This is a genomic window from Rhizobium sp. AN73, from assembly GCF_030757975.1.
Taxonomy (GTDB): Bacteria; Pseudomonadota; Alphaproteobacteria; order Rhizobiales; family Rhizobiaceae; genus Agrobacterium; species Agrobacterium arsenijevicii.
In genome coordinates this window covers 1,921,991-1,977,780 of sequence record NZ_JARWME010000001.1, presented here as the reverse complement: position 1 = coordinate 1,977,780, position 55,790 = coordinate 1,921,991, and the positions used below count along the sequence as shown (strand labels likewise).

The 55,790-nt window shown below is 59.3% G+C and carries 54 protein-coding genes and 2 pseudogenes (2 of these 56 running past the window's edge); 22 read left to right on the top strand and 34 right to left on the bottom strand.

Going from position 1 to position 55,790, the window contains the following annotated elements:
- The 3 genes from RBH10_RS08855 to RBH10_RS08845 form a co-directional block, all read left to right on the top strand.
- Positions 1-130: the 3' portion of a hypothetical protein gene (locus RBH10_RS08855; RefSeq protein ID WP_003517881.1), read on the top strand. The gene continues 11 nt to the left of window position 1, outside the view; 130 of the gene's 141 nt are visible here — the last part of the coding sequence; the start codon falls outside the window, past its left edge; the stop codon is at positions 128-130.
- A 642-nt stretch (positions 131-772) separates the two neighbouring features.
- Positions 773-1,066, top strand: coding sequence for a hypothetical protein (locus RBH10_RS08850; RefSeq protein WP_281039356.1), 294 nt, complete (start codon positions 773-775; stop codon positions 1,064-1,066).
- A 12-nt stretch (positions 1,067-1,078) separates the two neighbouring features.
- The gene (locus RBH10_RS08845) at positions 1,079-1,390 is read left to right on the top strand and encodes a hypothetical protein (RefSeq protein ID WP_281039355.1); all 312 of its coding nucleotides are present in this window, start codon (positions 1,079-1,081) and stop codon (positions 1,388-1,390) included.
- A 270-nt stretch (positions 1,391-1,660) separates the two neighbouring features.
- On the opposite strand, the gene RBH10_RS08840 is transcribed toward RBH10_RS08845, so the two are convergent.
- Complete coding sequence (locus RBH10_RS08840) at positions 1,661-2,758, bottom strand: acyltransferase (RefSeq protein WP_281039354.1); 1,098 nt, start codon at positions 2,756-2,758, stop codon at positions 1,661-1,663.
- 309 nt (positions 2,759-3,067) lie between these two features.
- Between RBH10_RS08840 and RBH10_RS08835 the strand changes: the two are divergent.
- From RBH10_RS08835 to RBH10_RS08815, 5 genes and pseudogenes are all read left to right on the top strand, one after another.
- Positions 3,068-3,303 (top strand): annotated as a pseudogene (locus tag RBH10_RS08835) (acyl carrier protein).
- A gap of 257 nt (positions 3,304-3,560) precedes the next feature.
- Positions 3,561-4,085 carry an RNA polymerase sigma factor gene (locus tag RBH10_RS08830; protein ID WP_045021664.1) on the top strand — a complete coding sequence of 175 codons (525 nt, stop codon included), beginning with the start codon at positions 3,561-3,563 and terminating at the stop codon, positions 4,083-4,085.
- Positions 4,082-5,032 (top strand): FecR family protein, encoded by a 951-nt coding sequence (locus RBH10_RS08825; RefSeq protein ID WP_281039352.1) that lies wholly within the window; start codon positions 4,082-4,084, stop codon positions 5,030-5,032. The genes RBH10_RS08830 and RBH10_RS08825 overlap by 4 nt, the downstream gene beginning before the upstream one ends.
- 90 nt (positions 5,033-5,122) lie before the next feature.
- Positions 5,123-7,231 carry a TonB-dependent receptor gene (locus RBH10_RS08820; protein ID WP_306180528.1) on the top strand — a complete coding sequence of 703 codons (2,109 nt, stop codon included), beginning with the start codon at positions 5,123-5,125 and terminating at the stop codon, positions 7,229-7,231.
- Positions 7,228-7,620 (top strand): TonB-dependent receptor, encoded by a 393-nt coding sequence (locus RBH10_RS08815; RefSeq protein WP_306180526.1) that lies wholly within the window; start codon positions 7,228-7,230, stop codon positions 7,618-7,620. Before RBH10_RS08820 ends, RBH10_RS08815 begins: the two co-directional genes overlap by 4 nt.
- 73 nt (positions 7,621-7,693) lie before the next feature.
- Here RBH10_RS08815 and RBH10_RS08810 read toward each other — a convergent pair whose 3' ends face one another.
- The 8 genes from RBH10_RS08810 to kduI form a co-directional block, all read right to left on the bottom strand.
- Positions 7,694-8,974, bottom strand: coding sequence for a TRAP transporter large permease (locus RBH10_RS08810; RefSeq protein ID WP_045021660.1), 1,281 nt, complete (start codon positions 8,972-8,974; stop codon positions 7,694-7,696).
- Positions 8,975-9,496, bottom strand: a complete 522-nt coding sequence (locus RBH10_RS08805; RefSeq protein WP_045021657.1) for a TRAP transporter small permease — start codon at positions 9,494-9,496, stop codon at positions 8,975-8,977.
- 78 nt (positions 9,497-9,574) lie between these two features.
- A complete protein-coding gene (locus tag RBH10_RS08800; protein WP_281039350.1) occupies positions 9,575-10,552 on the bottom strand; it encodes a TRAP transporter substrate-binding protein in 978 nt (325 codons plus the stop codon).
- A gap of 144 nt (positions 10,553-10,696) precedes the next feature.
- Positions 10,697-11,575 (bottom strand): amidohydrolase family protein, encoded by an 879-nt coding sequence (locus tag RBH10_RS08795; RefSeq protein ID WP_281039349.1) that lies wholly within the window; start codon positions 11,573-11,575, stop codon positions 10,697-10,699.
- Positions 11,572-12,708, bottom strand: a complete 1,137-nt coding sequence (locus RBH10_RS08790) for a D-galactarolactone cycloisomerase (protein ID WP_281039348.1) — start codon at positions 12,706-12,708, stop codon at positions 11,572-11,574. Before RBH10_RS08790 ends, RBH10_RS08795 begins: the two co-directional genes overlap by 4 nt.
- Positions 12,709-12,743: 35 nt before the next feature.
- Positions 12,744-13,655, bottom strand: coding sequence for a 5-dehydro-4-deoxyglucarate dehydratase (gene kdgD, locus RBH10_RS08785; RefSeq protein ID WP_281039347.1), 912 nt, complete (start codon positions 13,653-13,655; stop codon positions 12,744-12,746).
- Positions 13,656-13,768: 113 nt separating this feature from the next.
- Entirely contained in the window at positions 13,769-14,512 is a 744-nt protein-coding gene (gene kduD / locus RBH10_RS08780; protein ID WP_281039346.1) for a 2-dehydro-3-deoxy-D-gluconate 5-dehydrogenase KduD, read from the bottom strand.
- Positions 14,509-15,333, bottom strand: coding sequence for a 5-dehydro-4-deoxy-D-glucuronate isomerase (kduI, locus tag RBH10_RS08775; protein WP_281039345.1), 825 nt, complete (start codon positions 15,331-15,333; stop codon positions 14,509-14,511). The genes kduD and kduI overlap by 4 nt, the downstream gene beginning before the upstream one ends.
- Positions 15,334-15,502: 169 nt before the next feature.
- Between kduI and RBH10_RS08770 the strand changes: the two genes are divergently transcribed.
- The 3 genes from RBH10_RS08770 (at position 15,503) to RBH10_RS08760 (ending at position 17,530) form a co-directional block, all read left to right on the top strand.
- Positions 15,503-16,300, top strand: a complete 798-nt coding sequence (locus tag RBH10_RS08770; protein ID WP_281039344.1) for an NAD(P)-dependent oxidoreductase — start codon at positions 15,503-15,505, stop codon at positions 16,298-16,300.
- 133 nt (positions 16,301-16,433) lie between these two features.
- A complete protein-coding gene (locus tag RBH10_RS08765; RefSeq protein WP_045021645.1) occupies positions 16,434-17,171 on the top strand; it encodes a FadR/GntR family transcriptional regulator in 738 nt (245 codons plus the stop codon).
- A 41-nt stretch (positions 17,172-17,212) separates the two neighbouring features.
- On the top strand, positions 17,213-17,530 hold the full coding sequence (locus RBH10_RS08760; protein WP_281039343.1) for a cupin domain-containing protein: 318 nt from the start codon (positions 17,213-17,215) through the stop codon (positions 17,528-17,530).
- A 10-nt stretch (positions 17,531-17,540) separates the two neighbouring features.
- On the opposite strand, the gene RBH10_RS08755 is transcribed toward RBH10_RS08760, so the two are convergent.
- The 6 genes from RBH10_RS08755 to RBH10_RS08730 all read right to left on the bottom strand — a co-directional run bounded on the left by RBH10_RS08755 (position 17,541) and on the right by RBH10_RS08730 (position 25,404).
- Positions 17,541-18,773 (bottom strand): Xaa-Pro peptidase family protein, encoded by a 1,233-nt coding sequence (locus RBH10_RS08755; protein ID WP_281039342.1) that lies wholly within the window; start codon positions 18,771-18,773, stop codon positions 17,541-17,543.
- A gap of 433 nt (positions 18,774-19,206) precedes the next feature.
- On the bottom strand, positions 19,207-21,210 hold the full coding sequence (locus tag RBH10_RS08750; RefSeq protein ID WP_281039341.1) for an aldo/keto reductase: 2,004 nt from the start codon (positions 21,208-21,210) through the stop codon (positions 19,207-19,209).
- A 50-nt stretch (positions 21,211-21,260) separates the two neighbouring features.
- Entirely contained in the window at positions 21,261-22,346 is a 1,086-nt protein-coding gene (locus RBH10_RS08745) for an ABC transporter ATP-binding protein (RefSeq protein ID WP_281039340.1), read from the bottom strand.
- A gap of 13 nt (positions 22,347-22,359) precedes the next feature.
- On the bottom strand, positions 22,360-23,196 hold the full coding sequence (locus RBH10_RS08740; protein WP_281039339.1) for a carbohydrate ABC transporter permease: 837 nt from the start codon (positions 23,194-23,196) through the stop codon (positions 22,360-22,362).
- On the bottom strand, positions 23,193-24,053 hold the full coding sequence (locus RBH10_RS08735; protein WP_281039338.1) for a carbohydrate ABC transporter permease: 861 nt from the start codon (positions 24,051-24,053) through the stop codon (positions 23,193-23,195). The genes RBH10_RS08740 and RBH10_RS08735 overlap by 4 nt, the downstream gene beginning before the upstream one ends.
- Positions 24,054-24,132: 79 nt before the next feature.
- Positions 24,133-25,404: an ABC transporter substrate-binding protein gene (locus RBH10_RS08730; RefSeq protein WP_281039337.1), complete on the bottom strand. Its 1,272-nt coding sequence runs from the start codon at positions 25,402-25,404 to the stop codon at positions 24,133-24,135.
- Between the two features lie 87 nt (positions 25,405-25,491).
- On the opposite strand from RBH10_RS08730, the gene RBH10_RS08725 reads away from it, so the two are divergent.
- The gene (locus RBH10_RS08725) at positions 25,492-26,388 is read left to right on the top strand and encodes a helix-turn-helix domain-containing protein (RefSeq protein ID WP_281039457.1); all 897 of its coding nucleotides are present in this window, start codon (positions 25,492-25,494) and stop codon (positions 26,386-26,388) included.
- Here RBH10_RS08725 and RBH10_RS08720 read toward each other — a convergent pair.
- Entirely contained in the window at positions 26,385-27,239 is an 855-nt protein-coding gene (locus tag RBH10_RS08720) for a helix-turn-helix domain-containing protein (protein WP_281039336.1), read from the bottom strand. The two genes, RBH10_RS08725 and RBH10_RS08720, sit on opposite strands and share 4 nt — an antisense overlap.
- Positions 27,240-27,362: 123 nt before the next feature.
- Here RBH10_RS08720 and RBH10_RS08715 point away from each other — a divergent pair, with 123 nt between their 5' ends.
- The gene (locus RBH10_RS08715; RefSeq protein WP_281039335.1) at positions 27,363-28,559 is read left to right on the top strand and encodes an MFS transporter; all 1,197 of its coding nucleotides are present in this window, start codon (positions 27,363-27,365) and stop codon (positions 28,557-28,559) included.
- A 22-nt stretch (positions 28,560-28,581) separates the two neighbouring features.
- On the opposite strand, the gene RBH10_RS08710 is transcribed toward RBH10_RS08715, so the two are convergent.
- The 4 genes from RBH10_RS08710 to RBH10_RS08695 form a co-directional block, all read right to left on the bottom strand.
- A complete protein-coding gene (locus RBH10_RS08710; RefSeq protein ID WP_281039456.1) occupies positions 28,582-29,595 on the bottom strand; it encodes a LacI family DNA-binding transcriptional regulator in 1,014 nt (337 codons plus the stop codon).
- Between the two features lie 116 nt (positions 29,596-29,711).
- Positions 29,712-30,722 carry a D-altritol 5-dehydrogenase gene (locus RBH10_RS08705; RefSeq protein WP_281039334.1) on the bottom strand — a complete coding sequence of 337 codons (1,011 nt, stop codon included), beginning with the start codon at positions 30,720-30,722 and terminating at the stop codon, positions 29,712-29,714.
- A gap of 16 nt (positions 30,723-30,738) precedes the next feature.
- Entirely contained in the window at positions 30,739-31,509 is a 771-nt protein-coding gene (locus RBH10_RS08700; RefSeq protein ID WP_045021621.1) for a galactitol 2-dehydrogenase, read from the bottom strand.
- Between the two features lie 169 nt (positions 31,510-31,678).
- Positions 31,679-32,992: a sugar ABC transporter substrate-binding protein gene (locus RBH10_RS08695; protein ID WP_281039333.1), complete on the bottom strand. Its 1,314-nt coding sequence runs from the start codon at positions 32,990-32,992 to the stop codon at positions 31,679-31,681.
- A 312-nt stretch (positions 32,993-33,304) separates the two neighbouring features.
- Between RBH10_RS08695 and RBH10_RS08690 the strand changes: the two are divergent.
- The 5 genes and pseudogenes from RBH10_RS08690 (at position 33,305) to RBH10_RS08670 (ending at position 38,379) form a co-directional block, all read left to right on the top strand.
- Positions 33,305-34,313 (top strand): annotated as a pseudogene (locus tag RBH10_RS08690) (sugar kinase).
- A complete protein-coding gene (locus RBH10_RS08685; RefSeq protein ID WP_281039331.1) occupies positions 34,310-35,587 on the top strand; it encodes a D-tagatose-bisphosphate aldolase, class II, non-catalytic subunit in 1,278 nt (425 codons plus the stop codon). The pseudogene RBH10_RS08690 and the gene RBH10_RS08685 overlap by 4 nt, the downstream one beginning before the upstream one ends.
- Positions 35,588-35,658: 71 nt before the next feature.
- Positions 35,659-36,531: a carbohydrate ABC transporter permease gene (locus RBH10_RS08680; protein WP_111789198.1), complete on the top strand. Its 873-nt coding sequence runs from the start codon at positions 35,659-35,661 to the stop codon at positions 36,529-36,531.
- A 12-nt stretch (positions 36,532-36,543) separates the two neighbouring features.
- Complete coding sequence (locus RBH10_RS08675; protein WP_111782392.1) at positions 36,544-37,368, top strand: carbohydrate ABC transporter permease; 825 nt, start codon at positions 36,544-36,546, stop codon at positions 37,366-37,368.
- 12 nt (positions 37,369-37,380) lie between these two features.
- Positions 37,381-38,379, top strand: a complete 999-nt coding sequence (locus tag RBH10_RS08670; protein WP_306180521.1) for an ABC transporter ATP-binding protein — start codon at positions 37,381-37,383, stop codon at positions 38,377-38,379.
- Between the two features lie 9 nt (positions 38,380-38,388).
- Here RBH10_RS08670 and RBH10_RS08665 read toward each other — a convergent pair whose 3' ends face one another.
- The 8 genes from RBH10_RS08665 to RBH10_RS08625 form a co-directional block, all read right to left on the bottom strand.
- Complete coding sequence (locus RBH10_RS08665) at positions 38,389-39,465, bottom strand: ABC transporter ATP-binding protein (protein WP_281037406.1); 1,077 nt, start codon at positions 39,463-39,465, stop codon at positions 38,389-38,391.
- Between the two features lie 3 nt (positions 39,466-39,468).
- Entirely contained in the window at positions 39,469-40,299 is an 831-nt protein-coding gene (locus RBH10_RS08660) for a carbohydrate ABC transporter permease (protein WP_003510396.1), read from the bottom strand.
- A gap of 3 nt (positions 40,300-40,302) precedes the next feature.
- The gene (locus tag RBH10_RS08655) at positions 40,303-41,247 is read right to left on the bottom strand and encodes a carbohydrate ABC transporter permease (RefSeq protein ID WP_003510397.1); all 945 of its coding nucleotides are present in this window, start codon (positions 41,245-41,247) and stop codon (positions 40,303-40,305) included.
- 149 nt (positions 41,248-41,396) lie between these two features.
- Positions 41,397-42,656, bottom strand: coding sequence for a sugar ABC transporter substrate-binding protein (locus RBH10_RS08650; RefSeq protein WP_281037407.1), 1,260 nt, complete (start codon positions 42,654-42,656; stop codon positions 41,397-41,399).
- A 38-nt stretch (positions 42,657-42,694) separates the two neighbouring features.
- Positions 42,695-43,867 carry a PLP-dependent transferase gene (locus RBH10_RS08645; protein ID WP_281037408.1) on the bottom strand — a complete coding sequence of 391 codons (1,173 nt, stop codon included), beginning with the start codon at positions 43,865-43,867 and terminating at the stop codon, positions 42,695-42,697.
- Positions 43,864-44,556, bottom strand: a complete 693-nt coding sequence (locus RBH10_RS08640; RefSeq protein ID WP_162686919.1) for a FadR/GntR family transcriptional regulator — start codon at positions 44,554-44,556, stop codon at positions 43,864-43,866. Before RBH10_RS08640 ends, RBH10_RS08645 begins: the two co-directional genes overlap by 4 nt.
- A gap of 310 nt (positions 44,557-44,866) precedes the next feature.
- Positions 44,867-45,340: a ribonuclease H gene (locus RBH10_RS08635; protein ID WP_281037409.1), complete on the bottom strand. Its 474-nt coding sequence runs from the start codon at positions 45,338-45,340 to the stop codon at positions 44,867-44,869.
- 426 nt (positions 45,341-45,766) lie between these two features.
- Positions 45,767-46,300 carry a nuclear transport factor 2 family protein gene (locus RBH10_RS08625; protein WP_281037410.1) on the bottom strand — a complete coding sequence of 178 codons (534 nt, stop codon included), beginning with the start codon at positions 46,298-46,300 and terminating at the stop codon, positions 45,767-45,769.
- 227 nt (positions 46,301-46,527) lie between these two features.
- On the opposite strand from RBH10_RS08625, the gene RBH10_RS08620 reads away from it, so the two are divergent.
- A complete protein-coding gene (locus RBH10_RS08620; protein WP_281037411.1) occupies positions 46,528-46,962 on the top strand; it encodes a GNAT family N-acetyltransferase in 435 nt (144 codons plus the stop codon).
- 146 nt (positions 46,963-47,108) lie between these two features.
- Here the strand turns inward: RBH10_RS08620 and aztC are convergent, their stop codons facing one another.
- From aztC to aztA, 3 genes are read right to left on the bottom strand one after another with little or no spacing between them, the layout of a single operon-like run.
- Positions 47,109-48,119 carry a zinc ABC transporter substrate-binding protein AztC gene (gene aztC, locus RBH10_RS08615; RefSeq protein WP_281037412.1) on the bottom strand — a complete coding sequence of 337 codons (1,011 nt, stop codon included), beginning with the start codon at positions 48,117-48,119 and terminating at the stop codon, positions 47,109-47,111.
- Between the two features lie 29 nt (positions 48,120-48,148).
- Positions 48,149-49,015 (bottom strand): zinc ABC transporter permease AztB, encoded by an 867-nt coding sequence (gene aztB, locus RBH10_RS08610; protein WP_281037413.1) that lies wholly within the window; start codon positions 49,013-49,015, stop codon positions 48,149-48,151.
- Complete coding sequence (gene aztA / locus RBH10_RS08605) at positions 49,008-49,823, bottom strand: zinc ABC transporter ATP-binding protein AztA (RefSeq protein ID WP_281037414.1); 816 nt, start codon at positions 49,821-49,823, stop codon at positions 49,008-49,010. Before aztA ends, aztB begins: the two co-directional genes overlap by 8 nt.
- Before the next feature lie 437 nt (positions 49,824-50,260).
- On the opposite strand from aztA, the gene RBH10_RS08600 reads away from it, so the two are divergent.
- The gene (locus RBH10_RS08600) at positions 50,261-51,466 is read left to right on the top strand and encodes a GTP-binding protein (RefSeq protein ID WP_281037415.1); all 1,206 of its coding nucleotides are present in this window, start codon (positions 50,261-50,263) and stop codon (positions 51,464-51,466) included.
- A gap of 112 nt (positions 51,467-51,578) precedes the next feature.
- On the opposite strand, the gene RBH10_RS08595 is transcribed toward RBH10_RS08600, so the two are convergent.
- From RBH10_RS08595 to RBH10_RS08585, 3 genes are all read right to left on the bottom strand, one after another.
- Positions 51,579-52,016, bottom strand: coding sequence for a YqaA family protein (locus RBH10_RS08595; protein ID WP_281037416.1), 438 nt, complete (start codon positions 52,014-52,016; stop codon positions 51,579-51,581).
- 85 nt (positions 52,017-52,101) lie between these two features.
- Positions 52,102-52,380, bottom strand: a complete 279-nt coding sequence (locus RBH10_RS08590) for a hypothetical protein (RefSeq protein ID WP_281037417.1) — start codon at positions 52,378-52,380, stop codon at positions 52,102-52,104.
- Complete coding sequence (locus RBH10_RS08585; RefSeq protein ID WP_281037418.1) at positions 52,377-53,483, bottom strand: GTP-binding protein; 1,107 nt, start codon at positions 53,481-53,483, stop codon at positions 52,377-52,379. The genes RBH10_RS08590 and RBH10_RS08585 overlap by 4 nt, the downstream gene beginning before the upstream one ends.
- A 361-nt stretch (positions 53,484-53,844) precedes the next feature.
- Between RBH10_RS08585 and ugpB the strand changes: the two genes are divergently transcribed.
- Positions 53,845-55,158 carry a sn-glycerol-3-phosphate ABC transporter substrate-binding protein UgpB gene (gene ugpB / locus RBH10_RS08580; protein WP_281037839.1) on the top strand — a complete coding sequence of 438 codons (1,314 nt, stop codon included), beginning with the start codon at positions 53,845-53,847 and terminating at the stop codon, positions 55,156-55,158.
- Between the two features lie 68 nt (positions 55,159-55,226).
- Positions 55,227-55,790, top strand: the 5' portion of a protein-coding gene (ugpA, locus tag RBH10_RS08575; protein WP_281037419.1) for a sn-glycerol-3-phosphate ABC transporter permease UgpA. It continues 318 nt past the right edge of the window; the window shows 564 of its 882 coding nt (coding positions 1-564); the start codon lies at positions 55,227-55,229; its stop codon lies off the right edge, out of view.

Here is a 55,790-nt window from a genome sequence, read left to right as displayed (position 1 = left end):
TCAAGTACGTAGTAACAAAGAAGTCCGCAAACCGAAGAAGGACAAGACGAAAGCCCCCGCTGCGGCACCGGCGGCCGGCACGCAGGTCAAGTTCGCAAACTCCACGACTGCGGATGGCAAGAAGAAATAATAGGAGGTCCGGGCTACCCGCTTGTAACAGCGCCACGCCTCGACACGAATTCACAAACTGCGATCCGGATCTTGAAGGGTCGTAACGAATAAAACAACTCTTTAGAACACAGACTTGTTTTGGCCACATTGCCCTTCTATAAAGCTCATACAGCAACTGCTGGTGAGCACGGAATTCGTTGTTCGCAGTTGTTTTCGTCGCATTAGACTTTTGACCACGGATGTACTGGCACTGGTGTTAATAGCGATATGAGGAAGGTCGGTGCAATATTGCCCCGGCCTTTTTTGTTGCCTGCAGCAGCCGCGTGACGATTGCCGCCCGCCGGTCACATACCCGCGATAGGCAGTGGAATTAACTTGCCTATTTCGCGCAAAGAGCGCACGTTTCACTATCGGTAATTAAAGGGCGCTACCGCCGTCAGGCTTGTTTGCCGTCTTAAGCCCCGTCTTGCACATGCCTTCAATCGACAGGGCAGCTCCTTGAATTTCCCAAGGCGCTTACAAGGGCATCGGCCCGAAAATCGGCAACGGTCCATCGACCGCACCGATATATCGTTTCAAAGCGTTGGAGCGTCCCCGTGCAACCTTTTAAAGGAGCGCGCGACGCTTTGGCTTTTCCGAACTCGCAAGAAAGGAGGACATCATGTCTTCCGCATCCCGCAATTGCCTAATCTCCTCTCAAGATCTCAAGATGCTTCAATCCGTTCTCGAGAGCGTCGGTTTTAACCACCTTGCCGAGGATGACGACAAGAAGCTGCACAACAGGGCCGCCCGCAAGGTTATCGAATTGTATCAGGAAGGGCTGACGGACCCGACGGAACTCACGAGAGAAATGCGCTTCCTGTTCGGCGTGCAAAAGCATGACCGCATCAAGCCGTGGAAGCCGCTCCCCCGATATGCGATCCAGGGCCTGCCACTGCTTTATCATCGCCATTGAGGGAGAGCGCAGATGCGCGAATACATCATGGTCAGCACCGGCCTGTGGCTGGGGCTGTTTCTGACCTGGTACCTCGTAAGCACCTATAACGCGGCGGATAGCGCTTTTACGGCAAACACCGTCCCGTCGCGGCCGCTACTGATGACATCGTCCGAATGCGAGGCCCAATTCGGTATTCTCTTTTCGATGGCCGAAAAGCTCTTGAAGGCCGGCGGGCCGCTGGTTCCCGACGACCTGCGCAAGAACATAGAGCATTGCATTTCGTCCGATGAGGCAAGCCGCCTGAAGCTGAAAGACAATCAACTCATTCGGCTCTTTCCCTGAAGCGCTGCCTCGCCGGACCATGTCCGCCAAAATCACTGGTAAAAATAACGACTTGGCAAATGGGATATATCAGGAGACACTGATTTTATCGGACATTAAGTCCGAAAGTTTGCGTCTGCGTGGAGGGTGAGTATGACGTATGACTGGAGCGGCCGTAGAATGCGCCGCATGCGTGCCGCGAAACTGACGATCTTCAGCCTCGTCGCGGCCTTTGTCCTGACGGCTCCGATTTTCGCTCATTACTGACGTTCCCCAGCCCGCGCTCTCCGGTCACACCGGCTGTCTGAGTTCTGCGCGCTTTTTCAGGCGACCCTTCAGCCACTTCTGAACCGGCTGATCGTAATGGACCGTCAGGTACCATGAGAGACACGTCGTCCCGATCAGGAAAGCGATGCCGGCTGGCAGGGCGATGCCCTCCCGGTCAACCGCCGGGATCAGGAGCTCCGTCCAGGCCAGCAGCGGAATATGCAGCACATAGACCGCGTAAGATGCCGTGCCGAGAAACGTCGACAACATTCCAACCCTGCGACCCGGAACCGTCTTGCTGGCCACGAACAGCAGCGTCGGCCAGACGAGCAGCACGACCGCGAGATCGAAAAACGGCCGCAATTCACGCGAAACCGGAACGGCGAGGATGACGCAAACCAGCAGAAGGCAGAGAGCCGCGTGGACGGGCCGCAGCTCCGTTACGCGATTGCGGAAACGATAGATCAGCACGCCGGCGAAAAACGAGAAAAACACCCTGCCCATGCCGGCATACATTTCGTTCCAGCGAAAACCCGCATGCAGCTTGCCGAACTCAGCCGCCGCCACCACGAGCACGCAGGCGCTGACAGCCAGCACAGCGATTGTCTGTTTCGTGGTCGCCCGCACGCCCCAACGGCCGTAAACCGCATTCACCACCAGTTCGTTGAACAGAGACCATGCCGGGCTGACCAGAAACAATGCGCCGTTCAATGTGAGCGTGAAGGGTGCTGGAACGAAAAGAAGCCCGGTCACCAACGCAATCGCCAGCTCGCCGGGATTGATATGGCGATGAAGATCGTCAATCGGCGTCGGCAGGCCCAGCGCATAGAGGCAGATGCAATAGGCCGCCATCAAAGCCAGCCCCAGCCCATACAATGGATAAAGACGCGCAAGGCGCGCTTTCATGAAAAAGCCTGATGTGATCGTTCCTTCGCGCAGTTTCGTACTATAGGCATGCGCCAGCACGAAACCGCTGAGGGCGAAGAACAAATCGACGGCGAGATAACTCGAAGCGCCGTCTCTCCCGAAAAACTGCTCGGCATGGCGATGCACGATGAAGATCGCGGCCACGCCCCTTATGCCATCGAGCAATATGAAGCGTTCCGGGGATGACTGGACCATGGGCTTTGCTACTCGACAGGGTTGGATTATATTTACTCCAGGAAAACGAGGTTTACCGCGCAGTGGTTCATCGCTTCCAGTCAAAAACTATTTAACGTGGTACGCACCCCGCATTCTTATGGGCATGTACTCATGACCGACGCTCTTTCGCAGCCGTCAAAGGCGTGCTACGTCCGGGTGTCATCGATGCTCTGACCCTTTGACTCTGCGTATCACGCCTTGCGAAAACCGGTTTCGATTTTCGCTAGTGCCCTGGGCGCAAATTCAGTCGGATTGTTTGGCGGCAAACAACTTTCGCGGAGTCCCACCATGTCCACCATCGCAGACCGTATCAAAAAAATCATCGTTGACCAGCTAGGCGTCGATCCCGGCGCCGTTGTCGACGACGCCAATTTTGCTGACGATCTCGGTGCCGATCCCTCGAAGTCGTTCAGGTCGTCATGGAAATCGAGGAAGAATTCGGAGTGGAAATCCCCGATTCCGCCGCAAGCACAATCCTGACCGTCGGCGACGCCATCCGCTTCATCGAGAAAAACAAGGTTTGACCAGCAGCCGCAAGCACAATCCTGACCGTCGGCGACGCCATCCGCTTCATCGAGAAAAACAAGGTTTGACCAGCAGCTGCAAGCGCTAGCCAATAATGCCGCGACGGGATCGAGTTTGACCCGTTGCGCGCCAGCCATGCCTGATATGGCAGGCAGTAAAAGATACATGATAAAATAACTCATGTTTATTGCCATGGCGTAGTTTTTCACCTATTGAACCCCGGATCGCTCAATCTTTCCGACCGGGAACCCGCCTCATGTGGAGCAAGCCCACGTCACGCGCACTCGTTGATGATGCCGTACAGCTCTATTATGAGGAACTGTGCAAGGCCATGAACCGGCGTGGACACACGACCGCCATTTCGCAGGAGATCGTGCACGATCTTTATGTGCGGCTGACGGGCAAACCGAGGCTTCCGGAAAACACCTCCCTCATCCGCGCCTTTCTGGTTCGCGCCTGCGCCAATCTCGGCATCGACCGTCTTCGCCGTGAACAGTTCGAGCGCAGGCTGTTTTCCGGTAGCATGGAGGAAGCGCTTGCCGCCCCGCAGCCGGTGATCGATGCGGACGGCATTGCCGACAGGGAGCATCGGCTGAAGGTACTACGACGCGCGGTCATGACCATGTCGTTGCAGCGTCGGCAGGTCTTCCTTGCCAGCAGCATCGGCAACCTGAATTCGGTCGAGATCGCTGAGCGCAGCGGCATCAGCAAGAACATGGTCGATCGCCATCTGCGCAAGGCCTATCTGCACTGCCTGGAATGCCTGGAGGAAACGCTGTGACCGGGCTCGCAAAAACCGCTTCGGCGCTGCGCGAAGAAGCCGTCGACTGGTTCCTGCAGCGGCGCGAAAGGCCGGACGACGCGACGCTAGCAGCGGATTTCGATGCCTGGCTCGCTAGTGATGAACGGCACGCAAAGGCCTATGAGCGTGTCCGATGTCTGATGGGCGACGCCGGTGCCCTGCTGGCAGGCGATCAGGCGTTTCTCCTGAAGGCGACACGCAAGCGCAGCGGCGTTAAAGGCAATGCGACAGCGGCGGCAATTGTCGGTATTTCATTGCTCGCAGGTTTTTATCTGGCCGACATGCCCATGCGCCTGCGCTCCGACCATTTGTCCGGCACGGCGGAGCGTCAGGTCGTCACCACGCCGGACGGTTCGACGATCACCCTGAATGCCCATTCCGCGATTGCGCTCCGTTTCTCCCAGCAAGAGCGGCGCGTGGTGCTGCTGCGCGGCGAGATTTTCGTTGAAGTTGCGCCCGATGCCGCACGACCGTTTTCAGTCGAGGCGGCGGGCGGCACGACAACGGCGCTCGGCACCGCCTTCGACGTCGACATGCGTAACGAGGCGACAAGCGTGACGGTACTGGAACACAGCGTATCTGTGGGAACGGGCAAGCAAGGCCAGAGCAGCCGGCTTTATGAAAACCAGCGCGTGGACTATTCGTCAAATGGCCGGTTGGGCAGCATCGAAACGATAGACCCCTCCTCCATCGCCGCCTGGCGCAATGGTCGCTTCATCTTCGAGGACAGGCCACTTGCCGAGGTGGTGGAGACCTTCCAGCGTTATCTTCCCGGCCGCATCGTCGTGACACGGGAGAGCCTGCGGGAAAAACGGCTGTCGGGCAATTTCGATCTATCGGACCCAGGCGCCGCGCTTGCGGATCTGGCTGCCGCCCTCGAAATCGGCGTCGTCAGGGCAGGTCCCTATCTGACCGTTCTTTATTGAGTGAAATTTTCCACCGAGGGTGTCCCTGACAAGCGGGCTCGTTCGTTCGTTGAGCAGAACAATATTTGCTGCCCCGGAGAGCTGCCCGCCATGACAAGACCTAACCCGATCTCGCGCCAGAGAACCCGCACATCACTCTTCTCCGTCTTGCTGGCGAGCGCGGCGATGGCAACCATTCCCGCGCAGGCCCTGGCACAGCAAACGCAGAAGATCGCGATCAATCTGCCCGCCGGGAACATGGCAGCCGCGCTCAACCGTCTCGCCAGCCAGTCCGGCCTGCAGATGGTCTATGACGCTTCCGTTGCCAAGGGCCTCAAAAGCGTGCCCGTATCGGGAACCATGACACCGGCTGAAGCACTGGAGCGGCTGCTTTCCGGCACCGGCATCCGTTACCAGTTCATCGGTGAAAAGACCGTCAGGATGGAAATGGCGAGCCGCTCTGCCGGAACAACCGAAAACGGCGAAGGAACGGTTCTGCAACAGATCACGCTCAAGGGCGGACGCGTCTTCAACGGTGACGCCCCGAGCGTCGTCGAAATCGACTCGGCTGCCATCGAGGCGGCGCAATCCACATCCCTGCCGCAACTTCTCCAGAGAACCCCCGGCGTCAGCGCCGGCGGCGGCGTGCGATTGCAGGGGCAATCCACCGCCATTCGCGGCTTTGCCCGCCAATCCGACGTGCGGCTTCTGCTCGACGGCGCCCCGAAGAATTTCGAGCGCTACGATCAGGGTACGGTCTTCATCGATCCGGACCTGCTCAAACGCGTGGAAATCCAGAAGGGCGCGACATCCGTTCGTTATGGCAATGGCGGCTTTGGCGGTACCGTCATCATGGAAAGCAAGACGGCCTCCGACATGCTGAAACCGGGGCAGACATTCGGCGCCTGGGGCAAGACCAGTTTCCAGTCAGCCAATAAACAACAGCTCGGATCGGCGGCGATTTACGGCAAATCGGATTTCGACGGCCCCGTGACCTATGACGGACTTGCCTCCGTGATCTGGCGAAAGAGCGATAATATGCGTGTGGGCGGCGGCCAGGTCTATGACGCCTCCAACGACAAGATCACCTCCTTTTCCGCCAATGCCGGTGCTGCCTATGACCGCCACGAGTTGCGCGCCTCGGTCATCTACGGCAAATCCGCCGACTACGGCCCACTTGCCGCCAACCGCGGCGATCTCGCGCTGACGGCCTACACCATCAAGACCTACGGTTACGATCTGGCGCGGCTCCGGGCGCTTGCCTGGCGTGACATGGAAGATTTTTCCTCAACGCTGAAATATTCCTATGACGGCGATAGCGACCTCGTCAATTTCAAGGCGATGGCAAGCTTCTCCGCCACCAGTCTGGACATGACCCGTCCGACCATAGCGGGTTTTGTTCCCACCGGATCGCTGGGCGGAATGCAGGACGACACGAAATATACCGACTTCAAGCTGGAAGCGGAAAACACCTCCAATTTCGAACTCGGCGGATTGTCCCACGTCGCCAATTACGGCGTGCAATATATGCGCCACGAACGCGACTCGTGGATGTACGACATCGCCAACCGCACCAGCGCCCAATATAATTACGGTCGTTATGCGTCATGGATCAAGCCGGAAGGCACGCAGGAAACCATATCGGCATTTTTCCGCGACGAAATCAGCCTCACCGACACGTTCAAGGTCACACCCGGATTACGGTTCGACCATGTGCGCTCCGAGGGTGTTCCGAATGCTGCGCCGCGTTACAACAATCCCGCCGCTGGGCACGACTATTCGGCCGTTTCCCATAGCGGCGTAACACCTGCTTTCAGCATGCGCTGGGAAGCGACACCGGGCACCACCTTCTTCGCCGACTGGGCTTACGCCATGCGCGCGCCGGTCATTGACGAGCTTTATTCGAGCCAGAGCGTGGCAAGCTCCGCGTCCGCGACGTCTCGCAACCTGAAGGTGGAGCGCAACAACAATTTCAATATCGGCGTCTCGCAGCAGTTCGACGATGTGTTATTGAATGGCGACAGCCTGACAGCCTCGATCGGCAGTTTCTACAACAACGTCACCAACCCGATCACGCGACGTTTCGGCAGCGCCAACCTCGCCCGCGTCAAGAACGTACCGTTTTACTGGAACACCCCATCCTACAAAATCTACGGCCTCGATGTTTCCGCCAGCTACGATCCGAACATATCTTTGGAAACCTCGGCCTCTCCTGGATGAACGGTTCCCGCAATGGCGCGATCAACGACGTCTACGGCCCGAATACCTATATGAACGACCTGTCACCGCTGACTGCCAACGTTCAGCTCGGTTACAAGCTGCCGGACTGGGATCTGGCTTTCAGCTGGAACGGGCAGTTCGTGGCCCATCAGGAACGCACCCCTGTCAATCAGGGCACCGGATATTTCTATGCCCGGCCGGAAAGTCTCGGATATGCCGTGCATGGCATCGCCATCGACTGGACACCGAAGGAAGGCATGATGGCCGGAACTGAAGTGCATGCCTCGGTCGACAACCTGTTCGACAAATATTACTTCCCCTATCTGAGCGACGGCATCTCGGCCATGCCGGGGCGCAATTTCAAGCTGTCGATCAGCCGCAAATTCTAAGAGGCGCAAAGGCCTGCTAAACCAAAAGGGCCCCGCCAGAACGGCGAGGCCCATGTTTGACGATCCGTTGCGCTTACCGGAAAAGCGAGGGCAGCCACAGTGAAAGTGACGGGATATAGGTGACCGCGAGCAACACTGCGATGCTGGCCCCGAAGAACGGCCAGATCGTCCGCATCGCCTCCCGTATCGATATGCCGCCGACCGCGCATCCGACGAAAAGCACCGTTCCGACTGGCGGTGTATTGAGGCCTATGCCGGCATTGAGGATCATGACAACGCCGAAATGTACGGGATCGATGCCGAAGGCCTTCACGACAGGCAAAAGCACCGGCGTGGAGATGATGACCATCGGCGCCATGTCCATGAAGGTGCCGAGCAGCAGCAGGATGACATTGATGACCAGAAGCACGATGATCGGATTGTCCGAAATCGCGCTGATCGCCGCAATCATCAGCGTCTGCACCTGCAGGAATGCCATCAGCCAGCCAAAGGCTGCCGCCGTACCGATGACAAGCAGGACCATAGCCGTCGTTCTCACCGCGCCCATGACGGCTTCCACGAAACCGCTCCAGTCGAGCTCGCGATAGACCAGCATGGCGACGAGGAAGGCGTAGAGAACGGCGATGCAGGAGCTTTCCGTTGCGGTGAAGATGCCCGAACGCACGCCGCCGAAGATGATGCCGATCAGCAGGATGCCGGGGAACGACGCCAGAAGATAATACATCAGCTTGGAAAAGCCGGGGAACGGCTCGGAGGGATAACCCTTGCGCCGCGCAACGATATAGGCGGTGACCATCAGGGCTGCGGCAAGCAACAGGCCCGGAATGATGCCGGCGGTGAAGAGATCGGCCACCGAGACATTGCCGCCCGCCGCGATCGAATAAAGGATCATATTGTGCGATGGCGGGATCATCAGCGCGATGATGGCAGCGTTGACGGTAACATTGACGGCATAGTCCCTGTCATAACCGCGCTTGGCCATTTGCGGGATCATCAACCCGCCGACGGCGGATGCATCCGCCACAGCCGAGCCGGAAATACCGCCAAACAGCGTCGAGGCGACGATATTGACCTGCCCGAGACCACCGCGCAGATGGCCGACCAGCCCTGCCGCAAAACGGATGAGGCGATGGGCGATACCGCCGCGCACCATCAGGTCACCCGCGAAGATGAAGAACGGGATTGCCATCATCGCAAACACGTTCATGCCGGAATTCATTTGCTGGAACACCACGATGGGCGGCAGGCCGAGATAGAGAACGGTGGCGAAGGAAGCAATGCCGAGGCAAAACGCAATCGGAGTGCCGATCAGCATCAATAGGGTGAAGACACCGAAGAGAATGGTGTAAGCCATTTACGCGGCCTCCTGTACGAGAATATCCGCCGCGATCTCCTCGCCGATGGCGAGATCGACGAACCGCTCGGCCGCAAACAGCGCGATCAGAAAACCGCCGCCCACCAGCGGGAAGAAGTCCGTGCCACCCGGCCAGCCGAGAACGGGGATCGTCGCCGTCCATGTGCCGATGGAAAGCGAGGTTCCATACCAGGCCATGCCGACACCGAAGAAAAAGATCAGGGCAAGACTGGTCAGGTCCATTCCCTTCTGGATGCGCGGCGGCATCATGTAACGCAGAATATCCAGCCCCAGATGCACGCTTTCCCGCACGCCGACAGCCGCCCCCAGCATGATGAACCATGACATGAGGTGAAGCGACAGCGGCTCCGACCAGCTGGGTGAATCGTTCAGGATATAACGGGCAAACACCTGCCAACCGACGATAAGCGTCATGGCGATCATGCCGATACCGGCAATATAGAGCGACGCGTGGCTGAGCCCGCCAAGAAATGGGCGAACCGCCCGCATGAAATTTCGCATTTGCCTTCCTCCTCCTCCTTCAATCAAAACGGCGACAAAAGAAAACCGGCCCTGTTGCCAGAGCCGGTTTGTCCTATGTCACTTCACCGCTTTTACCCGTTCCAGAAGGTCTTTCATCTTGGGATCGGTCACGAACTTGTCGTAGACCGGGGTCATCGCGGCGGCGAATTCCGCCTTGTCGACCTTGATGACATTGACGCCGCCGGCGCGCACCTTTTCTTCCGATGCCTTTTCACGGGCGCTCCACAATTCGCGCATCTTGCCGACGGAATCCTTCGCCGCCTGGCGCACGAGCTTCTGGTCTTCCGGAGACAGCTTGTCGAAGGAGACCTTGGACATGACGAGGATTTCCGGGTTGAGGGAGTGTTCCGTCAGCGAATAGTTCTTCGCAACTTCATAGTGGCGGGCGGATTCGTAGGACGGCCAGTTGTTTTCCGCACCGTCGACGACACCGGTTTCAAGCGAGGAATAGACCTCGCCCATCGGCATCGGCGTCGGGTTGGCGCCAAACGCCTGCATCATCGAAATCCACAGATCCGACTGCTGCACGCGGATTTTCAGGCCCTTCAGATCCGCCAGTTTTTCGATGGGCTTTTTGGTGGTGTAGAAGGAGCGCGCACCAGAATCGTAAAAGGCAAGACCGACAAGGCCGTGCGGTTCGAAAGCCGCCAGAACCTCATCGCCGATCGGCCCGTCAACGGTATTGTGCATGTGCTCCGTCGAACGGAACAGGAAAGGCAGGCCGAGAACGGTGGTTTCCTTCACCAGATTGTTGAAGGGCGCGGCATTGACGCGGTTCATGTCGATCACGCCGAAGCGGGTCTGCTCGATGGTGTCTTTCTCACCGCCGAGAACCGAGTTGTTCATGACCTGCACCTTGATGCGGCCATTGGAGCGTTCGGACAGAAGCTCGCCCATATATTTCACGGCTTCGACCGTCGGATAACCGTCAGGATGAATATCGGCCGAACGCAGGGTGATTTCCTGCGCCTTGGCAGAAACACTCGCGAGCGCGATCCCCATCGCGACGCACATCATGCTTGCAATCTTTTTCATTTCTTCCTCCTCCATTGTAACAACGGCCCAGCCCCTCCAAGGCTATCGGACCGAATTTTTCACGCCCATCCGGGCCGGCATGCAAAGACCTTTCACTTGATAAGGACGATGGGACCTCCCTTTCCCAACCATCCCGGATTGACACTATGCCGCCTTGAACGGCGGCAGCTTGAACAGGGCTTCAGGGTTCTCCACCAGCGCACGATGACGCGCCGCCTCATCCGGCAGCCAGCCGAGAACCAGTTCCGCAAGCCGTGCATCATCGGGATAAGCGGCGGTCTCGCGGATGGAATTGTGCGGCCAGTTGGTGCCCCAAACGATGCGCTCCGGCGCATGCGCCGCGATCACGCGAGAAAAGGCGGCGACGTCCTCATAAGGCCAGCTGTTGCGCGAGCTTTCATAGACGCCTGCGAACTTGAACCAGAGATTGCCGCGATCGATGAGCTTCAAAAGTGCAGCCATCTCCGGGCCGTCAGGGTCGATACCCCTGAAGAACTTGCCGTGATGATCGAATACCCAGCGCGAGCGGATTTTCTCAAGTCGCGGCAAATGGTCGAGAAGCGTGTTGCCGTCGAACTGTACGGCCACCATCCAGTCGGCGGCACAAGCGCGCTCGTCGACGGCCTCCAGCTCGGAAAGGTTCACCGCCCCGCCCGGCAAATCCATGATGCGCGCGCCGACAGCACCGGAGGCGGCAAGACGTTCCATGTCCTTTTCGGTCGTGCTGGCGTCGATGATCACCACCGCGCACGCCGCCTCGCCCATCTCGGCAACGCAGGCGAGCGTGTTGGCATTGTCGCGCTGATGGGCATTGCCCTGGGTGATGATGACGCGGTCTATACCGAGCCACTGCATGAGTTTCCGATAATCGGCAGGCCCCGGAAGTGCGCCCGGTGGCAGACCCGGTCCGCCCGGCAAGGCGGGATAACCCGGCAGATACAGATGCATCTGCGTATCGATGGCCCCCTTTGGAAAAAGCGGATTCGGAGGCGTGCCTGTCAACTGGCGTTCAAGCGTGGTCATGCGTCTGGCATCCTGAATTCGACAAGGGCGTCACGGTTGATCTCAATGCCGAGGCCCGGCCCATCGGGGATGGCAACAACACCACCCACCGCCTCGAGCGGTTGTTTCAGCACGGCCTGGCGGAACGGATTGGGCGTGCGATCGAATTCCATGATCGGCTCGATAGGATTGACCCGAACCGGGTCGGGCGTCATCGCCGCCATGAATTGCAGCGCAGCCGCGATCTGCACGCCGGTGCCCCAGACATGCGGCACGATGCGCACGCCGTGGAGCGTGGCAAGTGTCGCAATCTTCTGCGTTTCGGAAAAACCGCCGCAGCCGCAGAGATCGGGCTGGAGAATATCCACCGCACCGGCGGAAAGTGCCTGCCACATGCCGTAACGCCCGTGCCAGGTCTCGCCGCCCGCAATCGGGATCGGCTGGCCTGCCCGCACGCGCTGATAGGCATCAAGCTGTTCGGGAACCACCGGCTCCTCGAACCAGTCGATGCCATATTCAGCCGCACGGTTGCCGAGCGTGATAGCTTCCGTAACGGTATAACCGTGATTGGCGTCGATCATCAGCCGCATATCCGGCCCGATCGCCTCACGCACGGCGGCGATGACCCGCAGGTCTTCCTCGATGCCGAAGCCGATCTTGATCTTGCAGGCGTGAAAACCTTCCGCACGGCGCTCCGCCATTTCAGCGGCATTGTCGGAGATGCGGTCGACCCCATCACGCTTGAAGCTGCCGGTGGCATAAGCGCGGACGCTTTCGCGCCAACGCCCGCCGAGCAGCATGGAGACGGAAGCACCGTAATGCTTGCCCTTGATGTCCCACAGCGCGATATCGATGCCGGACAAAGCGGTGAGGCTGAGGCCGCGCTGGCCCTGGTCGCGTAGGGCATTATAAAGCACGGCCCAGATCTTTTCGGTCTGGCGCGGGTCCTGGCCGATAAGCCAGCCGGAATAGGCCTGAACCACGGCGGCGTTCGGTCGCGCCGGACCGAGGCATTCGCCCCAGCCGACGGTTCCGTCATCACATTCGATTTCCACCAGAATATGGGCGCGCCGGTCGAAGCGCATGGAGGCGCTTTCAAACGGCGTGTCCAGCCGATGTTCGAGCAGATGCGTGCGCACCGCTGTTATCTTCATCGCTCCCCTCCCGTTTTGCCCGGATCAGGCCATGATCAGGCCTTGCGCTTATGCGTGCCGATCAGGGCATCGAGCATGCCGATTTCCTCATTGGTCAGATCCTTCAGCGGTGCACGCACCGGGCCGGCATCAAAGCCCTGCAGGCGAACGCCAGCCTTGATGGCGGAGACGGCGTAGCCCTTCGCACGGTTACGGATCGCCATGAACGGATAGAAGAACTCCGTCAGGATGCGTTCGCAGGTGGCGCGCTCACCGGCACGCAGCGCCGCGTAGAACTCGTTGGCAAGACCCGGCACGAAGTTGAAGACAGCCGAGGAATAGGTGGTGAAGCCGGCGCCGAGATAGGCTTCGGCAAACAGTTCCGCCGTCGGCATGCCGCCGAGATACATCAGGCGGTCGCCCATCTTGGCGGTGATCTGGCGAACGAGACCGATATCGCCGGTTCCATCCTTGAAGCCGACGAGGTTCGGGCACTCATCGCAAAGACGCGCCAGCGTATCCGCCTGAAGTACGGAATTGTCGCGGTTATAAACCATGACGCCGATGCCAACTGACTGGCAAATCTTCTTGATATGCGCGTAAAGGCCTTCCTGCGGCGCATCGATGAGGTAGTGCGGCAGAAGCAGGATGCCATCGGCACCGACCTTTTCGACGGAACGGGCGATATCGACCGCCATCTCCGTGCCGTAACCGCAGCCCGAGACGATTGCCGTTTCGCCGGCCACTTCCTTGGCAGCCGAAACGATGGTGGGGATTTCATCCGGCTTCAGCGAGAAGAACTCGCCCGTACCGCCCGCGGCAAACAGCACCGGCGCCTTGTAACCGGCAAGCCATTCGACATGCGCCCTGTAGCTATCGGCCGCAAAACGACCCTCGGAATCAAAATGGGTTACCGGGAAGGAGAGCAGGCCGGAGCCAAGCGCCGCCTTGATCTGTTCAGGGTTCATAAACGAAATTCCTCTGCAAGTTCACTGACTGGAAGCCACCTAAACCGCTTGCCGCATATTTGTCAACAAGTCATCATACAAGTTATATGATGAATTTTAGAAACTGGCGCAAATCAGCGCGCCAGCCAGCCGCCATCGACGTTGAGAATGGCGCCATGCACATAGTCGGCCGCCGGCGAAGCGAGGAAAACCGCCGCTCCGGCGATGTCTTCGGAATGCCCCCAACGGCCAGCCGGAATGCGCTCGAGAATGGACTTGTTGCGGGCGACATCCGCCCGTAGCGCCTCGGTATTGTTAGTTTCGATGTAGCCGGGCGCGATGGCATTCACGTTGATGCCCTTCGCGGCCCACTCATTTGCCAGAAGCTTGGTGAGACCGGCGACGCCATGTTTCGCCGCCGTATAGGAAGGCACACGGATACCGCCCTGAAACGACAGGAGCGAGGCGATATTGACGACCTTGCCGGACCGCCCTTTTGCCAGCAGTTCCTTTGCGAAAGCCTGCGTGGTGAAAAACAGCGCCTTGAGATTGACGTCCATCACCTCATCCCAGTCGAGTTCGGAAAACTCCACGGAATCGGCCCGGCGAATAATGCCGGCATTGTTGACGAGAATATCGAAACCGGCGCCAGTGAAGCTGTCCTTCGCCGCCAGTGGATCTGCAAAATCGATCGACAGCGCACTTGCCTTGCCGCCGTCCTTCGCAATCAGTTCCAGCGTTTCGTCCGGCGCGCGGCGGGCGGCGCAGACGACTTCCGCGCCAGCGGCGGCGAGGCCGACCGCGATTGCCTGGCCAAGCCCGGTATTGGCACCCGTCACCAGCGCCTTACGCCCTTGAAGCGAAAAGGGATTTTTCATTTCAGATCCCCCGGCTGGATAAAGTCCATGTCGGTATAGTCGACATTGTCGCCCGCCATCGCCCAGATGAAGGTATAGGAGCCGATGCCGGCGCCGGAATGGATCGACCAGGGCGGCGAAACCGCACCCTCTTCATTCGAAATGAACAGATGCCGGGTCTCCTGCGGCTCACCCATCAGGTGCAGAACGCGCGACTTTTCATCCATGCCGAAATAGAGGTAGGCCTCCATGCGGCGATCATGAATATGGGAAGGAATGGTGTTCCAGACGGAACCGTCCTCCAGCGTCGTGTAGCCCAGCACTAGCTGGCAGCTTTCCATGACGAGCGGGTGGATGAACTGGTTGATGGTGCGCTTGTTGGAGGTCTCGGTCGCGCCGAGCTTGACCTCCTTGCTGTCGGCAAGGCTGACGAGCTTGGCCGGCAGGCTGCGATGCGCCGGGCATGAGGTGATATAGAATCGCCCTGCCCCGTCGAAAGTAACGGCACCGCTGCCCGCGCCGAGATAAAGCACGTCGCCACGATTGAGCGTGTAGCTCTGCCCGCCGGCGTTGACGGTGCCGGTCTCGCCGATATTGACGATGCCCATCTCGCGCCGGTCAAGGAAAGACGGCGTCTTCGTTTCTTCTACCCTGTCCAGCGTCAGCGGTGCGCCGTTCGGCACCGCGCCGCCCATGACGAAACGGTCGTAATGGGTGTAGATCAGTCTGATTTCACCGGAACGGAACATGTCGCTGGCGAGGAAATGCTTGCGAAGCCCTTCAGTATCGAGCGTCTTTGCAAACTCCGGGTTGACAGCCTGCCTTGTTTCGACGGTCAGCATCAAACTCATCCTTCATGATTGTTGCGTATATGACATAATATATGTTATCCGCTTTTTGTACGATCTGTATGACAAGGTCAAGAGGCACAGAGACATCTCGGAGACGTCTGAGGCGGGGTTTCCCCGCAAATTCGATGATCCGCAGTCCATTCGTTTAGGGAGAATTGCAATGAAACGGCTTCTTGTTACCGGTGCGGCAGGCCAACTCGGCCGCGTCATGCGCAAGCGCCTCGCACCGATGGCCGAGATATTGCGCCTTGCCGATCTTTCGCCGCTCGACCCGGCCGGGCCGAACGAGGAATGTGTGCAATGCGATCTGGCCGACGCCAGCGCCGTCGATGCGATGGTCGCCGATTGTGACGGCATCGTCCATCTCGGCGGCATATCGGTGGAGCGGCCTTTCGAGCAGATCCTTCAGGGCAATATCATTGGGCTTTATAACCTCTACGAGGCAGCCCGCGCGAACGGCCAGCCGCGGATCGTCTTTGCCAGTTCCAACCATACCATCGGTTATTATTCCCAGAGCGACCGGCTTGGCCCGGACGTTCCCTTCCGGCCGGACGGTCTTTATGGCGTGTCCAAATGTTTCGGTGAAAACCTCGCCCGCATGTATTTCGAAAAATTCGGTCAGGAAACGGCGCTGGTCCGCATCGGCTCCTGCACGGCGGAACCGCAAAATCACCGCATGTTGTCGACCTGGTTTTCGCAGGATGATTTCGTATCGCTGATCGAGGCGGTTTTCCGCACGCCCGTGCTCGGCTGCCCTGTCATCTGGGGCGCATCGGCCAATGATGCCGGCTGGTGGGACAATTCGCACCTCGGCTGGCTTGGCTGGAAACCCAAGGACAATGCCGAGAACTTCCGGCAGCATATTGCCGAGACAATGCCGCAACCGGACCCGAAAGATGCGGTGGCGCGGTTTCAGGGTGGCGTTTTCATCGACAATCCGATCTTCAAGACGAACTGAAATGCCATATGGGACCGACAGGCACGACAACCGGCCTTTCCTGCGCAAGCAGCGGGATTGCAAGCCGGGCCGCGAATGACGTATCGAGGAATACCGGGCGCAAACCCGCACCCTTTTTAGAACGGCGATGACAATGATAAAAGCGACAACCTCCGAACCGGCAGCTCCGCAAGCCAAGACGCTTGTGGTCAAGGTTTCGGAGGAACTCCGCAGCCAGATTGCCAAGGGCCGTTACAAGACAGGCGAGCGCCTGCCTTCCGAAGCGCAGATGACGCAGGAATTTGGCGTGAGCCGCACCGTGGTGCGCGAGGCCATCGCCTCACTCAGGTCCGACGGGCTGGTCGAGCCGCGCCAGGGTGCCGGCGTCTTCGTGCTGGAGCCAGCGCCCGCCGAGCGGCGGCCCTTTCACAACATCGATCTTGCCCGCGTCTCCTCGCTGATCGAGATGCTGGAGTTGCGCACCGCCGTGGAAGGTGATGCTGCCGGTCTTGCGGCCATTCGGCGCTCGCCGGCGCAGGAGGAAAAAATCATCGAGGCCTTCGATGCCTTCCGTGCCAGCGCCGCCAAGGGCATTCCGACAGCCGAAGCCGATTTCGCCTTTCACCTCGCCGTTGCCGAGGCGACCAACAATCCGCGCTTCAGCGAGTTTCTGCAGGTACTTGGCCCGACCCTCATTCCGCGCCGGGCAGTTGCCGAAAACGGCAAGGAAACCGTGCTTTCGCCCGCCGATCTCAACCGGCTTGTCGGCGAGCATGAAGCCATTCTGATCGCGATCCAGGACGGTGACGAAGAGGCGGCGAGAAGTGCCATGCGCCACCACCTGAAAAGCAGCCAGACGCGTTACCGCGCCATGCTGCGCGCGCCGCGCTGAAAGCTTCCGCATAACGACATTGCCCGACTGAGGAGAACGACATGCAGCAACTTCCGACATTCCCCACCGTTTCACCTGACGATGGCGTCGAACGCACCGTGCTTTCCGAAGCACCCGAGTTGATGGTGGTTTCGTTCCGCTTCATTACGGGCGCGGAGGGAAGATTGCACAGCCACCCGCATGTGCAATCCACCTATGTCGCCAGCGGCAGATTCCGTTTTTACCGCGACGACGAAGCCTATGACCTTGAAAAAGGCGACAGCCTGATCATTCCCGGCGATGTCGAGCACGGCTGCATCTGTCTGGAAGAGGGGGAGTTGATCGACTGCTTCACCCCGCGCCGCGACGATTTTCTCTGAATTTACCGACTCAGGTCAGGGACAAATCCCGCAGGGTGCGTGGCAGGCTGATCATGCACTCTGCCCCTGCCGAGGTGACAAGGAACTGGTCCTCGATCATGAGCGCACCCAGCCCTTCGCCATAGAACGGCGCTTCAAGGGCCACGACCATGCCGGGAAGAATGATTTCCGGATTGTCATGCGAAAAGAACGGCCATTCCTCAATACCGACGCCGCCACCGACGGAATGGCCGAAATGGCCGCGATAATATTCGCTGAATCCGTCTTTGCGCATTGAGGCCAGCATGGCGGCATGCACCGCGCCGAATGTATTGCCGGGCCGGAGCGCTTCCAGCCCTTTGGCAAAGGCCGCCTCCAGCGCCTTGAAGATATCGGCCGAGAGCGGAGAGACAGGCCCCCACGAAAAAGTCCGCGCGCCATCCGACGAATAACCATCGACCAGCGTGCCGACATCGGCCTTGATGAGCGCACCCGGCGTAACGACCGCCGCCATATCCGACAGGGCCGGACCGACGGAAATGTAATCCCAATGGCCACTCAGCGAAAAACCCGATTTGAGGGCATACGCCTGCGCGCCCGATTTCCAGGCGGCTGAAAGTTGGCCAAGCGCCGCTCCCGGCCGAATGGTAGCCGCCATCTCGACCAGCCCGGCCTCAGCAGCCTGCGCCGCGCGTCTGAGAAGTTCGATCTCGCGTTGGGATTTCACCGCGCGCAGACGTTTCAGCACCGTCGAACCGTCCAGCCAGCTCACATCCGGAAGCGCCTGACACAGGGCGAGAAAATCGGCGGCAGGCATGAATTCGAGGTCCACGCCAATACGCGCCGCAGACAGGCCGCGCTCCCGCAGAAGATCGGCCAGCAGATTGAAACAGGCGGCACGATCGAATGTCTCCGGTCTCGGCCCGCCGGAATTGTTGCGACGATAGGCACCATCAACCTGCGAGATGTTTTCGACACCCGACAGATCGACCATATCGATCCAGATTTTATGGCAGCGCAGATCGACATCCGGCGCGGCCTTCTTGATGATCGGAGCCGCATGATCGCTGACGACAGCACCCAATCTCGCCCCGGCATCGGCCGGCACCAGCGCGATTGCCGAACCCGCCCTGCCCCACATCGTCGCAACACCCGCATGAGCGCCAACCGCGTAACGAAAGGCTTCCGGCTGGAAAAGCACCAGCGCGTCCATGCCCGCCTCACCCATCAACTGCTGCGCGCGGTTTCGGTCGATATCGCTCATAGGAACCCCGGTAGATTGTTGCGCCTGCTGTGTTTTTCGCGGCGCGGTTTGTGAGCCTGAGCTTTAGCAGCCGCCGGGCGAGGAAAAAAGGCGGGAGACGACATCCCGGCCCGAAGAATCGTTAATTGAGCGAGCGGGCGCACTCTTCTCCCCACCGTGGAGAAGGTCGTGGCAGCGGCATGAGGGGGCAACGGTAGAGATATGCGGGGAGATTACCCCTCATCTACCCCTTCGGGGCATCTTCTCCCGGCGGGGAGAAGAAACAGGCGACAGCGTTGCGCCCTGCCTTATTGCCTTGAAAGGCCGTGGAAAATTCACCGCAGAGATGGCTTACAGACCTTCCCACAGCCGCAACGTCATCCTCGGGTCAAGCCCGAGGATGACAGGGGTTTTAGCAATTTCCCCCCACTGCCCTCGGATAATCCGCTATCGCTCAAGCCTCCAGCCATTTCAGCTGTTCATCCGTCAGCCTGATATCCAGCGCCGAAAGACTATCCTCCAACTCTGCAATCGTGCGCGGCCCAATCAGCGGGATAACCGGGAACGGCTGGGCGATGACATAAGCGAGCGCGATGTGGATCGGGTGGCGGCCGAGTTTCCGGGCAAGCTCGATCGCTCGGTCGCGGCGGTCGAAGTTGCGGTCGGAGTACCAGACGCGAACGATTTCCTCGTCATCACGCTTGTCCCGTCCGGCCCGGTCGGTAAAGAAACCGCGCCCCTGGCTCGACCAGGCGAAATTCGGAATCTGGCGGGATTTGAGCCATTCTTTCCAGTCATCGTCCGACGCCGCCACGCATCCGGCCCAGATGGGGTCAAGCATTTCGGCGAGCGAGAAATTGTTGGAAAGAGCGCCCGGCGCCTGCTTGCCATTCTTCTCAGCATAGGCGGCTGCTTCATCCATGCGCTCGCGCGTCCAGTTTGAGCCGCCAAAGATGCCGCGAATGCGCCCGCGCCGGACTTCGGCATCCATCGCATCGACAAACTCACCAACAGGCACTTCGGGATTGTCGCGATGCATGAAATAGGCATCGACATAATCCGTCTTCAGTCGCTGCAGCGATTGGTCGAGCTGCTTGGCGATCATATCCGGATAGCAGAGCGGAGAATGTGCGCCCTTGCCGATCAGAACGATCTCTTCGCGCGGCACGTTTCGGCTGGTGTGCCAGTCACCGAAGATCGCTTCGGTCTTGCCGCCGCCATACACATAGGCCGTGTCAAACAGATTACCGCCCGCCTCGTAAAAGGCATCGAGCGTCAGGGATGCGGAGGCGAAATTGGGGAAGAATTCGAACCCCAGCGCGACAACTGAGGCGGGTTTGGCAAGGCCCGGTATCTTCCGCTTGGGAACCGCATTACCTGCAACGACCTTGCCTCCGGCGATATTGGCGATGCGCGAGCTTGCCTTTTCGACGCTGTATTCGAGGCCGACGGCGGCGCGCCACTGGTCCATCACGCGCAGATTGCCGAGGCTGTCGGCCCAGCCCATGCCGGGCGCATTGAACTCCCGCTTGCCCTGCCTGATTGCCTCGCCCGCCGCATCGACCTCGAAGGAATAGAGCCAGCGATCCTCCGGCAATTCGATGGTTTCCGTCTTGTCGCCGCGGATAATATCGATACGGCCGGTGCCGCCCTTATGACCGGAAGCGAACCAGAAATCCTTGACCTCGATACGGCCTTCCGAGCCGATGATGCGCAGCACATTGTCCTGTCCCGCCATGATCGAGCAGGAGACTTCGGCGACGATGCCGTTTGAGAACTTCAGAACGGCCGACGCCCATTCATCGACGCCCGACTGGCCGAGATGGGCGGCACCTGCCACCTTTTCCGGCTCGGCAAAGGGTTTTCCATCCACGGCACCGGCGATCAGCCGCACCATGGATACGGGATAACCGCCGACATCGAGAATGCCGCCGCCCGCCATCTCATTGGCGAAAAGCCGATGGTCGGCACGGAACGAGCCCATATTGAAACCGAAACTTGAGCGGATGATGCGGATATCGCCAACGGCACGGCTCTTGACCAGCTCCAGCAATTTCGCCGTCTGCGGGTGCAGGCGATACATATAGGCCTCACCCGCAAAGACATCAGCCTTTTTCGCCTCGTGGAAAATGGCGTCAGCATCATAGGCGGAAAGCGCAATGGGCTTTTCCACCAGGACGTTCTTGCCCGCCCGGATGGCCTTGATCGCCCATTCCGCATGGCCCGTATGGGGTGTGGCGATATAAACCGCGTCGATATCGGGATCGGAAAGCAGCGTATCGTAACCATGGACAATGCGGGCGCCCGCAAACGCCTCGGCAAGACCCGGCTTTTCTGGATTGCGTGTGGCGATGGCCTCAAGTCTGCCGGTGCGGGAATGGGCAATGCCGTCCGCGAAGGTCTTGGCGATAGTGCCCGGGCCGATGATGCCCCAGCGGATCGGTTGGTCGGTCGTCATGAAAACCTCGTCTTTGATGTGGGTGTTTGGCATGTGATGCTTGGGAAGTTTCAGCGCAGGCGGTTGCCCTCGCTGTCGAAAAGGAAGGCCTTGCGGGCGGAAAGACCGACCGTCAGCCGGTCGCGATTGGCGACATCGCGCGATTCCGGGCGTTCGATGACAAGCTGCTCGTCGCCTTCGGTACGGGCATAGACGTAGCTGGTATTGCCGAGGTGTTCGGCGACATCGACATGCACGGTAAGATCGACATCGCCCTGCCCGGCATCGGTAAAATGTTCGGGCCGGATGCCGAGCGAAACCTTGGCTCCCTCGTTAAGCCGGGCCTTGAGCGGCAGGGTCAGCCGCACGGCAGGATCGCTGTCGAGCGACAGTGTGGCGCTTGCAGCGCCCGCGCCGATAACGGTCGCCTCCAGAAAATTCATCTTCGGCGAACCGACAAAACCGGCAACGAAACGGTTGGCGGGGTCGTCATAAAGATCGAGCGGCGCACCAACCTGTTCGATATTGCCCGCGCGCAGAACCACGATCTTGTCGGCCAGCGTCATCGCCTCGGTCTGGTCGTGGGTGACATAGATCATCGTGGTGCCGAGCTGCTTGTGCAGCCGCGATATTTCCACGCGCATCTGCACCCGCAGTTCCGCATCGAGGTTCGACAGGGGCTCATCGAACAGGAAGACCTGCGGTTCGCGCACGATGGCGCGGCCGATGGCGACACGCTGCCGCTGCCCGCCGGAAAGCTGCTTCGGCCGGCGTTCCATCAGTTCGTTGATCTGCAGGATTTCGGCGGCGCGGCTGACGCGCTTTTCCGTATCGGCCTTTGGGTTGCCATTCATCCTGAGGCCAAAGGAGAGGTTTTCGGCAACCGTCATATGCGGATAAAGCGCATAGGACTGGAACACCATGGCGATGCCGCGATCGGCCGGATCGGCATCGTTGACCGTCCTGCCAGCGATGCTGATATCGCCATCCGATATATCCTCCAGCCCGGCGATCATGCGCAGCAGCGTGGACTTGCCACAGCCGGATGGGCCAACGAAGACCACGAATTCGCCATCGGCAATATCGAGATCCGCGCCATGGATGACTTCCAGAGCGCCGTAGCGCTTGACGACATTTTTGAGCGAAAGTTCCGCCATGCGGCCTCTTCCCTTACTTGACTGCCCCGGCGGAAATGCCGGCGATGAAATGACGCTGCAACAACACGAAAACCACGAGGATGGGCGCGGTGAGCAGGACCGCACCGGCCATGATGCCGCCCCATGACACTTTGGTGAGCCCGATGAGGGTGCCAAGCGCCACGGGTGCGGTCATCATTTCCGGGCGGGAGTTGATCAGCAGCGGCCAGAGATAATTGTTCCACGAGGCGAGGAAGAGGATGATCGACAGAGCCGCCATGGTAGGCCGCGCCAATGGCAAAGCGATGCGCAGGAAGATCTGCCACTCCTTGACGCCCTCGACCCTTGCCGCATCGAAAAGCTCCGTCGGCATCATCGAGAAGGACTGCCGCATGAACAGCACGCCGAGCGAATTGAACAGCGGTGGCACGATCAGTGCGATCCAGCTATTAGCGAGCTTGAACTCGCGCGCCACCATGATGAATTGTGGAATGACGACGACCGCAAAAGGCAGGGTGATGGTGCCGAGAATGATGGCGATCACCACCGAGCGTCCGGCAAAACGGTAACGCGCCAGCGCCCAGCCCGCCATCGATGTCAGGAAGACCGAAAGCACCGTGTAGATGACGGCGACGGTGATCGAGATGAACATCGCCCTGATGAAGTTGGTATCCGCCTGAAGGTTGCTGAAGTTCTCGATGAAGTTGGAGGAAGGCATCAGCACGATATCCGGGCTGAAGATGCCGTAATCCGGCATGGTCGAGAACACGAACATCATCCACAGCGGAAACAGCCAGATGATGGCGAGCGGCGTCAACGCCGCATGCAGGGCAATCTTCTGCCAGAAAAGCGATCTGGATTTCGATCTCATTTCGGCTCCCTCCCGACCCAGAGATTGAGAAGCGAAATGGCGATGGCGAGCGCCGCCATGGTGTAGGCAATGGCTGAGGCGTAACCGAAATTGAGCGAGGTGAAGCCCTGCCGGTAAAGGAACAGCCCCAGCGTTTCCGTGCCGCCGCCCGGCCCGCCCCTGTTGGTGATGAGGAAAGGTTCGGCGAAAAGCTGCATGGTGCCGATGACCGACAGTACCACGCAGAAAAGAATGATGGGTTTCAACAGCGGCAGAGTGATATGGAAGAACTGCTGCCGCTTGTTCACCTTGTCCAGTGTTGCCGCCTCATAGACATCACCGGGGATGGATTGCAGACCGGCGAGGATGATGATGGCGTTATACCCCGCCCAGCGCCACGTGACGGCGATGATGACGAGCGCCATGGCCGCATTGGCATTGTCGAACCACGAGATGGGCGAAAGGCCAACGGAAGTGATGAGCTTGTTGATGATGCCGAAATCGGCGCTGAACATCAGCCGGAACACTGCCGCATAGGCGACCTCTCCAACGACAACAGGCGCAAAGAAGGCAAAACGATAAAGCGGGCGCACCTTCAGGAGCGGCGAGTTCAAGAGCACCGCCATGACGGTGGCGAGCATGATCATGACAGGCACCTGAATGACGAGAATGATCAGTGTGTTGTAAAGCGCGTTGTAGAACGCCGGATCAGCAACAAGCCGTCCCCAGTTCATGGAGGGCGCGAACCGCCAGGGGTTGATGCGGGTATTCTGAAACGACAGCATGAACGAGCTGATGATCGGCCAGACCCAGAACGTCGCGAAAATCAGAAGATAGGGCGCAAGGAACGCATAAGCGATCCTGTTCCTTGACGGCATGACGACCTCCAGATGCGATAATTGGAAGGGCTTGGAGAGGTCGGCTCCGCTTCAGGAGCAAGGCCGACCTCCAACAGCATCATTCCGCGATCGGAAGACCCGTGGCCGTTTCGATCTGCTTAGCCGCATCGTCGAGCGCCGCTTTCGCATCGGGATAACCGCCTGCAAGATATTTCGTCTGCGTCGCCTTGTAGATCGCATCCGCATCCGACTGGAAGGCGGTGCCGCGGCTCGGCACGATTTTCGGCAAGGTCGCAAGAATGTCGGTCCAGACCGCCTGGCCGCCCCAATAGGGCTGCTTTTCCTTGACGAAAGGCTCGCTGGTGGCAGAAAGAAGCGAAGGAACGAGACCGAAGGATTTCAGCATCGTCACCTGCCCCTCATTGGTGGTGAGCGCGTAGTCGATATACTTCCACGCGGCTTCCTTGTGCTTGGACGTCGAGCTGATGGCCAGCGACGAACCGCCGAGATTGGCGGCATGTGGGCCATCCGCCGTCAGGCTCGGCATCGGATAGACGCCCCACTTGCCCGAAAGATCGGGAGAGCCGGAGCGGATCGTGCCTTCATACCAGGCGCCAAACATCTGGCTCGCCGCTTTGCCGGCCGTGTTGGACTGGATTTTCTCGTCCCAGCTGGCGGCCGTTATGACGCCAGCATCCTTCATTTCCTTGATCTTCGCGAGTGTGGCAACGCAGGCCGGTTGGTTGATGGTGATGTTTTGACCGTCTGTCGAAAAGTAACCGCATCCCTGCTCGTTGGTGATCATGCGGAACCATTCGCTACCACCGTTGAAGTCGGCCTGCGTCATCACGGTGCCAGGATTGGCGGCCATGACCTTCTTGCCGGCCGCGATGAAATCGTCCCAGCTCTTGATGGTGACCGGGTCGACGCCCGCCTTTTCGTAAAAGTCGCGGCGATAGAAAACCGCCACCGGGCCGGAATCCCACGGAACCGCGTAGGCGACACCGTCGACTTCCAGTTCGGTGCGTTTGAATTCCGGAAAAAGTGCCTGTTTCTCAGGCGTGTAGCCAAGCTTGGTCAGATTGGCGAAACAATCGGGAAACCGGCTCCAGAAAACCTCCGCCTCGAAATTTTCGATCGTGACAATATCCGGAAGACCATCGCCTCCGGCTGCGCAACCGGCCAGCGTCTTGTCAAAAACCTGATTGTTTCCAAGGTCTTCAACGACGATCTTGATATCCGGATTCTGCTTGTTGAACCCCTCCACCGCAGATCGCAGCGCTGACGCCGCGACGTCCCAGCTCCAGATGGTAACGGTCTCGGGTTGCGCCATTGCCGGTGCCGCAAGAAGCACCAGAGCTGTCGACGCGCCAAGAAATTTAAAGCACATTGAAAACCTCCCTTTTTTCAATTGCCGTTCTTTAGCGAACATGGGCACATTACCGGCGGCAGGAAATCTGTCTCGTACAAAGGGAACATCGATTTGGCGGAAAGTAAGATTGCCGAAAGAGCCTTCTACCAGCCGGGTGCAAGCAGCATCGAAGGCATGCCGACCACGCTTCAGCTTTTTCACAATCATCCGCCCATCATGCTCCGGCCGCACTGGCATGCGCAGGTGGAGGTGAATTACGTTCTGTCCGGATCGGTGCATTATCGCATGGGCGACCACGATCTTCGGCTCGATGCCGGGCAGATGTGCATCTTCTGGGGTGGCCAGCCGCACCAGATGGACCAATCTTCCGACGATTCAATTTATGCCGGCGCGCACCTGCCGCTCGTTCATTTTTTTCGCATGCGGCTGCCGGCTGCGGTTTCCAGCCTGCTGATGGGCGGCGCGACGATGGTAAGTGCTGAGACGGACCGGGCTGACGAGCAAAATTTCGGCCGCTGGTTCCGTTATGTCACCTCGGGTGATCCTGCCAAGGCGCAGCATGCGGTGGAGGAATTGCTGCTCAGGGTCGAGCGGATGTTCCTCGAACCCTATTCCGTCATATCATCTGCCATCAACGGCAAACGGGAGCAGGATGACGAGAGCATTGCGCCCTCCATCGGGGTGGTGCGCATGTGCGATTTCATTGCCGCCAATTTTCTGGATGACATCGACGCGACCGAGATTGCCCGCGCCGCAGCACTTCATCCGAAATATGCGATGAACCTGTTTCGCAAATCTACCGGCATGACGCTGATCAAATACCTGACCTTGCTCAGACTTTCCCGCGCCCAAGCGATGCTGATGAACGGCAAGGACAATATTCTGCAAATCGCCATGGAAAGCGGCTTCGGCTCCGTCAGCGCCTTCAACAAGGCGTTTCGCCAGATCGCCGGCATGTCACCTTCCGATTTCCGCCGGGACATGCGCGCAACGGCGGCTTAGTTCTCGTCATCGTCCGGGTCGGGAAAACCGCCACCGCGCTGGCCTGCCGCCTTGCGGTAGGCGCGGGGCGAGTTACCAAGCATCCGCCGGAACATGGTGGTGAAGGCCGGAATGTTTTCATAACCGGCATCCAGCGCCACATTGGTCACCGCCTCGCCCGCCGCAAGCCTCGGCAGCGACGCGAAGATGCAGGCCTGCTGACGCCAGGTGACGAAACTCACCCCCAACTCTTTGCGAAATAACCGCGTAAACGAGCGACGGCTGATGCCCATTGCCGCCGCCCAATCGTCGATTTCCACTCTGGCGACCGGCTTTTTCAGAAACTCGCGGCAAAGGCCGGCCAGACGCTGGTTATTGGGAAACGGTAATCCGAGCGGTCGTTCCGGCAGTCGGTTGACCTCGTCCAGCAGAAGCGCCCGCACCAGCCCCTGCCGATGAAAAGCGGTCGGCTGGTGCTCCTCGCCCAGCAGTTCCGAAATCAGGCTGGAGGCAAGGGCGGTAATTTCCACCACCCTTGGGGCATCGGCGTGAAACAGATCGGGGTGAACGTAGATCGAGTGCATCTCCACCGTGGAGATGATCTCGGACTCATGTTTCAGCCCGGCGGGAATGATGAGTCCGTGCCCGGGCGGTATCATCCAGCGTCCGTCAGCGGTGCTGACCAGCACGACGCCCTGGCGGGAGCACCATATTTGCACCCGGCCATGGCTGTGGATCGGCGTGCGGTGTCCCGTGGGATAGGCACGGTGAAGCGCCAGCACCGGCTCGTTGGTGCCGTCGATCAATTTCAGGCTGCGCTCATGGTCGTCATCCGACAGACGGGTGGGTTTTAGTGATTTGATTTTTGCCATTTGGCCCATTCACAAAGAAACTCGTCCAGAACTCGAAAGCAGGCCAGAAGCAATATGAATAAAAGCGGGAAGAAATAAAGACACGTTTCCCGTCTCCTGCCGGGAATCTGGAGAGGATACATCATGGCCACCGTCACCAGCACCGGGTTCAGCCCGCAACGCACGACGTTTTCAATCATCGCAGCCGCCAGCTTCTGCCACATGCTCAACGACATCATGCAATCGCTGCTGACGTCGCTTTATCCGCTGCTGAAGACCAATTACGCCCTCGACTTCATGCAGATCGGCCTGCTCACCTTCGCCTTTCAGGTGACGGCATCGCTGCTGCAACCGGTCATCGGCATGGTGACCGACCGTTGGCCCATGCCCTTCTCCCTGCCCGTCGCCATGCTTTCCACCTGCGCCGGCCTCATCACGCTCGCCTTCGCACACAGCTTTACCGTTCTGGTCGCGGGCGCCTGCCTCATCGGCATCGGCTCGGCGATCTTCCATCCGGAGGCCTCGCGTGTCGCGCGCCTGGCATCCGGCGGACGCCACGGTCTTGCGCAGTCGTTCTTTCAGGTTGGCGGCAATACCGGCACGGCCATCGGCCCGCTGCTTGCCGCCTTCATCGTCATTCCGCTCGGCCAGTCGAGCCTCAGCTGGTTTTCGCTGATCGCCCTCGTTGGCTTCATCGTGCTGTCCTGGGTCGGCGTCTGGTACACACGCCACCGGCGCGCGAATGTCGGCAAGGCCCCTGTCAGCCGCGCCTTGCCGCTCGCTCGCGGCACAGTCGCAATGACGCTCGCCGTGCTGGTGGTGTTGACCGCCACCAAGAATGCCTATCTCGCCAGCCTTTCCAGCTACTTCACCTTCTATACCATCGAGAAGTTTGGGTTGGGCGTGCAGGATGCACAGGTTCTGCTGTTTCTTTTCCTCGGCGCTTCGGCTGCGGGCGTGTTCTTCGGTGGCCCGATCGGCGACCGCTTCGGCTCGCGCGTGGTCATCTGGTTCTCGATCCTCGGCGTCATTCCCTTTGCGATGATGCTGCCCTATGCCAACCTGTTCTGGACGGCCGTTCTCGTCGTCGTCATCGGCTTCGTGTTCTCTTCCGCTTTCTCGGCCATCGTCGTGTTCGCGCAGGAACTGGTGCCGGGACGCGTCGGCCTCATCGCCGGCATGTTCTTCGGTTTCGCCTTCGGTTTCGGCGGCATCGGCGCTGCGGTTCTGGGCGTCTATGCGGATAAGGAAGGCATCGAATTCGTCTACCGCATCTGCTCCTACCTGCCGCTGCTCGGCCTGTTGACCGTGCTCTTGCCAAAACTGCCGAGCCATCGGTGAAATACTGCGCGAGCGCTTCCCATCAGGCCGATTTGCGTAACATCAGATCGGCACTGAGAAGGATGCGCTCCCGCATCCGCGTCGTGTCATCCGCCTCCTCGTTCAGCTTCTGCAACAGAAGCTCGATCGATAGCCTGCCGATCTCGTTATAATTCTGTGCCACCGTGGTAATTGGCGGGCAGGCATAACGTGACAGCGGATGATCGTCATGGCCGGCGACCCGGAGGTCGTAATCGGCGCCATGGCCGACCTTGATGCCCTTCTGAAAGGCGGCGGCAATTACGCCGAAGGCGATACGGTCGTTCGAGCACAGGATGGTGCGCGACGGCAGAAGCTCCCTCCGATCCAGCAGCCGGCCAGCTTCGTCAAAGGCGAAACGCTCGAAATCCCAAGTAACGATATCAGGAACGTTGAGCACATGCGGTTCGAAACCGAGACGCTGCATGGCCTCAACATAGGCGGTGCGGCGCGTCGCCGCGTTAGTGTTGACCTGCGGCATGTCGAAGAAACAGGGCGGCTCGCCCGAGCGGCAGAGGTAGTCCACCATCAGGCCAACGCTCTGGCGGTTATCGGTGCCGACAAAGGCAGAGGTCTCGTCGAGCGGCGAATCGACATAAACGATGGGAATGCTGGCCCCGAGCTGTTCGAGCGTTGCACGGTGGGATTTGACGCCGAGCGGAGCGATGATCGCGCCTGCGACATTCATCGACTTGAAGGTGCGGATGGCGCGGTCTTCGATTTCCGCCTTGCCATCCGACGACAGCACGAAGGCAAGGAACCCCGCCTCGTTGGCGATCAGTTCGATACGGCTCGTCAGCGCCATGTAGAACGGATCGGTCGAGTTCGGAATGATGATGCCGATGATATTGGAGCGGCGGCGGTTGAGGTTGACGGCGAAAATATTGGGCCGAAAGCCCGATTTTTTCAGCGCTTCCTCTATGGCATCCCGCGTCTTCTTGCGGACCGAGGCCGGATCGTTGAAGTATTTCGAAACAGTCGGGCGGGAAAGGCCGACGAATTCCGAGAACTCTTCCATCGTCCTGATAGATTTGGCCAAAGTGCTTGCCCCCATGAAATATTACATGTGGTACTCTATATCGACCGGCCTTCGCACGAAAAGCCGGTCGAATGCGGTTATCAACGGCCAAACGACTATTCGGCCGTAAATTGCACTTTCATCGTGGCCGGATCGGACGGCTTCGTCATAAAGAACGGCAGCATCTCCGAAAGCGGCAGCCGGTGCGACACCAGCCGCGCCATGACATCGCCATCCGTTTCCAGAATGGCAAGCGCCTGCGGTATGTTGCGGTTCAGCGAATGTGAACCGACAAGCTTCAGCTGCCGCCGGAAGATTTCGAAGGGCGCAACCGAAATGCGGGCATCCGGCGCGCAGACGCCGAAGAACAGCGCCGTGCCACCATCGGCAACCAGCGGGACCATCGCTTCCGCAACGGGGGCAATACCGGTCGCATCGGCCACGAAATCGAACGACTTCTGTTGCCGCAGGAGCGCTTCAGACCCGGAAACCGCGGTCTGAAGCCCGAGACTTTCGGCGAAGGCAAGCCGGCTTTCATTGATGTCAGCAATCGTCACCGTCGCGATGCCGCGTGATTTCAGCGACAGGGCGAGCAGCAGACCAATGGGACCGGCACCGAAAACAAGGGCGTTGGCCGGCACCGCCCCACTCTCGCCAATCCCAGCGCTCTGCATGCCGTTGACGACGCAGGCGAGCGGTTCGGCAAGTGCGGCGACATGATAGGGCATGGAACCGATGCCGTGCAGTTGGTCGGCGCGCACCACGCTGAATTCCGCAAAGCCGCCATTATGGGAAACGCCATAGGCCTTCAGCGTACTGCAAAGGTTGGTAAGCCCTTTCCTGCAACTGGGGCAGATACCACACGGCAGATTGGGATCAACGACAACCCGGTCACCGACCTTGATGCCCGCGACATCGGCAGCTACGGTCGCGACTTCGCCAGCATATTCATGCCCCGGAATGACGGGAAAAGCACCGTCGCCGTAACGCGCATGGAGGACGTCGATATCGGTGTGGCAGAGCCCTGAAGCCTTTACACGCACGAGGGCGTGGCCCGGTGGAAGATCGGCAACCGGAACTTCCGCCAACAGGGCGCGTCCCTTCTCGACGAATTGAATGGCATGCATGGTCATCTCCGGCTTCTCAGCTCATCCAGTTGCCGCCGTCGACATTATATGTCTGGGCGAGGATATAGTCGCTGTCGGAAGAGGCGAGGAATACCGCAAGCCCCTTGATGTCGTCTGGCGTCGCGAAACGGCCGATCGGCACAGATTTGGCCACCGCCGCCTTCTTCTCTCCCGGTTTCAGGCCTTCCCATTTGGCGAAATGCGCATCGACCACTTCCCAATGCTCGCCATCCACGACACCCGGCGCGATCGCGTTGACGTTGATGCCATGTTTGACGAGCGCCAGCGCCGCTGACTGCGTGGCGGAAATGATTGCGGCCTTGGAAGCACAATAAAGCGTGACGAGCGCCTCGCCGCGCCGGCCGGCCTGGCTTGCCATATTGATGATCTTGCCGCCGCGCGCACGGGCGATCATGACATTGGAGACGGCCTTCATCATGAAAAGCGGTCCCTTGAGATTGATGTCGAAAACCCGCTCATAACTCTCTTCTGTAATGCCGTTGATCGGCGCCATGTCGAAGATTGCGGCATTGTTGACGAGAATATCGATGCCGCCGAATTCCTCATCGACCGCCTTCACCACCGCATCGATCTGACCGAGGTCCGTCACGTCCAGCCGGACGGCCTTGGCGGAAGGGCCGATGGCGGCGGCAGAGGCCGTCGCGCGCGCGATATCGATATCGGCGATGATGACCTTTGCACCCTCATCGGAAAAAGCCTGCGCAAAACCAAGGCCGATGCCGCGGGCAGCGCCGGTAATCAGCGCGACCTTGTTGTTCAATCTCATGTCGATCTCCGTGATAGATGCGCGGTGGGCCAAAAACTCCAACGCGCTTTGTGCTGAACTGCAAATGGATGGCGCGATCAGGCGCCTTGTGTCCACCGGCATTGCGGCGGGGTGGCCCATGCCGCCCGCCGCCGGAAGGCGAACGGGCGGCAGGCCGGGGAGGACGCGGCTACTTGATGTAGCCCGCGCGGGTCATGTCACGCTCGACCTGTTTCTGTGCGCCTTCAAGCGCCGTATCGACGGTCTGCTGGCCGGAAAGGGCTGCTGCAATCTGCTGGCCGACAACCGTACCGATCGACTGGAATTCCGGTATGGCGACGAACTGTACGCCGGTATAGGGAACCGGATCCTTTGTCGGCTTCGACGGATCGGCGGACATGATGGCTTTCAATACCGTATCCGCAAAAGGCGCGGCCTTCTTGTATTCCGGCAGGTCATAGGTGGATTTGCGCGTGCCGGGCGGCACCGCGACCCAGCCTTCGCTCTCGCCGACCATCTTCACATAATCCTTCGAGGTCGCCCATTTTACGAAGGACTTGGCGGTTTCGAGCTTCTTCGAGGTGTTCGGAATGGCCAGGTTCCACGACCAGGACCAGCTAGACCCGTTCGGTGTTGCCTCCACCGGAGCGCGCGTGAAAGCGGTCTTGTCGGCAACCTGGCTCTGTTTGGGATCGTAGATACGTCCCGCAGCCGAGGTGGCGTCGATCCACATGGCGCAATGGCCGGATGCGAACAGCGTCTGGTTCTCGTTGAAGCCATTGGTGGCCGCACCGGGCGGGCCGTAGGAGGTCATCAGCGCCACGTAATCCGAGATCGCCTTTTTCCACGGCTCGCTCGTCAGCTGCGGTTTCCAGTCCATGTCGAACCAGCGTCCGCCATAGGTGTTGATCATGGTGCCGAGGAAAGCCATGTTCTCGCCCCAGCCCGGCTTGCCGCGCAGGCAAATGCCATATTGCTGTTTCGACTTGTCGGTCAACTTGGCAGCGAAGTCCTTGATCTGATCGTAGCTCGGATTATCAGGCATCTTCAGGCCGGCCGCGTCGAACAGGTCCTTGCGGTAAAGGGTGAACGAGCTTTCGGTATAAAACGGCACGGCGTAAAGCTTGCCATCCACCGTCAGACCTTTCTTGATCGGATCAAGCAGGTCGGCGTAATCGTAATCGTTGCCGAGATCATCGACAGGCGCCAGCCAGCCCTGCTTGCCCCAGATCGGCGCTTCATAACCGCCGATGGTCATGATGTCGAACTGGGCGCCATTGGTGGCGATATCGGTGGTGACGCGTTCGCGCAGAACATTCTCTTCCAGCACGATCCAGTTGATCTTGTTTCCAGTTTCCTTCTCCCAGGCGCTGGAAAGCTTCTGCATGATGATCATGTCGCCATTGTTGACGGTGGCGATGTTGATTTCTTCCGCCTGCGCAATTCCGGCCAAAAGGCCCGCTCCAACCACAGACGACGACAGAATTCCAATGAATTTGCTCATGAGACCCGCTCCTCCTTTACGGATGTCCACGCATAAAAGTACATGCGTAAATTTTTATCTCGCAAATCCACGCTGATTGTCAACATCCAAAAATAAACGAAAAGGCAATGCGACCCAATCAAACAAGTATAACTTACTGTATTTACCGCGATAATAGCGTCTAAAATTATTATACGACACGCTAATCCTGTTGCATTGCAGCAAAAATTTCATCAATCAATATCTTGACGCGCGTAAATTTTAACTGATATCCGGAAAGTAACAGACCCGAATATCCGGGAATTTGCACCCGCCCGGAAGGACGGGGACCGAATGCATATGGAGGAAACGATGAGGCAGGTATCCGCACTGGCGCCGCACACGAAAGGCCCGACCATCACGGCGGGTGAAATCCTCGTGGAAATCATGGCGACGACGGTGGGTAACGGCTTTCTTGAGCCGCAATCGCTGATCGGTCCCTTTCCGAGCGGCGCGCCCGCCATCTTCATCGATCAGGTTGCGCGTTGCGGCGGAACCGCCGGCATCATCGCCGCGGTGGGCGACGACGATTTCGGCCGCCTCAACATCGAGCGGCTGCGACGCGACGGCGTCGACGTATCGGCTATCGCCACCATAACGGATCGGCCAACCGGCAGCGCTTTCGTACGTTACAGGGAAAACGGCGCGCGGGACTTCGTTTTCAACATCGCCCACTCGGCGGCGCGCGAAACGCACATGACTGATAAAGCGCGGGCTCTCATCGAACAGGCGGGCCATGTGCACGTCATGGGATCGGCATTTGCGATTGCCGGTATCGGCGAGATCATTCTGGAGGCGATCAAAAGCGTCAAGGCGCGCGGCGGCTCCGTGTCTTTCGATCCGAACATCCGCAAGGAACTGGTGCAGGGCAACGAGGGCCGCAAGTTGATCGACGATCTCCTTGATGTCACCGATCTTCTGCTGCCTTCCGGCGAAGAACTTCAGGCCGCCTCCGGTTTGGATGACGAGGACGCAGCGATAGAAAAGCTCCTCGCCTCCGGTATCGGCGAGATCGTGCTGAAACGCGGTGCCGGCGGGGCAAGCCACTTCAGCCGCGCCCATGGCCGCATTGACGCCCCTGGACTGACGGTCACCGAAATCGATCCGACCGGTGCGGGCGACTGTTTCGGTGCAACCTACCTCACCTGCCGCCGCCTCGGCATGCATCCCGAAAAAGGCGCTCGCTTATGCCAATGCATCAGGCGCGCACAACGTTATCAGGCGCGGCCCGATGGAGGGCGCCGCTAGCCTTTCCGAACTCGACGCCTTCCTGGCCGCGCAACTGTCAGAGGAAGCCCTATGACCGCCGTTCTCGAAAATCTCGCCGCCGCCCGCCGTGCCGGCAAACCCGCTGGCATTACCTCGGTCTGCTCAGCCCACCCTGTCGTTCTGCGCGCCGCAATCCGCCGCGCCGCTGCCAGTCGAACGCCCGTGCTGATCGAGGCGACCTGCAATCAGGTCAATCATCTCGGCGGTTATACCGGCATGACGCCGCGCGACTTCGTCGCCTTCGTCAACGCCATAGCTGGGGAAGAAGGGTTGCCCCGCGAACTGCTGATTTTCGGCGGCGATCATCTCGGCCCCAATCCCTGGCGCAGGGAAAAGGCCGAGGAGGCTCTGACAAAAGCCGCGGCCATGGTTGAAGCCTATGTGACAGCGGGTTTTCGCAAGATCCATCTCGATGCGTCGATGGGTTGCGCCGGCGAACCGGCAGCGCTGGACGACCTGACGATCGCCAACCGCGCCGCGAAACTCGCGGCTGTCGCCGAAAAAGCCGCGACTGAGGCGGGTCTGCCGAAACCGCTCTACATACTCGGCACGGAAGTGCCGGTGCCGGGCGGCGCCGATCATGTGCTCGACACGGTTGCGCCAACGGAACCGCAAGCGGCGCGTAAGACCATCGATCTTCACCGCGAGATATTCGCGCAGTACGGTCTTTCGCAGGCGTTCGAACGGGTGATCGCCTTTGTCGTTCAGCCCGGCGTGGAATTCGGCAGCGATAATGTCGTCCCTTACGATCCGCAAGCCGCGACAGACTTGAGCGCCGTACTGGAGGGCGAACCGCAACTGGTCTTCGAGGCCCACTCCACCGATTACCAGACCGAACCTGCCCTCGCCGCACTGGTGCGCGACGGTTATCCGATCCTCAAGGTCGGACCGGGCCTCACCTTCGCTTACCGGGAAGCACTTTACGCGCTGGACATGATCGCATCCGAGATGATCGAAAATTATGGCGAGCGGCCGCTGGCGCGAGCCATGGAGAAGCTGATGCTCGCCACGCCGGGCGACTGGCAGGGCCATTACCATGGCAACGACATCACGCTCAGATTGCAGCGTCACTATAGCTACAGCGACCGCATTCGCTATTACTGGACAAGGCCCGAGGCGCTCGCAGCCGTTTCCGCCTTGCATAAGGCGCTTGACGGGAAGACAATTCCCGAAACGCTGCTGCGCCAATACCTCGGCGAGCTTCCGCTCGCCACGGTTGCAGGCAAGGATATGGAGGAGGTTCTGATCGCCGCGGTGGATCAGGTGCTAGCAACCTATCATGCGGCGACGGGCGAAGGTCGCTGCTAAGACAATCGTCAAGTTAAATTCGGATGTCCCGGCGGGGACGTTGCGGGTATTGGTCATGGAGGGGACTACCAATGGCAACACGAAACACGAGCGGTCTTGCGCGGGTTATGCTTGCGCCATCGGTGCTGCTGCTTCTGGTGTGGATGATCGTGCCTCTGGCGATGACCCTGTGGTTTTCGTTCCAGAACTACAATCTCCTCAACCCTGCCAATGTCAGCTTCGCCGGCCTGTTCAATTACCAGTATTTCTACACCGATCCGGCCTTCTTCCAGTCGATCTGGAACACGCTGCTGATCGTCGGCGGCGTGCTTTTGATCACCGTCATCGGCGGCATCGCCATTGCGCTTTTGCTCGACAATGACATCTTCGGCCAGGGCATCGTGCGCATCATGATCATCTCGCCGTTCTTCGTCATGCCGCCGGTGGCAGCACTGGTGTGGAAGAACATGATCATGCATCCCGGTTATGGGGTGCTCGCCGATCTCTCGCGCTTCTTCGGCCTGCAGCCGGTCGACTGGTTCGCGCAGTTTCCGCTGCTCTCCATCGTCATCATCGTCGCCTGGCAATGGCTGCCTTTTGCAACGCTGATCCTCCTGACCGCCCTGCAGTCGCTTGATGGCGAGCAGAAGGAAGCGGCCGAGATGGATGGCGCCAACTTCATCAATCGCTTCGTCTACCTGACGCTGCCGCATCTGGCCCGCGCCATCACCGTCGTCATTCTGATCCAGACGATCTTCCTGCTCGGCGTTTATGCGGAAATCCTCGTCACCACCAATGGCGGGCCCGGCTATGCCTCGACCAACCTTGCCTTCCTCATCTATCGCACGGCGCTTTTAGGCTACGACGTCGGCGGCGCATCGGCCGGTGGCATCATCGCCGTCGTGCTCGCCAATATCGTCGCCATCTTCCTGATGCGCGCCGTCGGCAAGAACCTCGACCGTTAAGGAGAACCGATCATGGCCCGCAAGACAACCACACGCGCAAAGATCGGCTTTTCCATCGCGGCATGGGCCGTGGCGCTTTTGCTGTTCTTCCCGATCCTTTATGCCTTCCTCACCTCGATCAAGACCGAGCCGGAGGCCATCGCAGGCTTCAGCCTCATTCCCTCGGGCACGCTGGAAAACTACATCACCGTGCAGACCCAGCGCGATTACTTCAAGCCGTTCATGAACTCTGTCGTGCTGTCGCTCGGCTCGACGATCATTGCGCTCATCATCGCCATTCCCGCCGCCTGGGCGATGGCGTTTTCGCCGACCAAGCGCACCAAGGACATTCTGATGTGGATGCTCTCCACCAAGATGATGCCGGCGGTGGCCGTGCTGGTGCCGATCTACCTGATCTTCCGCAATGCCGGCCTGCTCGATACCCGCATCGGCCTCACCGTCATGCTCACCTTCATCAACCTGCCGATCGTGGTGTGGATGCTTTACACCTACTTCCGCGAAATCCCCGGCGAGATCCTCGAAGCAGCCCGCATGGATGGCGCATCGCTGTGGAACGAGATCGTGCATGTGCTCACCCCAATGGCGGTTCCGGGCATCGCCTCGACGCTGCTTCTGAACGTCATCCTCGCCTGGAACGAATCCTTCTGGACCATCCGGCTGACAACCACCAATGCGGCACCGCTGACGGCCTTCATCGCCTCCTTCTCCTCACCGCAGGGGTTGTTCTGGGCAAAACTCTCGGCCGCCTCGATGATGGCGATCGCCCCCATTCTCGTCATCGGCTGGTTCTCGCAGAAACAACTCGTGCGTGGCCTCACCTTCGGCGCCGTGAAATAAGGAACGACAATAATGGGCAGCATTTCCCTTCAGAACGTGTCCAAGCTCTTCGGCGAGGCAAAAGTCATCCCGTCGATCGATCTCGACATCCATGACGGCGAGTTCGTCGTCTTCGTCGGCCCGTCCGGCTGCGGCAAGTCAACGCTGCTGCGCCTGATTGCCGGGCTGGAAGACGTCTCCGGCGGCAGAATCGTCATCGACGGCAAGGACGCCACCGAAAAGGCCCCGGCCGAGCGTGGCCTTGCCATGGTGTTCCAGTCCTATGCGCTTTATCCGCATATGAGTGTCAGGAACAACATCGCCTTCCCGCTGAAGATGGCCAAGCTCGACAAGGCGGTGATCGACAGGAAGGTCGACGATGCCGCCCGCATCCTAAACCTCACCGATTATCTCGAACGCCGGCCCTCGCAACTCTCCGGCGGCCAGCGCCAGCGTGTCGCCATCGGCCGCGCCATCGTGCGCGAACCGAAGGCGTTCCTGTTTGACGAGCCGCTCTCCAACCTCGATGCGGCGCTGCGCGGCACCATGCGGCTGGAAATCTCCGAGCTGCACAACACGCTGAAAACGACGATGATCTACGTCACCCACGACCAGGTGGAAGCCATGACCATGGCCGACAAGATCGTCGTCCTCAATCGCGGCAATATCGAGCAGGTCGGCTCACCGATGGAGCTCTACAAGACACCGCGCAACCTCTTCGTCGCCGGCTTCATCGGCTCGCCGCGCATGAACCTGGTGACCGGCGACTACGCCCGCAGTAAGAATGCCACCACCGCCGGCGTGCGGCCAGAGCATCTGGTGCTGTCGAAGGAAACCGGGCTGTGGCAGGGCAAGGTGACCGTCGCCGAACATCTCGGCTCGGATACCTTCCTGCATCTCGAGGTCCAGGGCATCGGGCCGATCACCGCACGCACCGACGGCGAGTTCGAATGCAGGCATGGCGATACCGTCTTCATCACTCCCGATGATACCAAAATACACAGGTTCGATGATAAGGGCATCGCAATATGAAGCCTGAGGTCAGGCCTCGCCGATCCTGACACCGTCTCTGTCAAAGACATGAAGCCGTTCCTGCGGGAAACCGACCCGCAGGGATTTGCCCGGCTGCAACAACGCCCGATCAGACGAAAACAGCTTGAAGGGCAATCCGTGCACGGTCAGATGCAGGATGATCCCAAGGCCGGTCGGTTCGACCAGATCGACCGCCGCTTCGACACCGCCTTCAGCGGGCGTAACGGTGACATGTTCCGGCCGGATCCCTAGTGTGACAGGTTCACCATCGGCAAGCTTCACATCGCGGCCGAGTTCAAGGCGCGTACCATCGCCGAGCACGACGAAACTGCCGCCATTCTCCCGTCCGATCCGCCCTTCGAGGAAATTCATGCCGGGTGATCCGATAAAACCGGCAACGAAAAGATTGGCGGGACGGTCGTAAAGATCGAGCGGCGCGCCGATCTGCTGCACATGGCCGGCATTCATCGCGACGATACGCGACGCGAGCGTCATCGCCTCGATCTGATCATGGGTAACGTAAACCGAGGTGGCTCCGAGATCGGCATGCATGCGCTTGATTTCGGCCCGCATCTGCTCGCGAAGCCGCGCATCGAGGTTGGAGAGCGGCTCATCGAACAGAAAGGCCTTTGGCTGGCGCACGATGGCGCGGCCCATGGCGACGCGCTGGCGCTGGCCGCCGGAAAGCGCTTTCGGCCGCCGCGCCAGATAAGGATCGAGGCCGAGTTTCGCGGAGGCGCCCGCCACGGCCGCCGCAATGGTTTCCTTGGTGCTGCGGCGCAGGCGCAGGCTATAGCTCATATTGTCTGCCACGCTCATATGCGGATAGAGCGCATAGGACTGGAACACCATGGCGATATCCCGGTCCTTGGGCTTGCGGTCGTTGACGCGTTCGCCATCGATGGTCAATTCGCCCGCTGAAATCTCTTCCAGACCGGCGATCATGCGCAAAAGCGTCGATTTTCCGCAGCCGGACGGGCCGACGAGGACGATGAATTCTCCGTCCTCGATCTTCAGATCGACCCCGTGCAGGACGGCGAGATCGCCATAGGTCTTGCCGACATTCTTCAGCTCGATGGAAGCCATGGATTATCCTTTCACCGCGCCGGCCGTCAGGCCCTGCACGAGATAACGTTGAATGAGCAGGAAGAAGAGGCAGGCCGGAATGAGCGCCAGAACGCCCGCCGCCATCATCTGCCCGAAATCGACGGAAAATTTCGACACGAAGGTCAGAAGGCCAACCGGGAAAGTGGCGCTCTGGTTGCCCGAAATCAGCATCAGCGCAAACAGCAGCTCGCTCCACGCTGCGGTGAAAACGAAGCCCAGCGTCGCAGCGATGCCCGGCAGCGTCAGCGGCAGGATGATCTGGCGGAAGGCCGTAAACCGGCTTGCCCCATCGATCATCGCCGCCTCTTCCAGATCCTTCGGAATACCGTCGAAGAAGGATTGCATGAGGAAGGTGGCAAAGGGCACGTTGAAGGCGGTGTAGACGATGACGAGACCGGTCAGACTGTTGGTGAGGCCGAGCGGCGACAGCATCTTGAAGATCGGCGCGACCAGCATGACCAGCGGAAACATCTGGGTAATCAGCATCAGCGCCACGATCCAGTATTTGCCCTTGAAGCGGAAGCGCGACAGCGCATAACCTGACAGTGACGAGAGTACCGTTACGGCAAGTGCCGTGGAGCCGGCAACGATGACACTGTTCTTAAAAAACGTCGGGAAGGCACTGTTTTCTATGACATAACGGTAGTGATCAAGCGTCGCATGCGACGGCCACATCCGCACGCCCTCGCTATAAAGCAGGTCGTTCGGCGTGACGGAAACCTTGAGCAGCCAGAACAGCGGAAACAGCGCAAAGACGATATAGGCGAGGATCGCCAGACGATGGGCAAGGGTGAGGAATATCCTTGATGTCATCGGTCAGTCCTTCTCGATAAGGCGCTGGCGCAAAAGCACGATCAGCATGGAATAGGCCAGAAGCAGCACCAGAAGCACCAGCGCGATGGCCGAGGCATAACCGAAATCGAGACGCCGGAAGGCCTGAGTGAAGATGTAGCTCGCAACGATCTGGGTACGGTCCGCCGGTCCACCATTGGTCATCACGATGATGAGATCGGCGAAATTGGCAATCCAGACGGTGCGCAACAAAACGGTGATGGCGATGGTGGGCGCCAGAAACGGCAGGGTGATCGAGGTGAAGCGCTGCAACGGGTTTGCCCCGTCGATGGAAGCGGCCTCATAAAGATCACGCGGGATCGCCTGAAGTGCGGCAAGCAATGTGATGGCGAAGAAAGGAATCCCCCACCAGACATTGGCAATGATCGGTCCCCACATGGCGAGATGCGGATCGGCGAGAATATTGTTCGGCGCGGAGAGAAGGCCGAGCGAGACCATCCAGTGCGGCAGCGGCCCGATGACGGGGTTGAACAGCCACGCCCAGTTGAGACCAGCGAGGAACGTTGGCACGGCCCATGGCAGGAACACCAGCGCCTGCGCCAGCCCCCTGCCCGCGAAAGGTTTGTCCAGCAGCAGCGCCAGAATGAGACCGAAGAAGAATTGCAGGAACACCGAAGCACCGGTCCACCACAGCGTGTTCTTCAGCGCCCGGTAAAAGGCCGCGTCCTGCGACAGCGCCTCCAGATGTTTCAGGCCGACGAAGCCGCCGGAAAAAGGATTGAGCAGCTGCACATCGCGAAACGCATAGGACAGGCCGAGCACCAGCGGCACCAGCATGACGGCGACGATGAGCACAAGCACGGGCGCACTGTAGAGCCAGGGTTCGGCCCAGTCGGCAAACCTTCGCATCGCTGGTTTGCCAGCCGGTTTGCGCGCGGCCACCGGCCCGGCGCCATGGGCATAGGACATTGTATCGCTCCCTGAACGGACGACGGAACGGACAGGATTCCAGCCTTTGGCCGGCCGATCCGAAAAATTGCAAGATGAAGGCCTGTCGCACCGAAGGCCCGGCAAACAGCCGCGCGGACATCAATTGCCCGCGCGGCCGGCCGTGTGGTTTATTTCGAGGCGAGGAACTTCTGCTGCGCCTTCGTCATGTAATCAGCCCATTGCTTGGCGAGTTCTTCCGGCGTGATATCGCCGAGAAGCGCTTCCTGCGATGTCTTGATAACCAGCGAATCCTTGAAGAAGGCGAACTCCTCAAGGTAGGTCGGCATCTTCGTCGGCACGGCGTTCTTGTCCGCCAGCTCGTTGAACCAGCCCTTGAACTGCTCGCTGGCATAGAAGGGGTCCTTCTCCGCCGACTTGTGCACCGGCAGCGCGCCCGTCTTCTTGTTCCACTCGATATTGCCTTCCGGCCCTTCGAGAGTCTCGACCAGTTTCCACGAGAGGTCCTTGTTGGCGGAGGCCGACATGATCGACCAGCCGGCGAAACCGATGGTCGGGAAGGTCTTGCCATCAGGTCCCTTCGGCATGGTCATGACACCGAAATCCTCCGGCTTCATGCGCTGGGCAATGGCGATAAGGGCGTCCGGATCCTGATCGAGAAAGGCGCAGGTACCGGAATAAAAGCCCGCGACGATCTCGTTGAAGCCCCAGTTGACGCTGTCCTTCGGCGCCAACCCGTTCTTGTAGAGATCGATCACGTAGGTCAGGCCCTTCACCCAGCCGGGGCTGTCAAAGGTGGATGTGCCGTCCTTGGTGAAGAACTCGTTGGAACCCGCCATGGATGCGCCGAACATGACCCAGCCGTTAAGGCCACCCGGTCCGCCGCGCAGGCAATAGCCGTATTTGCCGGGAAGTGCCGCGACCTTCTTGGAGGCATCGGCAAACTCGTCGAGCGTCTTCGGCGGTTCCTTCACGCCGGCCTGTTCCAGCAGTTTCTTGTTGTAGAACATGGCGCGGAGATAAAAGCCGTATGGCAACATATAGGCCGTGTTCTTCACGTCGCGGCCGAGTTCCAGCGTGCGCTCGCTCAGACCCTTGGTGTGTTCCCACTTGGCAAGATAAGGCTCAAGGCTCTCCAGCATGCCGTTATTGGCATAAAGCGAAAGCCAGGTATCGGGCATTTCCATCACATCAGGCACATCGCCGGCGGAAACCATCGTGGCGAATTTCTGGAAGGCCTCGCTCCAGGGCAGAGAGATGATCTCCACCTTGGTGCCGGGATTGGCGCTTTCGAACTTCGAAACGATGCCCTTCAGCGTTTCCGTTCGCTCGGGACTTGTAATGACTTCGACCAGTTTCAAGGTCGTGTCCGCCAGCGCCGTTCCGGTCATCAAGGCGGTAAAGATTGCTGCTGCTACCAGTTTTTTCATGTCGTTCTCCCCGTTTTTGTCGTCAGGTTTAAAACGCGTCAGGCGGCCGTGGCCGCCTTGATCGCGGGTTCGAGATCGTTCCAGAGCGCTTCCGTGCCCTCCAGTCCGACATGCAGGCGCACCGAACGCGCGCTGATGCCGAACGTGTGGGCAGAGTTCGGCTGCGCCTTCTGTTCGAGCACCACTTCACCGGGGACGATCAGGCTTTCATGCCCGCCCCAGGAAACACCCAGTTTGAAAAGCTTGAGGCGGTCGGCAAAAGCGCGCACATCCACCCCTTCCTTGAAAATGAAGGAAAACAGGCCGGACGTGCCGTTAAGGCCGGGCGGCAAACGGTTCGCCAGTCCCGGATGGCAGACCTTCTCTACCACATCTAGCGCCTGCAGGCGGCTGGCAATATCCAGCGCCGATGCCTGATGCGCCTTCATGCGCAGCGGCAGGGTGCGCAAGCCGCGGATGAGCAACCACGCATCGAAGGGCGACATCTTGCCACCGAGATAGGGATAGGTCTCCGCCCGGATGCGGTCGATCATCGCCTTGGAGCCGGCAACGACGCCGGACACAACATCGCTGTGGCCGCCGAGATATTTCGATGCCGAATGCACGACGAGATCGACACCGAGCGAAATCGGCTGCTGGAAAACAGGGCTTGCCCAGGAATTGTCGATGACGGTGACCGCCCCATGACGCTTGCCGATGGCGGCGAGCGCGCCGACATCATGGGCTTCCATCACCCAGCTCGTCGGGCTTTCCATATAGAACAGCTTCGCGCCCGGCATTGCCTTTTCAACCGCCGCCTCATCGCGGCCATCGACATAGACGACCTCGATATTCATGCGCTGCATGAAGGTGCCGAACAGGCGGAATGCGTCGGGATAGACATGGCGCACCGCAACGATGCGATCGCCCGGCGACACGAAGGACAGCACGGTGGAGGAAATAGCAGACATGCCGCTGGCAAAACCGAGCGCATCTTCAGCGCCTTCGAGCTTGGCCAGCATTTCCTCGAACATGCGCACCGTCGGGTTCAGCCCGCGGGTGTAAACCGGTCGTACCTTCTCGCCGCGATAGGTGGAGACCATTTCGTCATAGCTGGAAAAGGTGAAAAGCGAGGTCTGCACGAGCGGCGGCACCACGGCTTCGAAAGCGTGGGTCTCGTCATGGGCGACGATCAGGGAGGCGGGATCGAAGAGATCGTTGCCTTGGTTCATTTCGACATGTCCTTGATATCCTCCTCGACGACAGCGAGGATTTTCAGTGTTTCTTCACGGGCGGTCTCCGCATCGCCGGCGGCGATGGCGTTGAACAGCGTGCGGTGGAATGGAAAGGAGCGGCCGGCGAAATCTGGGCGGTCGAACGGCTTCGACCAAAAGCGTTCGAAACCTTCGCGCATCTGCTCCAGAAGTTGCTTGAAAAGCGTATTATGGGTGGCGTCATAGATCGAAAGATGGAAGGCAAGATCGGCCTTGCCGGAGGTTCCTTCGGCCAGATGCACTCGCTCCATCTCATCGAGCCGCGCTTCCATCGTGGCGATATCCTCGGCCGTCCGGCGGCGCGCGGCGGCCATGGACGCCTCCACCTCAATGCCGCGACGCACTTCCAGCGTCATCAACAGCGCGTCGCGCAGGCTCTCGGCATCGATGGAAATCGGCATATGCACGGTGGCGGCAGAAATCGGCTTCAAGAGGTAATTGCCGCTGCCCTTGCGGCTGTCGATGACGCCCAGCGCCTGAAACTTGCGGATGACTTCGCGAATGGTGGAACGCCCGACGCCCAGCGCCGCCATCAGCTCCCGCTCGGCAGGCAGCCGGTCTCCAGCCTTCAGCCCCGCCCTCTCGACATAATCGGAAAGTGCCGCCTCGACCTGGCGCACACGGTCGCTCGGCGGAATGGGCTGCATCAGTTGGCGGCTGGATTTGTCCAAGACGTACCCTTTGAATTGGTCTGACATCTTACCATTTCAAACGGTAAATCGATTGTCAACCGGCAAGGACGGAAGCGAATGGTCCCGCCCCTCCACAATGTCCTGTTGCGCCTCCGAAATGGCATCAAAGCATCTGAAAGGATTCAAGCAGCCACGCGTATTTCCGTGGGCCAAAGTCGCGGTGAAAAAGTACCGGCGCAACCGCTCGATACGGAAAAGGTCCAGACCGAGGACGGCTGGGGTAAAGAGCTTAAGGCGCCGAAGCACTGCAGCTGATGGCCGCCGGCTAAGTCACCGCCAGGCGGGCGACCCCACGCGCTAACTCATCGGCATGCTCGTTACCGACAGTGCCGGAATGCCCCTTGCACCAGTCCACGACCACATGGGGATGCCGCTCGAGCAGGTCGTCGAGCTGCTGCCAGATTTCCATGTCAGGGATCGACCTTCGGCGGGTGTGCTGGTTAGGCGTGATTCGCTTCCAGCCGTTGGTCCGCCAGATCACCCGATATCGGCGACAGCCTTCGATGACATGAACCGCGTCCGTCCAGAGCGTGACTGCCCGCGCAGGCGCCTCGGCGGCGATCCAGGACATCGCGTTCAGGACGGCGAGGACCTCGAACGTATTGTTCGATGCGCCAACCGTCTTACCTGAAGCGGAATGGATCAGGTCGCCTCCTTCATGGACGACGAACGCCCATCCTCCGGATTGGGAGGCATCGTCGAAGGAGCCGTCGGTGAAGATGTGAAGCGTATTGGACATGAAGAGGGTATGTAGCACCGATACGGAAATCGCTAAAGGAAGAGTTCCAGGACCTTTGCGAAGGGATTCTTTAGCCCCCGATGCTGGTCTCGCCTTCTCGCGGATGACGAGGGTGCCCGCCTCCGCCGAGACTCCAGGCGAATCCGATTTCATTCGCATCGTGGCGCTGAAAAGACGTGCGCTTCCACATAACGGCCGTTCGGAAGTATCTCGTGGCGAATGTGGCCGTTTTCGGTGACTCATATACCGACATACGAGTGATCCGCTTGCGGTTTCGTTTCCTCGGCTATTACGGGCTGGGCCAGAAGCGTTGCGGCAATCAGGGCTGCAAATGTGAGCTGCACGGTCGCACCTCCCGTTTGATGCCCGGTGTTTCAGTGAGGAACGACCGCTGAATGCGGTCATCCCCGATGAACCACTGATGTTCTATTGCTGGCGCGGTTCGTTGTTGTCGACGACGTCCTGATAGGCGACGAGATCGAGGAAGGCCTCGGCCTCGACGACCGAGCCGTCCTCCATCCGGAATATCCACACGAACTGGTTGTTATAGCGCGCACCCGATGTCGTGGTGGCAGAGGCGTCGAAGCGGACGATAACCCTGTCCTCCAATGCCCAGATATGGTGGACTTCCGGCCTCAACCGGGATGCCAGGCGGCTGACGAGGGGAACCGATCCGCGCTGCATGAAATCCTCGATCCCGTTGTAGGTATCGGCAACCGGGCCGGAACCATGGATCGTCCAGCGGACATCGGACGACAGGAGATCGAAGACATTACCGCTCCCATTTGCCCACCCTTCGAAGGCCTCGCGAACGATGGCACCGTTGCGGGCCTCAGCCTCCGAGGTCGGCGCAGCACTTGTGCTGGCCTGCGCCGGGACAACAGCAACGACCAACGCCAGGGCAGATAGCAGGTTGCGCGCGGCGGCTACCTTGTTTCCGGTCCTTGAGACAAAAATCATGCGTTCACTCCTTTCGAGAAGGTTACGGCTTGGACAGACGACTTTCAGGTACACGGGGAGAATATGAACGCTCGAGACCATTGGCGGTATCCGTCACCTGCTGGACTGGATGGTTAGCAGCACTGGACAATGAAGATCGATCTCGACCTCCTGTCCCTCTTCCTCGCAGCGGACGTGACAGCCGTGTATTCATCAACTATCGGATTTGTTCCCAAGGTGAGGAATCGATGGAGATGGAAATGCCTTTCGTGACTATTCAGCGTGTTTTGGAGCCAGCGGAAGAGGATCGAAAGGCTATCCTTGAGCCTCTTCTTGCTTACAATCTCGCAAAAGCGGGACAAGAAAATTACAAGCGGCTCGCGCTTTTCCTCCGCGACAACGAAAATGAAATTCGCGGCGGCTTGTGGGCAAAGCTCTATTACGACTGGCTTTTCATTGAGCTGCTGTTCGTTCCGGAAGCCATGCGCGGGGAAAATCTGGGGGCGAAGTTACTTCGAGATGCGGAAGACTGGGCAAAAGGCGAGGGTTGCAACGGGGTTTGGCTCGATACCTTCGCGTTTCAGGCTCCCGAATTTTACAAGAAGCAAGGCTATGAGGTCTTCGGCACGATTGAGAACTATCCCGGGCCGCACAGTCGGTTTTTCCTGCGCAAGGTTTTTTGACACCGCTTCGAGACATGTCGTAGCCGGCGAATAAGCTCGCCCATTCTACGAAGAAGCGGATCCGGCAAGCAGCAGGGGTGTCACCACAAAAAGCAGAGAGGGCGGCGCAAGCCACCCTCCCCTAGCTCATAGAGAAATTGCCCGTCTTACTGGCTGAGAACGGCCGCCTTGATGGTATTGATGTTGTTATTGACCATATCGATATAGGTCGCGGCCGGGCCGTCGGCCTTGGAGAGCGCATCGGAATAAAGCGTGCCGCCGACTTTAAGGCCGGTTTCCTTGGCAATCTGGTCCATCAACCGCTTGTCGGTGATGTTTTCGACGAAGATCGCCGAAGCCTTGTCATGCTTGATCTGGTCGACCAGCTTGGCGACATCGGCGGCCGAGGCTTCGGAGTCTGTCGAGATGCCTTCCGGTGCGAGGAACTCTAGGCCGTAGGCATGTTCGAAATAACCGAAGGCATCATGCGATGTGATGATGATGCGCTTTTCCGGCGGAATGGCGGCAATCTCGGTTTTCACCTTCTCGTTCAAAGCAGCGAGCTTGGCGATATAGGCCTGCGAATTCGCGGTGTATGTGGCGCAACCGGCCTTGTCGACTTCGCAAAATGCGCCGGCGATATTCTTCACGTAGATTTCCGCGTTCTTGATCGACTGCCAGGCATGCGGATCGAATTCGCCGTGATGGTGTCCTTCGTGGTCATGCGCTTCAGCTGCCTCATGGCTATGGCCAGCCTCTTCCGCCTTGTGGTCGTGGCCTTCCTCTTCCTCGGCTTCCGGATGCGCGTGACCGGCGGGCTCGTCGGAAATCTTGAGCGGCTCCACACCCTTGGTCAGTTCCACCACCGGCGCCTTGGTGCCGCTGGTGTCAATCAGCCGTTTCAGGAAACCTTCGAATTCCAAGCCGTTCACCAACACCACATCCGCCTTGCTGACGGCAACGGCATCGGCCGGACGCGGCTCGTAGACGTGCGCATCGCCATCCGGTCCGACGATCGTGGTGATATTAACGCGGTTGCCGCCGACATTTTTCGCAAAGTCGGCAATGATCGAGAAGCTGGCCACGACCTTGAGTTCGGCAGCCGAAGCCTGCGCCATCAGGACCGGGGAAAGGGAAAGAAGGCTTGCGCAGGTGGCAAGACGAAGGGTTCTGAACATGAAGGGTTCTCCTTTTTCAAACGCTGTTTTCAGGCCGTTCTGTGACGACCGGAATCGAGAAGATCGCGCAGCACACCGCGTGTGCCGACGAGAATGGACAGGACATAGATGACGCCTGCGGCAAGGATGATCGCCGGACCTGAGGGCAGCGATGCATGATAGGACAGAAGCAGGCCGACAAAACACGAGACCATGCCGATGCCGATCGAGATGAAGCACATGGGCGCGACGCGGTTGGACCAGAAGCGGCTGGCGGCGGCGGGCAGCATCATCAGCCCCACCGAAAGCAGGGTTCCGAGCGCCTGAAACCCGCCGACAAGATTGAGAACGACAACGGCGAGGAAAAGGAAGTGTACCGGACTGCCCCAGTTGCTGACCGAGCGCAGGAACAGTGGATCGAGGCATTCCGCCAGAAGCGCCCGCCAGAACACCGTCATCACCACCAGCGTGACGATGCAGATGCCGCCAATCAGGCCAAGCGCCTCGTTGTTCAGCGCCAGCACCGTACCGAAAAGCACATGCATGAGATCCACGCTGGAACCGCGCCATGAGACGAGTAGCACCCCGAGCGCCAGCGAAATGAGATAAAATGCAGCCAGCGAGGCGTCTTCCTTCTGGATGGTGAAACGCGACACCGCACCGGCTCCGAGTGCGACCAGAAGGCCGACGACCAGCCCGCCGATCGTCATCGGCAATATCTCCAGACCGTAAAAAAGAAAGCCGACTGCTGCCCCCGGCAAGATGGCGTGCGACATGGCATCACCCGTCAGGCTCATGCGGCGCAGCATCAGAAACACCCCGACCGGCCCGCAACTGATCGCAAGGATCAAGGCGCCGCCGAGCGCCCGCTGCATGAAGACATACTGGATGAAGGGTTCGATGAGGATATCAGACATGGATATGCGAATGGACCTGAGAGTGTTTGGGGAAATCCTGCGGCTTTTCCGCAGAGGCGACCGCCTCCGTTGCAGCAGCGGGCTCGCACCAGGGGGCATCGCCATCCCATGCCTCATGAAAGCGTCGCGCCTGCTGCAGAATTTCTGGCCGCAGAACCTCCCGTGTCGGGCCGAAACCCACCAACCGTCTGGCAAGCAGAAGAGTTTGCGGGAAATGCTGACGCACCAGCTCGTAATCGTGAAGAACGGCCAGAACCGTGCGCCCTTCCGCAACCCATGTCTTGATCAACACCATGAGATCGGCAACGGTGCGTTCATCAACGGCGTTGAAGGGCTCGTCCAGCAGGATCAGCTGTGCATCCTGCAGCATGGCGCGCGCAAACAAGGCACGTTGCATCTGGCCGCCGGAGAGTGAATCAATGTTGCGCTTTTCAAAACCGGAAAGCCCGACTGCTTCCAGCACATGGCTCATCGCCGCCCGGTCCGACTGGCGATGACGGCCGAGCAGGCCGCGTTTCGGCCAGAGACCAAGCGAGACCAGATCACGCACCTGCGCCGGAAAGGAGCGATCGAGTTCAGATTGCTGCGGCAGATAGGCGATGGAAACATTTGGGCTGATACGGCATTCACCGCCGAGTGGCTTCAGAATGCCGGCAATGCCCTTCATCAGCGTCGATTTTCCCGAACCATTGGCACCGACCACTGCCGTGAGCGATCCCTTGACGATATCGCCATCCAGATGATGCACCGCTGCGCGGCCGGCATATCCAAGTGTGAGATTTTTGAAGGCAAGGCACGGATCGTTCATCGACCCCTCCAGGGCAGGAATTCATTCGATGACCCCTAATATGTAATGTTATTACATTCGTCAAACGAATATGTAATGAAATAACATTAACTATTGGAAAGGTGACCTGCGCCCCACCTACGCCGTCACCCTCGGCTTGACCCGAGGGTCCATGGTCACGCCGGATTGTGGATTCTCGGGTCAAGCCCGAAGATGACATTGAGTGTGGAGCCAGGCTTGTCATCAATAACAAGAGGGCACTTTTTGCTCATCCCCGCGAGCAACTGTCCGACTCCACCCCGTATGCAATTTTTCTACCGTCTGTTGACACGCCGCGCATATGTAATGTTATTACGTTACGAATCAAGAAACGATGTGACCTGGAGCCACATTGTTTCCAAACCGCCTGCCGTGGCCGCCATGACGTCCACGCGACCGTTGCTACAGAACGAGGTCCCATGTTGAAAAAACTTCCCGTCACCGTGCTTTCCGGCTTTCTCGGCGCTGGCAAAACGACGCTTCTGAACCATATTCTCGCCAACCGCGATGGTCTGCGGGTCGCGCTGATCGTCAACGATATGAGCGAGATCAATATCGACGCGGCACTGGTTCGCGATGGCGGCGCCAATCTTTCGCGCACGGAAGAGCAATTGGTGGAAATGACCAATGGCTGCATCTGTTGCACGCTGCGCGATGACCTTTTGACAGAAGTGCGGGCACTCGCCGAACAGGGTCGTTTCGATTATCTGCTGATCGAATCCACCGGCATTGCGGAACCACTTCCGGTGGCCGCCACCTTCGATTTTCGCGATGAAAACGGCCGCAGCCTTTCCGATGTCGCACATCTCGACACGATGGTGACGGTGGTGGATGCCGCCAACCTTCTCAACGATTACGGTTCCTCCGATTTTCTGGCCGACCGGGGTGAGATAGCGGGCGATGGCGACAACCGCACCATCGTCGATCTTCTGGTGGAGCAGATCGAATTCGCCGATGTCGTGGTTTTGAACAAGATCGGCACCGCCACGCCGGAACAACGTGACGCCGCCCGCAAGATCATCGTCGGGCTGAACCCGGATGCGAAACTCATCGAAGCCGATTTTGGCAAGGTGGAGCTGAAAGAGGTTCTCGGCACCGGCCGTTTCGATTTCGCCAGAGCCGAAGAGCATCCACTGTGGTTCAAGGAACTGCACGGTTTCAAGGATCACATCCCCGAAACCGAGGAATATGGCATCCGCTCCTTCGTCTATCGCGCCAAAAAGCCGTTCGATCCCGTGCTGTTCCAACGCTTCATAGACCGCGCCTGGCCGGGCGTGGTGCGCGCCAAGGGGTTCTTCTGGCTGGCCACCCGACCGGGTTATGTCGGCGAGATCAGCCAGGCGGGCGCACTGGTGCGCACCGGCAAGATGGGCCTGTGGTGGTCTGCAGTACCCAAGGAGCAATGGCCACGCGAACAACAGTTCCTCGATATGATGAAGCCCTATCTCGATCCGGTCTTCGGCGATCGTCGGCAGGAAATTGTCTTCATCGGCTCAGATCCGATGAGCGAGGCACGCATCCGCGCCCAGCTCGATGCCTGCCTGATCGATACCGAGGCCTTCACGCCGGATGCATGGCGACACCTGCCCGATCCTTTCGCAAGCTGGGATCGGCAGGCGGCTTGATCAAAAGCCACTGATGCGGTCGCATTTGGTGAAGGCGAAGCATCCGCACACCGTCACCCCGGACTAGATCCGGGGGCCAGTGCGATCAAGTCCGGCATGACGGAGGAGAGGTTTAGAGAAAATTCAGCGTCACGAGTGTCAGCGCGAGATAACGCCCGACCTTCGCGATGGTGACCAGCAGCAGAAATACCGGCAGCGGCTCCTTCATGATGCCCGCCGCAACCGTCAGCGGATCACCGATCAGCGGCGCCCAACTCAGAAGAAGCGACCATTTGCCGTAACGCCTGTACCAGTTCTGCGCCCGTTGCAGCGCGGCCTCCCCGACGGGAAACCAGCGTTTGTGCCGGAAGCGCTCGATGCCACGGCCGAGCAGCCAGTTGGCGAAGGAACCGGCGACATTGCCGGCGCTGGCCACCGCTACCAGCAGCCAGACCGGCTGGGATTTCAAGAGGATGAGACCGGCAAGTGCCGCTTCCGACTGCATGGGCAGGATGGTCGCCGCGATGAACGCCGTCAGAAACAAACCCGCATATACCGCCAGATCGGCCATTCCCTATCCTTCACTTTCCGCGAATCTCGCGGTCATTCCTGAAGTGCCGGATGATGGCGCCCGCCGTCAAGCATGCAGGCTGGCCTCACAACGGATCGGCGGCGATGACCTCACCGAGATCGGCGCGGTCTACATCCAGCAGCGCCTTGTGAATGGACAATTGCCGGGTTTTGCCGGACGCGGACAGAATGAGGATCACGGTTTCCTTTGGCGGGCAATCCGGCAGCGCGCAGGAAATCTCGTGGACGGAAACGATATCGTCCTCCGAAAGGCAAAGTAGCTCCCGAGCCCATTGCTTCAGAAGGCGGGCCTGCGAGACGATCGCCGGGCCGCTGCGCGCCAGCGGATTTGTGTCTGTCGTCATCGGAAAACCTTTCGCCCCGCGTGCAAGGCCAATGTGTCGAAGAGATCGCGGATCGGCTGCTGCGGCATATCCATGCCGATCAGGACGATGCGGGTTGAGCGGTTGCCATCCGGCCAGCTTTCCAACCGGGTCAACGGATAAAGCCGGTGCTGCACGGCATGGGCGACCACGGGGCGCTCCGGATCATCCGTCGCGCCGAAAATTCCCTTGAGCCGCAACAGGCCGGAATGCACATTACTGGTGACAAGTTCGAGAAAGGTAACAATCGCCTGCGGATCGAAAGCACCGTCGAAGGTGAGATCGAAAGCCTCGATCCCGACGCCATGGCGGTTGATATCGTGGTGATGAGCCGCATGCAGGCTCAGCCGGTCGGCCGCAAGCCAGCCCATCACGTCTTCCGGCTTGCCACGCAGCGAATAATCCGCCGCCGCAAACAACGTCACCAGATCGAAATCGCGCGCATTGCGGTCATGCAGGCGCGCAGCCGGATTGAGATCGGAGAGGCTCTCGCGGCTCATCGCGCCCCCGTCAGCGAGATCGGTTTTGGTCAAAACAATGTGATCGGCGAAGGCAAGCTGTTTCCAGCCCTCGATGAAACTATCGAGCATCGCCCGGCCGGAGGTGACGTCGAAAGCCGTGACGACGCCCGAGAGATGAAAGTGACGGGCGACGATATGGTCGCGCAGACCGGTGGCTGGTGTACCGCCGGCGATCAGGCTGTTGATGATCGGCGCGGGATCGGCAAGGCCGGTGGTTTCGATGACGACCCGCGAGATTTCCGGCACCATCCCTTCCAGAAAAGCCTGATGCAACTCGTAAAGGGAGGTGCGGATATCGCTGGTGGCGGTGCAGCAGATGCAGCCCGTCGTGGTTCGGAAATATCGCTCCGAACCCGTACGGACCAGACCGTGATCAATCGGCACCGCACCGAATTCGTTGATGATGACGGCAGCGTCACCCATTGCCGGTTCGTTCAGAAGCTCGTTCAGCAACGTGGTCTTGCCCGCCCCCAGAAAGCCGGTGAGCAAGGTGACCGGCACCGTCTTGCCGGTTGGCGTGACCGCCGAATCTTCCCTGCGTTCAATGGCCTTCTTTCGTTTCATTCCGAACACATCCGCACCTTCACATCAGCAAACTAAAGGAAAGAGTCTAACTTGTAATGTAATAACATATCAATATCGCCATCAAAAATTTCTCCGGGCATTTAATCGTTGCCTTCGCCAATCCCGACGCCTTGTTGCCCGCCATAGCCCCGAACACATGAGAAAACCAAAGCACGCGTGAAATAGAACAATAAATCTGTTTCCTTCACTTTCGTTTCAATCGTTCCACGTTCTCTTGCATTTTCATTAGAGTTCGCTTTTAATCGGATCGCTAATACAGAAAAGGTCGCCTGCAGCCGGATCGAGGAGGATAAGGCTGCAATAAGGGCATGTATCTTTTACTGTTTTTGAAACGGGAGGAATCACCTTGAAAAAACTCAGCTACCGCCTCGCTGCGGCATCCGCGCTTTCGTTTTTTGTCACATCGAATGCATTCGCTGCGACGGAGATACAGTGGTGGCACGCCATGACCGGCGCCAATAACGAGGTCGTTGATGCGCTTGCGAAAGAGTTCAACGAAAGCCAGCAAAATTACAAGATCATGCCCGTCTTCAAGGGCACCTATCCGGAAACCCTGAATGCCGGCATTGCAGCCTTCCGCGCCAAGCAGCCGCCGGCAATCATTCAGGTCTTCGACGCCGGTTCGGGCGTGATGATGGGGGCTGCCGGCGCCATCAAGCCGGTGGCGGAAGTGCTGAAGGAAGGTGGCTACACCTTCAACAAGGATGAATATCTGGCTGGCATCGTGGCCTATTATTCGAAGCCCGACGGCACCATGCTGTCCTTCCCCTATAACTCATCCTCGCCGATCCTCTATTACAACAAGGATGTCTTCCAGAAGGCCGGCCTCGATGCCGCCAACCCGCCGAAGACATGGCCGGAAGTTTTCGAAGCCGCCAAGAAGATCAAGACCAGCGGTGCGGCCCAATGCGGTTTCACCTCCACATGGCTCACCTGGATCCAGACCGAAAACTTCGCCGCCTGGAACAACGTCTCCTACGGCAGCAATGAAAACGGGCTTGGTGGTACCGATGTGAAGCTTGCCGTCAACGCGCCGCTGTTTGTCGAGCACTTCCAGGCGATTGCCGATCTTGCGAAAGATGGTGTCTTCCGTTACGGCGGCCGCACTTCGGAAGCCAAGCAGCTGTTCATGTCCGGCGAATGCGGCATCCTGACCGAGTCCTCCGGCGGCCTTGGCGACATCGTCAAGACCGGCATGAATTACGGCATTGGCCAGCTTCCCTATTATGAGGGCCACGGGCCGCAGAACACCATTCCCGGCGGCGCCAGCCTCTGGGTCTTCGGTGGCAGGAGCGATGCCGAGTATAAGGGCGTGGCCGAATTCTTCCATTTCCTCTCGCAGACCAAGATCCAGGCACGCCTGCATCAGGTCTCCGGCTATATGCCGGTGACGATCGCGGCCTATGAGGAAACCAAGAAATCCGGCTTCTACGACAAGAACCCCGCCCGCGAGACGCCGCTGCTGCAGATGATGGGCAAGCCGCCGACGGAAAACTCCAAGGGCGTGCGCCTCGTGAACCTGCCGCAGGTGCGCGACATCATGAACGAGGAGTACGAGGCGATGCTCGCCGGCAAGCAGGACGCAAAAACAGCGCTCGACAAGATTGTCACGCGCGGTGACGCGGCCATCAAGCAGGCCACGACCGGCAATTAAACGATCCCTGCCCCCGCCCGCATCCTTATCCGGTGCGGGCGGCGTTTCCATTTTATCAGGAGATCGCCGTGCAAAGCGTCGTATTCCCCAACAAGATCCTGCCCTATCTGCTGGTCGCGCCGCAGATCATCCTGACAGTGATCTTTTTCTTCTGGCCCGCAAGTCAGGCGCTCTACCAGTCGACCATGCGCGAGGACGCCTTCGGGCTGAACAGCAATTTCGTCGGGCTGGCCAATTTTTCAGCCGTGCTTTCGGATGAAAGCTATCTGAACTCGCTGCACGTCACCGTCATCTTCAGCATCCTGACTGCGCTCGTCTCGATGGGGCTGGCGCTGCTTCTGGCGACGGCGGCGGACCGCGTGGTGCGTGGCAAGGGCTTTTACCGCACCATGATGATCATGCCCTATGCGGTTGCACCCGCCGTGGCCGGCATGTTGTGGCTGTTCATGTTCAACCCGGCCATGGGAACCTTCTCCTATATCCTGCGCCGCAACGGCATCATGTGGGACCCGCTGCTCAACGGCAATCAGGCCATGCTGCTCGTCGTCGCAGCCGCCGCATGGAAGCAGATCAGCTACAATTTCCTGTTTTTTGTCGCGGGCTTGCAGGCAATCCCTAAATCATTGCTGGAA

What these genes read in the sequence shown, in the direction of transcription:
- kdgD (WP_281039347.1), bottom strand. Translation starts at nt 13,655, where the DNA reads ATGAACCCTGAACAGATCAAGGCGGCGCTTGGCTCCGGCCTGCTCTCC.
- RBH10_RS08770 (WP_281039344.1), top strand. Translation starts at nt 15,503, where the DNA reads ATGAAACGGCTTCTTGTTACCGGTGCGGCAGGCCAACTCGGCCGCGTC.
- RBH10_RS08595 (WP_281037416.1), bottom strand. Translation starts at nt 52,016, where the DNA reads ATGGCCGATCTGGCGGTATATGCGGGTTTGTTTCTGACGGCGTTCATC.
- RBH10_RS08815 (WP_306180526.1), top strand. Translation starts at nt 7,228, where the DNA reads ATGAACGGTTCCCGCAATGGCGCGATCAACGACGTCTACGGCCCGAAT.
- aztC (WP_281037412.1), bottom strand. Translation starts at nt 48,119, where the DNA reads ATGTTCAGAACCCTTCGTCTTGCCACCTGCGCAAGCCTTCTTTCCCTT.
- kduD (WP_281039346.1), bottom strand. Translation starts at nt 14,512, where the DNA reads ATGAAAAATCCCTTTTCGCTTCAAGGGCGTAAGGCGCTGGTGACGGGT.
- RBH10_RS08755 (WP_281039342.1), bottom strand. Translation starts at nt 18,773, where the DNA reads ATGAGCGATATCGACCGAAACCGCGCGCAGCAGTTGATGGGTGAGGCG.
- RBH10_RS08685 (WP_281039331.1), top strand. Translation starts at nt 34,310, where the DNA reads ATGACCGCCGTTCTCGAAAATCTCGCCGCCGCCCGCCGTGCCGGCAAA.
- RBH10_RS08705 (WP_281039334.1), bottom strand. Translation starts at nt 30,722, where the DNA reads ATGCATGCCATTCAATTCGTCGAGAAGGGACGCGCCCTGTTGGCGGAA.
- RBH10_RS08790 (WP_281039348.1), bottom strand. Translation starts at nt 12,708, where the DNA reads ATGAAGATAACAGCGGTGCGCACGCATCTGCTCGAACATCGGCTGGAC.
- RBH10_RS08590 (WP_281037417.1), bottom strand. Translation starts at nt 52,380, where the DNA reads ATGACGACAGACACAAATCCGCTGGCGCGCAGCGGCCCGGCGATCGTC.
- RBH10_RS08600 (WP_281037415.1), top strand. Translation starts at nt 50,261, where the DNA reads ATGTTGAAAAAACTTCCCGTCACCGTGCTTTCCGGCTTTCTCGGCGCT.
- RBH10_RS08810 (WP_045021660.1), bottom strand. Translation starts at nt 8,974, where the DNA reads ATGGCTTACACCATTCTCTTCGGTGTCTTCACCCTATTGATGCTGATC.
- RBH10_RS08635 (WP_281037409.1), bottom strand. Translation starts at nt 45,340, where the DNA reads ATGTCCAATACGCTTCACATCTTCACCGACGGCTCCTTCGACGATGCC.
- RBH10_RS08730 (WP_281039337.1), bottom strand. Translation starts at nt 25,404, where the DNA reads ATGTGCTTTAAATTTCTTGGCGCGTCGACAGCTCTGGTGCTTCTTGCG.
- RBH10_RS08700 (WP_045021621.1), bottom strand. Translation starts at nt 31,509, where the DNA reads ATGAGATTGAACAACAAGGTCGCGCTGATTACCGGCGCTGCCCGCGGC.
- RBH10_RS08670 (WP_306180521.1), top strand. Translation starts at nt 37,381, where the DNA reads ATGGGCAGCATTTCCCTTCAGAACGTGTCCAAGCTCTTCGGCGAGGCA.
- RBH10_RS08675 (WP_111782392.1), top strand. Translation starts at nt 36,544, where the DNA reads ATGGCCCGCAAGACAACCACACGCGCAAAGATCGGCTTTTCCATCGCG.
- RBH10_RS08795 (WP_281039349.1), bottom strand. Translation starts at nt 11,575, where the DNA reads ATGACCACGCTTGAACGCCAGTTGACAGGCACGCCTCCGAATCCGCTT.
- RBH10_RS08760 (WP_281039343.1), top strand. Translation starts at nt 17,213, where the DNA reads ATGCAGCAACTTCCGACATTCCCCACCGTTTCACCTGACGATGGCGTC.
- RBH10_RS08845 (WP_281039355.1), top strand. Translation starts at nt 1,079, where the DNA reads ATGCGCGAATACATCATGGTCAGCACCGGCCTGTGGCTGGGGCTGTTT.
- aztB (WP_281037413.1), bottom strand. Translation starts at nt 49,015, where the DNA reads ATGTCTGATATCCTCATCGAACCCTTCATCCAGTATGTCTTCATGCAG.
- RBH10_RS08765 (WP_045021645.1), top strand. Translation starts at nt 16,434, where the DNA reads ATGATAAAAGCGACAACCTCCGAACCGGCAGCTCCGCAAGCCAAGACG.
- RBH10_RS08585 (WP_281037418.1), bottom strand. Translation starts at nt 53,483, where the DNA reads ATGAAACGAAAGAAGGCCATTGAACGCAGGGAAGATTCGGCGGTCACG.
- RBH10_RS08625 (WP_281037410.1), bottom strand. Translation starts at nt 46,300, where the DNA reads ATGATTTTTGTCTCAAGGACCGGAAACAAGGTAGCCGCCGCGCGCAAC.
- RBH10_RS08665 (WP_281037406.1), bottom strand. Translation starts at nt 39,465, where the DNA reads ATGGCTTCCATCGAGCTGAAGAATGTCGGCAAGACCTATGGCGATCTC.
- RBH10_RS08800 (WP_281039350.1), bottom strand. Translation starts at nt 10,552, where the DNA reads ATGAAAAAGATTGCAAGCATGATGTGCGTCGCGATGGGGATCGCGCTC.
- RBH10_RS08720 (WP_281039336.1), bottom strand. Translation starts at nt 27,239, where the DNA reads ATGGCAAAAATCAAATCACTAAAACCCACCCGTCTGTCGGATGACGAC.
- RBH10_RS08620 (WP_281037411.1), top strand. Translation starts at nt 46,528, where the DNA reads ATGGAGATGGAAATGCCTTTCGTGACTATTCAGCGTGTTTTGGAGCCA.
- RBH10_RS08740 (WP_281039339.1), bottom strand. Translation starts at nt 23,196, where the DNA reads ATGAGATCGAAATCCAGATCGCTTTTCTGGCAGAAGATTGCCCTGCAT.
- RBH10_RS08640 (WP_162686919.1), bottom strand. Translation starts at nt 44,556, where the DNA reads ATGCAGCCCATTCCGCCGAGCGACCGTGTGCGCCAGGTCGAGGCGGCA.
- RBH10_RS08805 (WP_045021657.1), bottom strand. Translation starts at nt 9,496, where the DNA reads ATGCGAAATTTCATGCGGGCGGTTCGCCCATTTCTTGGCGGGCTCAGC.
- RBH10_RS08655 (WP_003510397.1), bottom strand. Translation starts at nt 41,247, where the DNA reads ATGTCCTATGCCCATGGCGCCGGGCCGGTGGCCGCGCGCAAACCGGCT.
- RBH10_RS08695 (WP_281039333.1), bottom strand. Translation starts at nt 32,992, where the DNA reads ATGAGCAAATTCATTGGAATTCTGTCGTCGTCTGTGGTTGGAGCGGGC.
- RBH10_RS08660 (WP_003510396.1), bottom strand. Translation starts at nt 40,299, where the DNA reads ATGACATCAAGGATATTCCTCACCCTTGCCCATCGTCTGGCGATCCTC.
- RBH10_RS08645 (WP_281037408.1), bottom strand. Translation starts at nt 43,867, where the DNA reads ATGAACCAAGGCAACGATCTCTTCGATCCCGCCTCCCTGATCGTCGCC.
- RBH10_RS08750 (WP_281039341.1), bottom strand. Translation starts at nt 21,210, where the DNA reads ATGACGACCGACCAACCGATCCGCTGGGGCATCATCGGCCCGGGCACT.
- RBH10_RS08820 (WP_306180528.1), top strand. Translation starts at nt 5,123, where the DNA reads ATGACAAGACCTAACCCGATCTCGCGCCAGAGAACCCGCACATCACTC.
- RBH10_RS08830 (WP_045021664.1), top strand. Translation starts at nt 3,561, where the DNA reads ATGTGGAGCAAGCCCACGTCACGCGCACTCGTTGATGATGCCGTACAG.
- RBH10_RS08745 (WP_281039340.1), bottom strand. Translation starts at nt 22,346, where the DNA reads ATGGCGGAACTTTCGCTCAAAAATGTCGTCAAGCGCTACGGCGCTCTG.
- RBH10_RS08650 (WP_281037407.1), bottom strand. Translation starts at nt 42,656, where the DNA reads ATGAAAAAACTGGTAGCAGCAGCAATCTTTACCGCCTTGATGACCGGA.
- RBH10_RS08840 (WP_281039354.1), bottom strand. Translation starts at nt 2,758, where the DNA reads ATGGTCCAGTCATCCCCGGAACGCTTCATATTGCTCGATGGCATAAGG.
- RBH10_RS08735 (WP_281039338.1), bottom strand. Translation starts at nt 24,053, where the DNA reads ATGCCGTCAAGGAACAGGATCGCTTATGCGTTCCTTGCGCCCTATCTT.
- aztA (WP_281037414.1), bottom strand. Translation starts at nt 49,823, where the DNA reads ATGAACGATCCGTGCCTTGCCTTCAAAAATCTCACACTTGGATATGCC.
- RBH10_RS08680 (WP_111789198.1), top strand. Translation starts at nt 35,659, where the DNA reads ATGGCAACACGAAACACGAGCGGTCTTGCGCGGGTTATGCTTGCGCCA.
- RBH10_RS08850 (WP_281039356.1), top strand. Translation starts at nt 773, where the DNA reads ATGTCTTCCGCATCCCGCAATTGCCTAATCTCCTCTCAAGATCTCAAG.
- RBH10_RS08710 (WP_281039456.1), bottom strand. Translation starts at nt 29,595, where the DNA reads ATGGAAGAGTTCTCGGAATTCGTCGGCCTTTCCCGCCCGACTGTTTCG.
- RBH10_RS08715 (WP_281039335.1), top strand. Translation starts at nt 27,363, where the DNA reads ATGGCCACCGTCACCAGCACCGGGTTCAGCCCGCAACGCACGACGTTT.
- kduI (WP_281039345.1), bottom strand. Translation starts at nt 15,333, where the DNA reads ATGCTGACCGTCGAAACAAGGCAGGCTGTCAACCCGGAGTTTGCAAAG.